The 44,450-nt window shown below is 31.2% G+C and carries 34 protein-coding genes; 22 read left to right on the top strand and 12 right to left on the bottom strand.

Annotation, left to right across the window (positions count from 1 at the left end):
* The first annotated feature begins 274 nt into the window (after positions 1 to 274).
* The 6 genes from gpmI to HMPREF1552_RS01645 all read left to right on the top strand — a co-directional run bounded on the left by gpmI (position 275) and on the right by HMPREF1552_RS01645 (position 20,192).
* On the top strand, positions 275 to 1,810 hold the full coding sequence (gene gpmI / locus HMPREF1552_RS01670; protein WP_039900954.1) for a 2,3-bisphosphoglycerate-independent phosphoglycerate mutase: 1,536 nt from the start codon (positions 275 to 277) through the stop codon (positions 1,808 to 1,810).
* Positions 1,811 to 2,309: 499 nt separating this feature from the next.
* Positions 2,310 to 13,382 (top strand): autotransporter-associated N-terminal domain-containing protein, encoded by an 11,073-nt coding sequence (locus HMPREF1552_RS01665; RefSeq protein ID WP_021743301.1) that lies wholly within the window; start codon positions 2,310 to 2,312, stop codon positions 13,380 to 13,382.
* 303 nt (positions 13,383 to 13,685) lie between these two features.
* Positions 13,686 to 17,063, top strand: coding sequence for a DUF4132 domain-containing protein (locus HMPREF1552_RS01660; RefSeq protein ID WP_021743299.1), 3,378 nt, complete (start codon positions 13,686 to 13,688; stop codon positions 17,061 to 17,063).
* Between the two features lie 44 nt (positions 17,064 to 17,107).
* Positions 17,108 to 17,485 carry a hypothetical protein gene (locus HMPREF1552_RS01655; protein WP_021743298.1) on the top strand — a complete coding sequence of 126 codons (378 nt, stop codon included), beginning with the start codon at positions 17,108 to 17,110 and terminating at the stop codon, positions 17,483 to 17,485.
* A gap of 26 nt (positions 17,486 to 17,511) precedes the next feature.
* Entirely contained in the window at positions 17,512 to 18,489 is a 978-nt protein-coding gene (locus HMPREF1552_RS01650; protein WP_021743297.1) for an FAD:protein FMN transferase, read from the top strand.
* Positions 18,477 to 20,192, top strand: a complete 1,716-nt coding sequence (locus tag HMPREF1552_RS01645; RefSeq protein WP_021743296.1) for a ClC family H(+)/Cl(-) exchange transporter — start codon at positions 18,477 to 18,479, stop codon at positions 20,190 to 20,192. The genes HMPREF1552_RS01650 and HMPREF1552_RS01645 overlap by 13 nt, the downstream gene beginning before the upstream one ends.
* A 71-nt stretch (positions 20,193 to 20,263) precedes the next feature.
* Here HMPREF1552_RS01645 and glpK read toward each other — a convergent pair whose 3' ends face one another.
* On the bottom strand, positions 20,264 to 21,775 hold the full coding sequence (glpK, locus tag HMPREF1552_RS01640; RefSeq protein WP_021743295.1) for a glycerol kinase GlpK: 1,512 nt from the start codon (positions 21,773 to 21,775) through the stop codon (positions 20,264 to 20,266).
* Positions 21,776 to 21,909: 134 nt separating this feature from the next.
* Between glpK and HMPREF1552_RS01635 the strand changes: the two genes are divergently transcribed.
* The 10 genes from HMPREF1552_RS01635 (at position 21,910) to cbiB (ending at position 29,160) form a co-directional block, all read left to right on the top strand.
* On the top strand, positions 21,910 to 22,173 hold the full coding sequence (locus tag HMPREF1552_RS01635) for a SemiSWEET family transporter (RefSeq protein ID WP_021743294.1): 264 nt from the start codon (positions 21,910 to 21,912) through the stop codon (positions 22,171 to 22,173).
* Positions 22,174 to 22,293: 120 nt separating this feature from the next.
* Positions 22,294 to 22,926 carry a precorrin-6y C5,15-methyltransferase (decarboxylating) subunit CbiE gene (gene cbiE, locus HMPREF1552_RS01630; RefSeq protein WP_021743293.1) on the top strand — a complete coding sequence of 211 codons (633 nt, stop codon included), beginning with the start codon at positions 22,294 to 22,296 and terminating at the stop codon, positions 22,924 to 22,926.
* Between the two features lie 32 nt (positions 22,927 to 22,958).
* On the top strand, positions 22,959 to 23,738 hold the full coding sequence (locus HMPREF1552_RS01625) for a hypothetical protein (RefSeq protein WP_021743292.1): 780 nt from the start codon (positions 22,959 to 22,961) through the stop codon (positions 23,736 to 23,738).
* Positions 23,739 to 23,785: 47 nt separating this feature from the next.
* Complete coding sequence (gene rsmD, locus HMPREF1552_RS01620; RefSeq protein ID WP_021743291.1) at positions 23,786 to 24,349, top strand: 16S rRNA (guanine(966)-N(2))-methyltransferase RsmD; 564 nt, start codon at positions 23,786 to 23,788, stop codon at positions 24,347 to 24,349.
* 23 nt (positions 24,350 to 24,372) lie between these two features.
* The gene (gene xseB / locus HMPREF1552_RS01615) at positions 24,373 to 24,594 is read left to right on the top strand and encodes an exodeoxyribonuclease VII small subunit (RefSeq protein WP_018451160.1); all 222 of its coding nucleotides are present in this window, start codon (positions 24,373 to 24,375) and stop codon (positions 24,592 to 24,594) included.
* A 466-nt stretch (positions 24,595 to 25,060) separates the two neighbouring features.
* Positions 25,061 to 25,951, top strand: a complete 891-nt coding sequence (locus HMPREF1552_RS01610) for a polyprenyl synthetase family protein (RefSeq protein WP_039900953.1) — start codon at positions 25,061 to 25,063, stop codon at positions 25,949 to 25,951.
* A gap of 28 nt (positions 25,952 to 25,979) precedes the next feature.
* Positions 25,980 to 26,690 carry a hypothetical protein gene (locus HMPREF1552_RS01605; protein WP_231370726.1) on the top strand — a complete coding sequence of 237 codons (711 nt, stop codon included), beginning with the start codon at positions 25,980 to 25,982 and terminating at the stop codon, positions 26,688 to 26,690.
* A 23-nt stretch (positions 26,691 to 26,713) separates the two neighbouring features.
* Entirely contained in the window at positions 26,714 to 27,493 is a 780-nt protein-coding gene (locus tag HMPREF1552_RS01600; protein ID WP_021743288.1) for a polyphenol oxidase family protein, read from the top strand.
* Positions 27,494 to 27,529: 36 nt separating this feature from the next.
* Positions 27,530 to 28,090 (top strand): hypothetical protein, encoded by a 561-nt coding sequence (locus HMPREF1552_RS01595; RefSeq protein ID WP_021743287.1) that lies wholly within the window; start codon positions 27,530 to 27,532, stop codon positions 28,088 to 28,090.
* A gap of 65 nt (positions 28,091 to 28,155) precedes the next feature.
* A complete protein-coding gene (gene cbiB, locus HMPREF1552_RS01590) occupies positions 28,156 to 29,160 on the top strand; it encodes an adenosylcobinamide-phosphate synthase CbiB (protein WP_021743286.1) in 1,005 nt (334 codons plus the stop codon).
* Positions 29,161 to 29,223: 63 nt separating this feature from the next.
* Here the strand turns inward: cbiB and HMPREF1552_RS01585 are convergent, their stop codons facing one another.
* The 8 genes from HMPREF1552_RS01585 to HMPREF1552_RS01550 form a co-directional block, all read right to left on the bottom strand.
* Positions 29,224 to 30,273, bottom strand: coding sequence for a 2,3-butanediol dehydrogenase (locus tag HMPREF1552_RS01585; RefSeq protein WP_021743285.1), 1,050 nt, complete (start codon positions 30,271 to 30,273; stop codon positions 29,224 to 29,226).
* Between the two features lie 158 nt (positions 30,274 to 30,431).
* On the bottom strand, positions 30,432 to 31,700 hold the full coding sequence (gene murA / locus HMPREF1552_RS01580) for a UDP-N-acetylglucosamine 1-carboxyvinyltransferase (protein ID WP_021743284.1): 1,269 nt from the start codon (positions 31,698 to 31,700) through the stop codon (positions 30,432 to 30,434).
* Positions 31,693 to 32,292, bottom strand: a complete 600-nt coding sequence (locus HMPREF1552_RS01575) for a DUF1694 domain-containing protein (RefSeq protein ID WP_021743283.1) — start codon at positions 32,290 to 32,292, stop codon at positions 31,693 to 31,695. Before HMPREF1552_RS01575 ends, murA begins: the two co-directional genes overlap by 8 nt.
* Positions 32,293 to 32,478: 186 nt before the next feature.
* Positions 32,479 to 32,898 (bottom strand): hypothetical protein, encoded by a 420-nt coding sequence (locus HMPREF1552_RS01570; RefSeq protein WP_021743282.1) that lies wholly within the window; start codon positions 32,896 to 32,898, stop codon positions 32,479 to 32,481.
* The gene (locus HMPREF1552_RS01565; RefSeq protein ID WP_021743281.1) at positions 32,898 to 33,899 is read right to left on the bottom strand and encodes a tyrosine-type recombinase/integrase; all 1,002 of its coding nucleotides are present in this window, start codon (positions 33,897 to 33,899) and stop codon (positions 32,898 to 32,900) included. The genes HMPREF1552_RS01570 and HMPREF1552_RS01565 overlap by 1 nt, the downstream gene beginning before the upstream one ends.
* On the bottom strand, positions 33,875 to 35,554 hold the full coding sequence (gene recN / locus HMPREF1552_RS01560; protein ID WP_021743280.1) for a DNA repair protein RecN: 1,680 nt from the start codon (positions 35,552 to 35,554) through the stop codon (positions 33,875 to 33,877). Before recN ends, HMPREF1552_RS01565 begins: the two co-directional genes overlap by 25 nt.
* 25 nt (positions 35,555 to 35,579) lie before the next feature.
* Positions 35,580 to 36,422 (bottom strand): NAD(+)/NADH kinase, encoded by an 843-nt coding sequence (locus HMPREF1552_RS01555; RefSeq protein ID WP_039900952.1) that lies wholly within the window; start codon positions 36,420 to 36,422, stop codon positions 35,580 to 35,582.
* A 192-nt stretch (positions 36,423 to 36,614) separates the two neighbouring features.
* The gene (locus HMPREF1552_RS01550) at positions 36,615 to 37,070 is read right to left on the bottom strand and encodes a hypothetical protein (RefSeq protein ID WP_021743278.1); all 456 of its coding nucleotides are present in this window, start codon (positions 37,068 to 37,070) and stop codon (positions 36,615 to 36,617) included.
* Positions 37,071 to 37,417: 347 nt separating this feature from the next.
* Here HMPREF1552_RS01550 and efeO point away from each other — a divergent pair, with 347 nt between their 5' ends.
* The 5 genes from efeO (at position 37,418) to HMPREF1552_RS01525 (ending at position 42,289) form a co-directional block, all read left to right on the top strand.
* Complete coding sequence (gene efeO / locus HMPREF1552_RS01545) at positions 37,418 to 38,299, top strand: iron uptake system protein EfeO (RefSeq protein WP_021743277.1); 882 nt, start codon at positions 37,418 to 37,420, stop codon at positions 38,297 to 38,299.
* A gap of 128 nt (positions 38,300 to 38,427) precedes the next feature.
* Positions 38,428 to 39,666 carry an iron uptake transporter deferrochelatase/peroxidase subunit gene (gene efeB, locus HMPREF1552_RS01540; protein ID WP_021743276.1) on the top strand — a complete coding sequence of 413 codons (1,239 nt, stop codon included), beginning with the start codon at positions 38,428 to 38,430 and terminating at the stop codon, positions 39,664 to 39,666.
* Complete coding sequence (locus tag HMPREF1552_RS01535) at positions 39,644 to 41,335, top strand: FTR1 family protein (RefSeq protein ID WP_039900951.1); 1,692 nt, start codon at positions 39,644 to 39,646, stop codon at positions 41,333 to 41,335. The genes efeB and HMPREF1552_RS01535 overlap by 23 nt, the downstream gene beginning before the upstream one ends.
* Positions 41,336 to 41,372: 37 nt before the next feature.
* Entirely contained in the window at positions 41,373 to 42,086 is a 714-nt protein-coding gene (tatC, locus tag HMPREF1552_RS01530) for a twin-arginine translocase subunit TatC (RefSeq protein WP_021743274.1), read from the top strand.
* Between the two features lie 2 nt (positions 42,087 to 42,088).
* Complete coding sequence (locus HMPREF1552_RS01525; protein WP_021743273.1) at positions 42,089 to 42,289, top strand: twin-arginine translocase TatA/TatE family subunit; 201 nt, start codon at positions 42,089 to 42,091, stop codon at positions 42,287 to 42,289.
* Positions 42,290 to 42,426: 137 nt separating this feature from the next.
* Here HMPREF1552_RS01525 and HMPREF1552_RS01520 read toward each other — a convergent pair whose 3' ends face one another.
* From HMPREF1552_RS01520 to tpiA, 3 genes are all read right to left on the bottom strand, one after another.
* Complete coding sequence (locus HMPREF1552_RS01520; protein ID WP_021743272.1) at positions 42,427 to 42,615, bottom strand: PspC domain-containing protein; 189 nt, start codon at positions 42,613 to 42,615, stop codon at positions 42,427 to 42,429.
* Between the two features lie 53 nt (positions 42,616 to 42,668).
* Positions 42,669 to 42,875 carry a preprotein translocase subunit SecG gene (gene secG, locus HMPREF1552_RS01515; RefSeq protein WP_026749337.1) on the bottom strand — a complete coding sequence of 69 codons (207 nt, stop codon included), beginning with the start codon at positions 42,873 to 42,875 and terminating at the stop codon, positions 42,669 to 42,671.
* A gap of 63 nt (positions 42,876 to 42,938) precedes the next feature.
* Positions 42,939 to 43,706: a triose-phosphate isomerase gene (gene tpiA, locus HMPREF1552_RS01510; RefSeq protein WP_021743270.1), complete on the bottom strand. Its 768-nt coding sequence runs from the start codon at positions 43,704 to 43,706 to the stop codon at positions 42,939 to 42,941.
* 182 nt (positions 43,707 to 43,888) lie between these two features.
* Here tpiA and HMPREF1552_RS01505 point away from each other — a divergent pair, with 182 nt between their 5' ends.
* On the top strand, positions 43,889 to 44,299 hold the full coding sequence (locus tag HMPREF1552_RS01505; protein ID WP_021743269.1) for a DUF4870 domain-containing protein: 411 nt from the start codon (positions 43,889 to 43,891) through the stop codon (positions 44,297 to 44,299).
* The last annotated feature ends 151 nt before the right edge of the window (positions 44,300 to 44,450 follow it).

Here is a 44,450-nt window from a genome sequence, read left to right as displayed (position 1 = left end):
CTATTTTTCTTCTAACGAAATTTTGCTTATTAAATAAAGAATTAAAAATAATTGTTCATAAGTGAATTAAAATGGCGATTGATTTTCCTTGCTTTATAAAAAAGAAAAAATATATGAATTATAGAAAGAAAATCCATTAACAATAATTTTTTCAATAGGTATATAAAAAAAGAAAGAGAAATTTTTTATTCAAATTCCTTGATAAATTTAGAAAAAATCTGTATAATAGACATAGGAAAAGAAAGTTATTTAAAAAATGGAAGGAAGAAAGATTATGAAAAAAAGACCAGTAGTTTTAATAATTTTGGATGGATGGGGGATGAATCATCACGATAATGAAGTTGATGGAGTAAAATTGGCTCATCCAGTTAATTTTAACAATTATCTTAAAGAATACCCTCATACTGAATTGAGAGCAGATGGAGAATTTGTTGGGCTGCCTGAAGGACAGTTTGGAAATTCTGAAGTTGGGCATACAAATATTGGTGCTGGAAGAGTAGTTTACCAAATGTTGCCAAAAATCTCAAAAGCTATTAAAGAAGGTACAATTTTAGAAAATAAAGTGTTATCAGATATTATGGAAACTACAAAAGCTAATGGAAAAGCTTTACATATTACAGGATTAACTTCTGATGGTGGAGTTCACTGCCACATTGACCACTTAATTGGGTTAGTTGATATGGCTAAGAAAAAAGGACTTACAGAAGTTTATGTTCATGCGATTATGGATGGAAGAGATACTGCCCCTGAAAGTGGAGTAGAGTACTTGGCACAATTGCAAAAAGCATTGGATGAACTTGGTGTAGGAAAAATTGCTACAGTTGTTGGAAGATATTATGCAATGGACAGAGATAACAACTGGGACAGAGTGGAACTTGCCTACAATGCCCTAACTTCTGGAGAAGGAAACTTGGCGGCTACTGCTGATGAAGCAATCAGAAATTCTTATGCAGAAGGAATTACAGACGAATTTGTAAAACCTGTTAAAATCGGTTCAAAAGACAATGGATTAATTAAAGATGGAGATGGTGTAATTTTTGCAAACTTTAGACCTGATAGAGCTAGACAATTAACTAGAACATTTGTTGACCCTGAATTTAATGGATTTACAAGAAAAGTTTATCCTAAAGTAAACTTTGCTACAATGGCTCAATATGATGCAACATTCAGTTCACCAGTGGCATTCCCGCCTGAAACAATTATAAATGGATTTGGGGAAGTTGTATCAAAAGCTGGATTAATTCAAGTAAGAACAGCAGAAACTGAAAAATATGCACACGTTACATTCTTCTTCAATGGTGGAAAAGAGGAGCCATATCCAGGAGAAATCAGATTGTTATCTGATTCACCAAAAGTTGCAACTTATGATTTACAGCCTGAAATGAGTGCTTATGAAGTTAAAGAAAACTTAATTAAAGAATTAAATACTGGAAAAGTTGACACAGTTGTATTAAACTTCGCAAATCCTGACATGGTTGGACATACAGGAAATGTTGATGCTGTTATTCAAGCTTGTCAAGCAGTAGACAACTGTACAGGACAAATTGTAAGAAAAGTATTGGAACTTGATGGTGCAGTATTAATTACAGCAGATCACGGAAATGCTGACTTATTAGTAAATCCTGAAACTAAAGAACCTCATACAGCACACACTGTAAATCCAGTTCCGTTCATTTTCATTACAAACGATATGAAAGATGCAAAATTGAGAACAGATGGAAAACTGGCTGATATTACTCCAACAATGCTTGATTTATTAGGATTGGAAAAACCAGCTGAAATGGATGGAAGCACATTAATTATAAAATAATAGTTTTATAATTAAAAAATAATTTTAAAGACAATATAAAAACAGTATATTTAAATAAATCTCTCTAAATTTATATAAAAAAGAGAGATTTTTTTGTTGTAATGGAAATAAAAAAATGTTATAATACTACGAAAAATAATTTCAAATTTTAGATTTGAAATGTATTTAGACTCCTTTAAAATCTAAATAGTAAAGTAGTTTTGGGATTTGAATAGAATAGTTTTTGAATTTGATTTTAAGGTAGTTTTATTAGCAAAAAATTAAATAACATAATTTAGAAGCCAATCAGTTTAAAAATATCATAAATTTATATATTTAATGGTATTGAGAAAATAACAGTTTTAGATATGATTGGCTATAATTATGGATAGTAAAAAAATTGTAATTATTACAGAGTAATAAAGATTTAAAATTTAGAAAATAGATAATTAGTATGAATAAAAGCTGATTGGTTATCTAAAATTGAAAAAAGAAAAATATAAAAAGGAGAATTTAGAGTATGAGTAACAATTTAAAACAGGCAAAAAAAGATTTAAAAGCCTTTGCTAAAAGGGCTAAGAATGTCAAGTACACGGAATCGTTGCTATTCACGTATCTAATAACGGGGATGATAACTTTTTCAATTGGAGTGAATACATCTTCAAATGTGCTTTATGAACGTGCAAACAAAGAGCTTATAATGTCAGCTGACAAAACACGTACCGCCATAAAGAAAGCTAAAAAAGAAAATGAAGAAACGATAGAAGAATTGAATCTGGAATTAATTCAGCTGATGGAACAGGGAGACCATGTTGTAAAATCAAAATGGGAATCATGGCAATTTGGATCAAATACTTTTATGTCAAAGAATAATGGAGCTTACAAAGGAAGAGGAGATAAGGCTTCAAAATATCCTTTTGAGGGAATTTATAGACGTGGAAACTGGGGAGAAACTGGAGCTTTGTCAAATAGAAGAAGAGCTGTAAATCCACCAATTAATTCATCATCTGTAGGATCAACATCTTATGGGTTAGCTTCATTATTACACGTTCAAGAGCCAGAAGTAGAAATTCAAATAATGGCAAATGTACGTCCAAAATCTGTTTTAAAAGAAGAAATAACAATTACACCACAGATTGATATGCCAAGGGAAGTGGTAAGACCATCAATCAGCTTGAATGTTAACACGCCTCTGGAAGCACCTGTGTTAACATTGCCTAGACTGAATCCAGTAACTATCAATGTTCCAAATCCACAGGAACCTGATACACCACCAACAGTAACTGCACCAAATATCACAATGAATTTGTCAACGCCATCAATCAGTCTTAATATTGAGCCGCCACAGTTGAACATGGAAATAACGCCGCCAACACCTACAGTAAATACTTTGACAATAACACCTCCAGGAGTTTCAGAAGTTAGTACAATTACCGTGAATAAGCCATCAGCACCAACAGTAAATGTTCCAGGTATATCAGTAAGTACAATAAATTTTGAAGTTCCAAGGTTGGATGCATATGGAAATAACCAAGGAACTACAATGACACGACAAAATAGAAATTTAGATAGTAAAACTTATAAATTGTCTGAGGCACCATCAGGAAAGCAAAATGGAATTATAGAATACATTACTAATTCTGGTGATTTCACTACAGCAGATGACACTATTATGATTGTTGATATAGCAAAGAAAAGAGCAGTAACATTGGATCCAGGATTACCAACCTCAAAGCCAGGATATCCTAATCCTGTGGAATGGGATGGAACATCTACTAAAACTGAATATTCTTTTGAAAACAAAGGAACTATTTATTTAAAAGTTGCACAAACTGCTGGAATAGAAGTACAACCAGATACTCATAATAGAGACATGAAAGTTACAGGTATAAATAGTGGAACTATTGAAGGAGAGGATAATAAACAAGTAGCTCTTTTGTTTACAGATGAAGATTCTAAGGCAGGCAATAAACATACGCTAAAAAATGGAAAAACAGGTATAATAAATATGGCTGGAAATAATTCAGCAGGATTTGCAACTAGTAATTTTGTAGGGAGTCCTACTGGTAATGTAAATAATCAAAAAAGTTGGGAAATGACAGCTATAAACGAAGGAACTGTAACTTTAAATGGAAATCAAAGTCATGGTATGGTTGTCACTAAAATTGAAAATTTACCTGGTAAAAAAGATGGTTCAGGAAACTTTGTTCCAACTGCTCCAAAATATGAATTAGCAGGAGATTCTAAGTTTGAAAATAATGGGATTATTAATGTAAACGGTAATGATTCAGGTGGAATGACTATTCTTGATAAAGTTCCTAGAGGAGCAACTAATAATAAAGAAATAAATATAACAGGAAATAATTCATTTGGACTTTATTCTCAGGATGTTTTTAATTCAAATTTAACTAAAGTTGTGGCTAATGAAACACCAATAGTTAATAGTGCTTCTGGAACAATTACTATAAAAGGTAATGCAACTAGAAGTATGGGGATAAGAGTTGGGAATAATAAAGGTAACTCAACTGGATTAAAAAATGAAGGAACAATAACCATTGAAAGTGGTGCTGGTGAAAATATTGGGATATTTTCTGAAACTTCTGTAATTAATAATGAAGGAACAATAGAAGTAAAAGGGAATAAAAATATTGGAATGCTATTGAAAGAAACAAAATCTAACACAAGTGATCCTAGTGGAAATAAGAAAAAAATTACTGTCGAGGGGACTAATGGTTTTGGAGTCATGTTAATTGACAACGATGCTTCAGCTGAATTTAATAACTATGCTAATGCTGAAATAACTGCCACAGGATCTAATTCTATTGGTTTATATATAAAAAATTCTATTGCTACAAATAAAAATGGGGCAACTATTTCAAGTACAAAGTACCATGCAGTAGTTCAAGATGGTGGAACGTTTACGAATGAAGGTACTGTTTCTACTGATGCTGGTGGAAAAGTAGCACTATTTACTGAAAATGGAATATTTACAAACACATCTGATGGAGTAATTTCGGCTAAAAATGGTGGAATTACTATGTTTGTAAAGAATTCCCAAGGAACTGTATCTGGGAAAATTAATGTTGGAGATTCAACAAAGAATGATACAGGAATAGGAGTATACATGGATGCCGCCTCAACTAAGACAGTAACATTTAACGGAAATGCAGAACTTACTTTGGGGAAAGGTACGGTTGGATTGTATGCAGAAGATGCAGATAAGTTTGGTACAGGATTTGCCATAAGCGCTTTAAAGACTAGTGTTGGAGATGGAGCGGCATTAGCTTATTTTGGCTCTACAGGAACAGGAACTATAAGTTCTGGAACTTTATCTAACTTGACAGTGCTTAAAATGGGTGCTAAATCAACACTTCTTTATGGAGATACAGGATCGAAAGTAAAAGTTGATGATGATATTGACATGACAACATATTCAAATGTTGATGAAACAGCTCAGTTTTTAGTATCTAATCAGGGTACTGCTACAATTAATAGTGGAAAAACGATTAAATCTAATTTGAAGACTACAGTTTCAGGACTAAGTGGAGCTAATATAAAAAATGAAGGTACAATTGATATGACAGCAACTGAGGAAGCTGTAGGTATTTATTTAAAGGCATCTACAGGAACGAATGAATCCTCAGGAACAATTACTGTGGGAGAGAAAAAATCAATTGGGATTTATGGAATAGAAAATTCTACATTGAAAAATAAAGGTACAATTGAGACAAAAGATGAAGCTTCTGTAGGGATGCTTGGAGATAAAAGTACGATAGAAAATGCTTCAGGGGGAACTATAACTACGGAGAAAGAAAAATCGGCCGGAATTTATGGAGCTAATGAATCTACAATTAATAATGAAGGTACAATAACTGCCAAGGAAACTGAATCAGCCGGAATTTATGCAGATGACAGTCAAGTTACAAATGCTTCAGGAGGAACTATAAGTACTGAAAAAGGAAAATCGGCCGGAATTTATGGTGTATTTTCAAAAACAAACAAAATTGAAAATTCAGGAACTATAAATGTAGGAACAGCATCTTCTCCAGGTAGTGAAACTCAAGGAGTGGGAATCTATGCCCAGTTAAAAGCAGGAGCTACAGGAAATTTAACCGTAGAAAATAAAGATAAGATAGAAATCAGCATAAAGGATTCAATTGGGATTTATGCTCAGAATGAAACTGGAGATGATAACAAAATTGTTGTTACGAATGAAAAGGACATTGTCTCAACATCAAATGCTGACGGAGCAATTGGGATAATGGCGAAACAGTCTAAAGTTACTAATGCGGCTGCAGGTAAAATAGAGCTGGAAGGAAAAACATCTGTAGGAATTTACGGAACAGTTAAGTCTGTACTTCAAAATCTTGGAACTATTCATCTTAAAAATACAGCAAATGACTCAAAATCAGTCGGAATGCTGTCGGATGGAAAAACTATCACGAATGACGGAACTATTAAGATGAGCGGTGGTGCCTCTGCCGGACTGCTTGGTAAAAATGGAGCTACAGTAACAAATAATACAAGTGGAACTATTACAGTAGAAGGGCAAAAATCAGCTGCAATCTATACTGAAAATTCTACACCTGTAAATAAAGGGACAATAAATGTTGAAGGTAAGGAATCAGCAGGAATATTTGCAAAAAATACTGATAATAAGGACTATACTATCGAAAATACAGGAACAATAAACTTAAAGGGGACTGCAACACCTCCTGGAACTCAGTCAGCTGGAATATATGCTGAACTTGGTTCTGGAGCAGGAAAAACAACAGTGTATAATAAAAACAGTGTAGTTGTTGGGCAAGAAAGTTCTGTTGGAATATATATTAAAAATAATTCAGGAGACAGAAATAAAGGAAAAGCCATAAATACAGGAACAATCGATCTGGATGTTGATAGTACAGTTGGAATTTTTGTTGACAAGGCGATTGGAGAAAATGAAGGCGTTATAAATGTGAAGAAGAAAAATTCGGCAGGAATGTATGGAAGCAATGATTCTGAAATAACAAATAAAAAAAACATAGTTATTTCAAGTGAAGATTCGGCAGGAATGTACGCGTTAGACTCAAACGCGATGAATGATGAAAATGCGAAAATAACGATAAACGGTTCTTCAGGAGCAACTAGCGGATCGGCAGGAATGTATGGGAAATTGTCTAAAACATCGACTAGCAATTACACAATACTGAATAAAGGGGCAATTGAAATTGAAAGTGTAACGAAGAATGTTGGAATTTACGGTGAAGTTGAGAAAAGTGCAACTAGCAAACTGACATTGCAGAATGACAAGGATATAAATATTGCCGTAGGAAGCAAGCAGTCTGTAGGAATGTTTGCAGTAAATGATGAGGACAATGACAAGGATAAGCTGGAAGTAGTCAACAATGATAATATTACTGCAAAATCCGAAGAATCCATAGGAATATCAGCTCAGAAAAGTACAGTTAAAAATGCTGGAACTATCACAATGGAAGATAAGAAATCAGCCGGAATTTATGGAAGCAAAGGATCAAAAGTAACGAACGAAAAAGAAATAGAAATAAAGGAAGAAAAATCAGCCGGAATATATCTTGAAGACAGTGATGCTGTAAATGCTGAAAATGCCAAAATTACAGTTCATAAAGGAGAATCAGCTGGAATTTATGGTAAATTTACGAGTGGATCAAAAGCTGATAATACTATTGAAAACAGCGGAGAAATTATACTTAAAACTGGAACTGGAAAGAAAAGCGCAGGTATCTACGGGGAGCTTGAAAGTACAGCCGCTAAAAAGCTGACAATAAGTAATAAAAATAAAATAGAAGTCGATATGGAAGAATCTGTTGGAATATATGCTAAAAATGGAAAATCTTCAAAGACAGACTTAGTTGCAGAAAATGAAGGAATAATTGAATTAAAGTCGAAAAAGGCTGTTGGAATGCTAGCTGATAAATCTGTAGCTAAAAACAAGAATGAAATTAATATTTCTAATGAAGAAGCTACAGGAATGTATGGAACAAACGGATCAGAAGTGACCAATACATCGGATGGTACAATAACAATAGAAGCACCTAGTTCAGGAAATGATAGTAAATCAACAGGAATCTATGTTACAGAATCAGGTACAAAAGGTGTAAATGATGGAAATATCATTATAAAAGGTAAAAAAGGTACTGGAATGCTAGCTACTAAAAATGCTGAAATTATAAATAATGAATTGATTCAAGGACCTTCAGATTCAGTAGAATCTGTAATTGGAATGTATGGTGTTGATAATGGAACTAAAGTAATAAATGAAAAAAATATTGAATTGCATGGACAAAAATCAACAGGAATATTTTCTAAAGATGACGCTGAAGCTAAAAACAAAGGAACTATAATATTAAAATCTACATCTAAGAATTCTGTTGGAATGTTTGGTTCATCAAGTGCTTCAGGAAAAACTATCAAACTGCTAAATGCAGGAATGATTGATATAGAATCTGAAAGCTCTACAGGAATGTTTACAAAGAATAAAGGAGATTTAGGAGATTCGACTGTGGAAAATAAAGGAACAATTAATTTAAAGCAAAAGAACACAGTAGGGATTTACACTCCAAAATCTGATATAAAGAAAGTAGGGAAAATAAACCTGAATGATGATGCGGATTCATCTGTTGCGGTATATCTTTCGGATGAAGCTAAAGCTAATACATCAACAGGAGAAATTGATCTGAATGAAAAATCACAAAATCAGGTTGCCTATTATGTAAAAGGAACAACAGCGACAGATACAGGAAAGCTCTACGGAGGAAACATCGGAAAGATAAAAGGATATGGAGTTGGAGTTTATCTTGATGGAGGAACTCTGGATGCAAACACATCTAAACTTGACTATACTGCCAATGGTAATACAGGAAAAGGAATAATCGGACTTCTTATGAAAGGTAATGCTGATATTACAGCTTATACAGATGAAATAAAAGTTGGAGATTCAGTACTGAGTCCCGATGGTTCAAATGATTTCTATGCAATCGGAATATATGCTGATGGACAACAGGCTAAAAATATGACTGCGAATATAACAGCAGGTAAAAATGGGGTTGGATTGTTTGCTGAAAATAAAAGTAACATCACTTATGCAGGAACAATGAATATTGGAGATGGAACTACAGCTGGAACAGGAATCTATATTGGAAATAGAACAGATGGTAAATCTGCTTCAACAGTAATAATTGCAAGCGGAGCTGATATAAAACTTAACGGTAAAAATGGAGTTGGTGCCATAGTTACAGGTGGAGCAACTGCCAACTTTGAGTCTGGAGCAAAAATTGAGTTTGGTGGAGATGGAGTAGGTATTTTTGGACAAAAGGGTGCAATTATTAATGATAACGGAGGAACACTTGTTACAAATGGACATTCTGTAGAAAGAACAAGAATAACAGAAGGAAGCTCAATTACATCAAGTGATTTGACAATAGCTAACGGAAACGCTCTTGAAACAGGAAATATTCTTTCTCACGTTATTAATGGAGAAGCTATAATACAATCAGGAGTAACTGTTGAAGCCAAACCAAGTTCAAAAAATATTATTGGACTTATGGCAGATGGTAATAAGAATCCTGGGTTAACTTGGGTAGGAACAGCAGGATATGAAGCTGAAAATAAAGGAAAAATTGATCTTTCAAACGCAGTTACAAGTACTGCGATGTACCTTGATTCTTCAAGAGGACTTAATACAGGAGAAATTATTATAGGAGACAAATCTACTGGAATCTATGGAATTTATAACAAGACAACTGCAAACTACAGCGGATCGACTACCAAAAATATTGGGACAATAACAACTGCAGCAACTTCTAAAATTGAAGTTGGAGATGGATCTGCAGCAATTTATTCTGTAGGATTTGATAAAGTTGAAAATAAAGGTGAGATAACAGGTAAAGAGAAATCTGTGGGAATTTATGCGACAAATGCCCCAGCAGACGGTCATAAAGCAATAACTATTGTAAATAATGGAGATATAACGCTAGATAAAGGTTCGGCAGGAATATATGTTTCTCCTAAGACAGCAACTTCAGGAGCCTCAAAAGTTACAAATACTGGAAACATTACAATTGGAGATTCCATTGTGAATACTGTAACTGGAAAAGTGGAAACAACTTCGGTTGGAATGTATGTGGAACATAAGACTACTCTTGATACGACAGGAGACGTAAAAGTTGGAAATAAAGGATTTACATTATATGGAAATGATTCGACAATAAATGTGAATGGCGGAAACTATGACTTTTCAGACAGTGGAAGTCTTGCCTACCTTGAAAATAATGCGACACTTAACTACAACAATAGCGGGACATTGACAACATCTTCAGAACCAATGCTGTTCATCATTGACAGTAAGGCAAAAATGAATGACAATGATATCATCGTAACTTCCAAAGGAACAGGAATTTATATGAACGGAGTATCTGAATTTAGCGGATGGAATGAGATAACATTGAATAATGGATCTACAGGTATTTATGTAGATAATTCATCGGCTACTATTACAGGTAAAAAAATAACGGGAATATCTAATAAGGCAAAAGGAATTGTTTCAATAAATTCTAATGCAGTAAACAATGCAAATATGGAATTTTCAAGTGATGATTCGATTGGAATTTTCTCGCAGAATAAATCGACATTTGTGAAAGCAATTGTAAATAATGGAAATATAAATATTACTGGAAAACGTTCGATTGCAGCATATCTGGAAGGTACCATGGAACAGTCGTTTGAAAATACAGGTACAATAAATGTTGATAAGACCACAACTTCTGTAAAAAATGATTCTACAGTTGGAATTTATGCACAAAGTGGCTTTAAAATCAATATAAAGAACAGTGGAAAAATAAATGTTGATGAAGCTTCGTTTGGAATATACTCACTTAGTGAAGATGGAAATGTGGAAACTACAGCAAGTTCTGAAATAAATGTAGCTGATAAGGCAATTGGTGTGTATAAAAAAGGAGGAACTGCTAATTTAGGCGGAAAAATAAATGTAGCAGATCATACAGCGACAGAAGTGAATAGTGAACCTGTAGGAGTTTATGGAACAAACGGAGTAGTAATAACAGATAATACATCTGACTTCGTTGTTGGAGATAAATCTTACGGCGTGATTCTTGCAAATCCTGGATTTAGCAGAACGAATGTTTATTCAAATTCTTCTTCAACAAATGTTACTCTAGGAAAAGAATCAACATTTATTTATACTGAAGGTAAATCAGAAGTTACAAATAATGCTACTATTACATCTGGAATAAATAATGGAATTATAGCAATATATGGAAAAGATGGAGCAAATATCCTAAATAACGGAACAATTGACTTATCGCAAGGAATTGGAAATCAAGGAATTCTTGTAACAGGGACATCAAATGCTATAAATAGAGGAACAATAAAAATAGGAAAAACTGATAAATCTGATCCAGATAATATTATTTACGGAATTGGAATGGCGGCTATTGATGGAGCCTCTGTAACAAATGAAAGAGATATTTATGTTTCAGGAAATTTAAGTATTGGAATGTATGGGGATAAGAGCGGCACAACTTTAAGAAATAATGGAAATATTTATCTTGATGCTTCTGGAGCGACTTCAACTGACAAAATTCAGACAATGATGGGAGTATTTGCGAATAATGGTGCAACATTTGTAAATACAGGAACTATAACTACAGTTGGATCGTATGTAGGTAACAGTAACGTTCAGGGACTTGTGGGAGTTGCTGTATTAAATGGAAGTACGTTGGAAAATTATGGAACAATAAACATTGATGCAGATAATAGTTATGGGGTACTTATAAAAGGTACAGAAAGTAACAAATCCGTGATTAAAAACTATGGAAATATTAATATTAGTGGACTTAGATCTTATGGTGTCCGTTATGATGGAAATTCAAAAGGTGTAACTGGAAATGATCTTCCAATAGGAGATGATGCAATACCTGCCAATACATTACCTGCGATAAATTCAGGAGCTGGAAAAATAACTTCATCAAATGGAGCTGAAGATTACTATGCTCCTAAAGATCCAAGCAAAACTATTGGAGGAACGGGAATTGTGCAGTTGCCTGATGGAAGATTGGCAATCCAAAGAAACGGAGTAATATTAGATGAAAATCAAGTTCAAGTAATAGACTATACAACTCCAACAGTAAATTATGCATTATCAAATTTTGGAGTATATGTGGATACACTCGGAAGAACAAGACCGATTAATCTGGATGGAGCAACTGATATTGGAATAAACAGTGATCTTCTGATAGGAACAGAGTTTTCTGTACTTACAAATAAGAAAGATGTAATAATAGGAAGACAAATACTGCAGCCGTTTCTTGATCAGATAAATGCTGGAATCTTTAACTTCACACCATATTCAGCTTCACTAACGTGGATGGCAACACCTGAAGTAAATCCGGCAACACAGCAAATTACACGTGTACTTATGACAAAAATTCCTTATACAGCTTTTGTAAGAAGAAATGGAAATGAATTTAATTTTGCTGACGGATTAGAGCAGAGATATGATGCTAATGCTCTTGATTCAAGGGAAAAATTAATATTTAATAAGCTGAATACTATAGGAAACAATGAAGAAGTTCTATTGGCACAAGCATATGAAGAAATGATGGGACACCAATATGCAAATGTGCAGCAGAGAATATTTTCAACTGAAAATCTTTTGAACAAGGAATTTGACTATTTAAGAAACGAATGGGATGCGAAGTCAAAAAATTCCAATAAAATAAAGGCATTTGGAATGAAAGGAGACTACAAGACTGATACTGCAGGAGTTATTGATTATAAGAATAATGCCTATGGATTTGCCTATGTACATGAAGATGAAACTATAAGGATGGGTGAATCAAGTGGATGGTATGCAGGAGCAGTTAAGAATAAATTCGACTTTAGCGATATTGGAGGTTCAACAGAAGAGCAATCCATTGTAAAAGCTGGAATGTATAAATCAATACCTATTGGAGATGATCATAATAATGGGCTAAACTGGACTATTTCAGCAGAAGGATTCGTGGGGAACGGAGAAACTAAGAGAAAATTCCTTGTAGTTGATGATATCTTTGAAGCTAAATCTAACTTCCATTCATATGGAACAACTATAAAAAATGAAATTAGAAAAAATATTAGAGCAAGTCAGAGAATAAGTATTTCACCATACGGAAGCTTAAAGCTTGAATATGGAGGATTTAGCGGAATAAAAGAGGATATAGGTGAAATGCGTCTGGAAGTTAAATCAAATGACTATTATTCAATTAAACCTGAAGTTGGTGTAGAATTTAAGTATAGCCAGCCACTTGCACTTAGAACAAGATTTGTTGCAAAACTTGGACTTGCTTATGAAAATGAACTAGGACAGGTTGGAGATGTTGATAACAAGGCAAGAGTCCGTTATACAACAGCTGACTGGTTTAACATAAGAGGCGAGAAGGATGACAAACGTGGAAGTGGAAAAGCCGATCTTAATATAGGAATAGAAAACACAAGATTTGGTGTAACAGTAAATGCTGGTTATGATACAAAAGGTAAGAATTTAAGAGGTGGAATTGGATTTAGAGCAATCTACTAATTTAAGTTTTAATCTTATTAAAATAAAGTTCAAAAAAAGATTTATAAAGGGAGAGTTATTTCAGAATAAATGGAATAACTCCCTTTTTTATATTTTTTCTAAATTTTCAAAAATTAAGAATGAAAAAATATTAAAAATGTAGTATAATATTAAATAAGTAAAATGTCGCAATTAATATTGCAATTTATGAAATTAAAAAAGTAAAGTTAATTCTAATTAATTCGGTGTTGAAGAAATTTGGATTTAAACTGAATAAAAGATATTCTTGAGAAGAAAGAGCTATTGGATGGAGGATATTTTATAATGGTTAGGGATGTAATGATTGAAGATGAAGCTGTTAAGGTACAAATAAAGATTATATGTGAGGAAATCAGGGGATTCTTGAATGGAAGTAGAGAGCTTAGGGGAAGAGTTTTTCGAAATGTTTTGCAGCAGATTAACGATTCTCAAATGAGAGAAGTGATGGAAAAAGAGGGCTTTCTTGAAACAGAAGAAGGGAAGACATTATTAAAATATTTTGAGTATATGTATAGTAATTTTTCTGATGAGCTTATTAAACAGTTTTTAAATTTTCCGCTAAAATACAAAATCTTTAAAATATTGAATTTTTCAGCTGAGTTTGTTAAGAGAGATTTTGAAAATAATTTAGAAATAAAGGATAAACAGCTCTTTTTAAAAAACTGTAAATATTTTTTGAAATATTTTGAAAATCTGGCTAATGAGTATATAGAAAATTATTTCTTGTATTCAGATAATTTCTTGCTAAAACTGGGAATTATTATAATTATTAGAAACATTAATTTGAAAAATGAAGAAGAAATAAAAAAACTGGATACTATTTTTGTAAATTACATAATGTACAAAATTGATAAATATAATATAAATATAATATTTGAAAAACATTTAGATAACAATGGATTTAGAAAATATGTAAAAAATATTAAAAGTCTAAATATAGGAAGAATCAGAAAATATATGGAAAAGATATTTTTTGATGTAATAAAAGAAAATGAAAGTGTATCGAAAGTCGTGTTTCAAGGGACTAAATTACTTATTATGGTTTCAGAGGTAGAATTTTCTTCAACAAACAATAATTACTACTATAAGAATAAGATATTCGAAAAATTAAAGAAAAACTTTGAAAAATATTCTTTTTCTCAGAAACAGAAACTTTATTTACTTGTTAATTATGGCATGAGTATTATTTTTGAAAATTTTAGAGATTCACAGAAAATGTATGAGCTTCTAGCAGAAACAATAAGGGAAAACTCTGAGAATGCAGTTGAGTTTATTCGGGATAATCTTAATGAAGATAGAATAAGTTATTCATTTTTACTACATTTTCTTATAAAAGAAAATCTAATTAATGAGAGACTAAAAGATGAGCTTCTAGAAAAATCTGAGGATATGATGATACAGAAATTGAAGGAAATATTTGATACCAGAGTCTGGAAATGGGATAAAATAGAGCTAAAAAATCTCGAATTTTTGAGAAAAGATAAAAATGAATGGGAAAATATAAGGGTAACATGTCTTGGAGTAAAATCTAGAAATATTCTTGTCTCAAAGGATAAAATAGTATTTTCACTTTTAAAATATTCCAAAGTTTATAGGAATATCTTCCAGTTTTTCATAAACTGTGTTGAAGGAGTCGAGTTATTTAACAATATATTCGATAGGTTTAGTATAGTTTATGAAATTAAGGATTTGCGTGAGATACTTGATGAAATGTGGAATTATGAACTTTCTATTAACTTTATAAATAAAAAATATTTTGAATATATTGAAAAATCAAACTGTAATAACTATAACAATAAAATTTGGATAGAATTTCTTCACGAGCATGAGGAAGAGTTGTATAGAAGCTTTCATCAGGATATGATTTCTGAAAAAAATACAGAAAACTATGTGGAAATTCTTTATATCAAAAATAATACATTCAACTATAATCAGCTTCCTTGCCTTTTAACCAAATCGAATCGAAATACTGCATATAAGATTGAAAAAATTCTAAAGGATAAGCAGGAAACAAGAGAAGAGATCGAAAAGCTGTTAAAAACTGGAATAGAGGAGATTGCACTAGAAACAGCAGGTAATCTTGTAAGATATTGGAATAATGTACAGGCAAGGAAAAAGTTGGAAAATCTGTCAAATCCAAGGGGAATTCTTGAATATGTTGAAAGTTTGTATCTTCCAAAGCATGAAGAAAATGCGGTATTTAGCAAAGAAATTGACTACCATTCAGTGAGAATGAATGATAGCAATGAAAAAATTCCTGCTAATCTTTTGAAACTATATATTTCAGAATATATCTTATTGAATGAAATAAAATCTGTTGAAGTATGTAATAAAATTGAAAAGATTGTTCATAAAGGTGATTTAAGAAGATTCGTAGAAAAAATTTTTGAGAAATGGAAGGATCTTAGATTTAATCCCAAATATAAAAATCTTTTTATTCCATTGATATTGACTGCTGATATGAAACAGCTAGATGGAGTATCGATAATTATCGATATACTTGTAAGTGAGTATAATAAAGTTGCAGTTGCGGCTTATGGTATAAGGGCACTTTCTTTGCGGAAAGAGATAAAAGAGACAGGAATACTTATAAAAAGCTTTATTGCAAACTACAAGGACAAACGAATAAAATCAGCTGCAAATGAAGCTCTTGACATGATTGCTGAAAACAAAGGTATAAGTCGAGATGAGCTAAATGATATCCTTGTACCTGATTTTGGATTTCAAAATAACAGAGTAAGGATTCTTGATTACGGAACAAGAAAAATAAAGGTTGAGATTGATGCTTTCTCAAATCCGTCTGGAATAGTTATTTATGATGAGAATGGAAAAAAATTAAATATGTTACCAAAAGCAAATAAAAAGATTGGAGATATTGAAAGCATAGTTGAAAAATATAGAAGGGAAATTAAATACATAAAGAAGCAGCTGAAAGAAATTTATATCTCTCAAGAGATTAATCTTATAAAGGCTCTTTTCTCACAAAGAAAATGGAAAGTGAAAAAATGGATGGAAATATTCATACATAACCCTGTAATGCAAAAATTTGCAATTCAGCTAGTTTGGGAGGAAATTGATCAAGATGGTAATTTAGTCAATACGTTCAGATATTCTGGAAATAGAAGCTTTTTAGTTTCTGATGAGACAGAACATGAACTTGATAGTAAAAATAATATAAAGCTTGTTTATTTTCCTGAAATTTCTCAAAGTGAAATAGAAAAATGGAAAGAAAATTTTAGAAAAAATAAAATCATACAGCCAATAAGTCAGTTAAATATGCCTATTTATAAAATCACAGAAGAAAAACAGAAAAATAAAGAAATTGTAGATTATAATGTAAAGGAATTTTCTGTAAATATATTTAGAAAGAAAAGTCCAAATTTAGGATTTGAGATTAATTATGAAAATAATGGAACAGGTTATGGAAGCCATTATTTAGATAAAGAAACGGGAATAAGCATATTAATTATAACAAGTCCATTTTTTTTAGGAGAATATTCAAAGAAGCTAAAAATAGAAAAAATATTATTTTTAAAGTCTGATATAGAAATATGCTATGAAAAATCTCTTGAAAGCCAGGAAATAATTCCGTTGGATATAAAGGAAGTTCCAAAAAGATTGTTAAGTCTGGCATGTCTAATGGCTGAAACTTTAACTAATTAAAAATTTTTGAATAAAAATTAAAAAAATAATAAGGAGAGAAAAATATGAATGGAAAGAAAAAGATAATATTATTTTTGGGGGCAGTTTCGTTAATTGCCTTTGGGAACTATAAGCAGTTTTTAAAAAATAAAGCAGAAACTGTGGCAAAAGAAAATAATAATGAAAAAGCTGCAGCATCAGTTGGAAATGTACAAAAGCAAAATTCTCAAAATAAAGAAGCTATGGCAGAAGTAAAATCTGTTCAACAGCCTCAACAACCTATTTCACAGGCACAAGATAAACCATCTAATCCAAATTCACAAAATCTAAATGAAAAAAAACCTGAAACTAATCAAAATTCAGATGAACAAAGAAATAGTGGCGATTTAAAAATGGATTCAGATGTTAAAGACAAGTTTAAACTTGATACAGCAAAAAAATAATGCATAGAGTGTGAACAGGTGAAAATATGATGTATAAAGTTCAAGTGCGTTCATTATTTCATTCAGACATAAAAATTAAAATACCCGAAACCTATGATGAATCAGTTTTTGATGAACTGTTTGGAATTTTGGAGGATGTGAATGAAAAATACAATTCCTATTCAGAAAATTCGGATATTGATAAAATTAATAAAAATAACGGGCATTTTGTAAAAGTAAACGATGAAACTGTCAAAATTTTGAATAAAATTATTCATTTATCAAAAATTATTGGTGGAGAGTATGATATTACAATAATGCCTCTTATAAGACTGTGGGGTTTTTATAAACAAACCCCCATTTTGCCATCTTTTGATAAAATAAAAAAAGCGAAAAGGCTTGTAGATTATAAAAAGATAATTATTGATAAAAAGAAAAAGCGGGTAAAAATTGAAAAGAATCAGGAAATTGTAACAGGTTCATTTATAAAGGCGTATGCAATAGAAAAAATGGTTCAGGAAATGAAAAAAATTGGGATAAAGGACGCAATTGTAAATGCTGGCGGAAGCAGTATTATTGCAATTAATGAATGGGGGATTATTGCTGAAAATCCTGAAGATGAGAAGGAAATATTAAGAAATATAAATGGAATGCCTGTAAGAATAACAAAATATGAATGTAATGAAGAAAATAAAGATAATGATTTATTTGAAATAAAGATAAAAGATACAAGTTATTCCACATCTAATCAGAAAAATACATATCTTTTGATAAATAACGAAAAATACGGACACATTATAAGTCCTAAAACTGGATTTCCATCTCAAAATAAACAAGTTGGAGTAATTACAAAAAGTGCTTTTTTTGGAGATATTATTTCGACAGGACTATATAATCAGACACCACAAAAATTTTATGAAATTATGGAAAAACTATCTAAAGAGATGGATATTTCAGGATTTTTGATTAATAATATAGGAAAGATATTTTATTTTAATATGGAAAAATATTTTTGTGGAAAATAAAAAAGGAAGAAGGAAATAAAATGGCAAAAGATGTTTTACATGAGCTAAGAGATATAAATTCGTTAAAGTCAAGGAGAAATAATGTAATACTAATATTCCTGTGTTTTCTAGTAGGAATTTTTTCTGGAATTATCGTGGGGACATATACATTAATATTAAAAAAGATGTCAATTTTTAGAGAATTTTTTACAACAAATCTAGAATTTTATAAAATAGCTATTGGAATAGCAATCTTTATTATTATGGGATTAGCTATACAATTTATGCTTACAAAATATCCATTAATTAGTGGAAGTGGAATTCCGCAAGTTAGCGGACTGCTTACGAAAAAGGTAAAGTTTAGATGGTTTGGGGAACTTATTACAAAATTTGTAGGAGGAATATTAGCAATAGGGGCAGGAATGTCTATGGGTCGTGAAGGGCCTTCAGTGCATTTAGGATCTTTGGTTGGTTCTGGGGTGAAGGAACTTACGAAACGCTCTGAAGTGGAAGAAAAGTATTTGGTAACATGTGGAGCAAGTGCTGGAATTTCCTCAACATTTAATGCACCGCTTGCAGGAGTGATTTTTTCTCTTGAGGAACTTCACAAATTTTTCTCGCCATTACTATTAATCTGTACTCTTGTAGCAAGTGGAACTTCAAATTATGTTTCAAGAATGATTTTAGGCTCACAAACTTCTTTTCAATACAATTTTGTGCTTCCAGAAGGTATACCGTATTATATATTTGCAATTATAACAGTTGTTTTTTGCGTTATAATTACAGTTACTGGAAAAGCATTTAGCTACTTTCTGCTTTTAACTCAAAAACATTATAGAAATCTGAAATTGAATAAATATATAAAAATATCAATATTTATGATAATGGCGTATATTGTAGCAGTATTTTTTAGGGATATTACAGGAGGAGGACATGAACTTATAGAGGAAATGTTTGGAAAAAATGTAATGTTGAAAACAATCATTATAATTTTACTTCTTAAATTCTTTTATACAATGTTTTGTTATGCAACAGGAGCACCAGGAGGAATTTTCTTGCCAATGCTTGTAGTAGGAGCTTTGATAGGAAAAGTTTATGGTGAAATATTGAATAATTATTTTTCAGTTCCAAATGAGATAATTGTACATTTCATGCTGCTTGGAATGGCTGCATATTTTACAGCAGTTGTTAGAGCTCCAATAACTGGAATTACATTAATTTTGGAAATGACAGGTAACTTTTCATATCTTTATATGCTAATAATTGTTTGTACAATAACTTATATTCTTACTGAATTGCTTAAAATGGAGCCAATTTATGAAAGACTTTATTTTAATATGTTTCATAAGCAAATTTTAGAAGAAGATAAGGAAAAGAAAAGGATACAGAAACGTGCTAAAAGATTGGAAATATTAGAAAAATGGTGGAAAAATAAAAAAATCGAAATTGGTATAAAGCCAGACGGGAAAAATGTAAAAGACAAGATAGTAACACTTTTAATTCCTGTTGGAGCAAATTCCGAATTTGACAATAAGATGGTAAAAGAGCTTAAATTACCAGAAAATCTGTTAATCGTGAGCGTACGTAAAGCAGGAAAGGACAGTATCGCACGAGGAGATACATTGATTCAGAGCGGGAATCAGCTTGTGATTATTACAGATTACAGGACGGCACAGGAGTATGCCGGAGAACTGAGAGAGAGAGGAATGAAAATAGTAGATTAAAAAAATAATAAACCAAAAAAAGAAAACAGTGGAATTTTACTTTCACTGTTTTTTGTTGTTTGTTATATTTTTCAATCTTCCTCCCAGCTTTTAGCTTTTTCAACAGCCTTTTTCCAATGGATATAATATTTTTCCCTTAAATTGTCAGGTAAGTCTGGTGTAAATTCCTTGCTTAAACGCCAGTTTTTTTTGATTTCTTCTTTATTTTTCCAGAATCCAACGGCAAGTCCAGCCAGATAGGCCGCGCCTAATGCAGTTGTTTCGATAATTTCAGGACGTAAAACTTTTGTATTTAAAATATTGCTTTGAAATTGCATAAGAAAATTGTTTGCTGTTGCACCGCCATCGACTTTTAGAGAATTTATTTCAATACCTGAATCTTCTTTCATTGCATTTATCAAGTCTTTTGACTGGTAGGCGATGGATTCGAGGGCAGCACGGATTATGTGATTTTTATTCGATCCACGGGTAAGCCCAACGATTGTACCACGGGCGTACATATCCCAGTATGGCGAGCCTAATCCAACAAATGCTGGAACTAAGTAAACGCCACCGTTATCATCGACTTGCTGTGCAAAATATTCTGTATCAGAAGCCTTGTCAAAAAACCTTAATTCGTCACGAAGCCACTGGATAACAGCTCCTCCAATGAAAATGCTTCCTTCCAGAGCATATTCCACTTTTCCGTCAATCCCAATGGCAATAGTTGTAAGCAAGCCATTATTGGATTTTATGCACTTGTTTCCAGTGTTCATAAGCATAAAGCATCCTGTTCCGTAAGTATTCTTTATGTCTCCAGTATGAAATCCAGCCTGCCCAAACAGCGCCGCCTGCTGATCTCCAGCGATACCTGAAATTGGAATGAAAGTACCGTTTTCTTCGCCAATCGTAATTCCCATTCTTGTTTTTCCGTAAACTTCGCTTGAGTTTCTAACTTCTGGAAGCATACTTTCTGGAATGTTAAGCTCCTTTAAAATTTTTTTGTCCCATTCTAAATTTTTTATGTTAAAAAGCATAGTTCTGGAAGCGTTTGTAAAATCAGTAACATGCACTTTTCCACCAGTCAATTTCCATACAATCCAAGTATCAACCGTTCCAAAAAGCAGTTCCCCATTTTCAGCTTTTTCCCTTGCGCCTTTTACATTGTCAAGAATCCATTTCACTTTTGTCCCTGAAAAATAAGCGTCAATTATCAGTCCTGTATTTTCCTTTACATAATCTTCAAGTCCACGGCTTTTCAATTCTTCGCAGATTTCAGCCGTTCGTCTGCATTGCCAGACAATTGCATTATAGACAGGCTCGCCAGTATTTTTATCCCATACGATTACAGTTTCCCTTTGATTTGTAATTCCGATTGCCGCTACATCCTTTAGAGAGATTCCAGATTGTGCGATAACTTCGGTAAGAACGGAACGCTGGCTTGCCCATATTTCCATAGGATTATGCTCAACCCACCCTGGCTGTGGAAAAATCTGCGTAAATTCCTTTTGAGCTTTCTCAATAATGTTAAGATTTTTATCAAAAATAATTGCACGTGAGCTAGTTGTTCCTTGATCTAGAGCGATTATATATTTTTTATCCATAAAAACCTCCTTATAATAAATTATATCTTGAGAAAAATATTTGTCAAATTTTTAATTTGTAAAGCGATGGAATCCGTGATATAATATAAAACATAGTAAAAATTACTAAACTTTTTAAACACAAGGAGGGAAAAATGAACAAAAAGAAAATTAACACAATCGTTGGCTCAATAGGGGCATTTATTGGAGTATTTGTATTCATAACGTATATTCCACAGATTATTGCCAATATAGGTGGACAAAAAGCGCAGCCGTGGCAACCTCTTACTGCCTCAATTTCATGTTTAATATGGGTAATTTACGGATGGACTAAAGAACCTGAAAAAGATTATATTTTAATTGTGCCAAATGCAGCAGGAGTAATACTAGGATTTTTAACTTTTATTACAGCACTTTAATAAAAAATAACTTTAAAAGACTGTGAAAAAAACAGTCTTTTTTCTTTAACTTTTTATTTATATAGGGTATAATAAATACAGATAAAAATAGAAATAATAAAAATTTGTTTAGGAGAGAAAATGAAAAATAAAATAAATGTACTTGGATTAGGACCTGGAAATTTGGACTATACTTTACCAGTTGTATTAAAAGAAATTGAAAATTCAGATGTAATAATCGGTGGAAAACGGCATATTGAAAGTCTTGGAAAATATGCAGAAAACAAAGAATATTGCTATATTAATGCTGATTTACAGCGAGTTCTAGATTTTATTGAAAACAACCGTGCTAAAAAAATGTCATTAATTCTATCAGGAGATACTGGATTTTATAGCATGTTAACATTTATGAGACAGCATTTTAAGGCTAATGAGTTGAATGTAATACCTGGGATATCTTCCATTCAATATATGTTTGCAAAAGTTTCAAATTATTGGAATGATGCTTTTGTATCGAGCGTCCATGGAAGAAATACTGAATATGTGGGAAAATTGCGTGAATTTGGGAAAATTGGACTTTTGACAGATAACAAGAATACTCCACAGAGGATAGCACAGGAAGTTGCTGAAGCTGGAATGAGCGAAGCAACAATATTTGTGGGAGAAAATTTGTCCTATAAAAATGAGGAAATCTTGGAAATGTCAGTAAAGGAAATGATGGTATATGAAAGGGATTTTAAGATGAATGTAGTACTGGTTTTCTTACAAAACTAAAGTGACATATTAAAATTTTAAGGAGGGAAAGTATGGATTATATGATGCCTTCAAGTAAAAAAAGATCGAAGAAAAGTTTGAAAATAATATTTGTAATAATAATATTTTTTGTTTCCAGCATATTATCTTTTTCAGAAAAGTCAGATTTTCTGGCAATTGGAAATCTGAAAATTGTAAGACAGGAACCACTTGTTATTAAAAGTGAGGATTTGAATATTACAATTGAAAAAAATGGAATTGTAAAAGTAAATAGTGTTTATGTATTTCAAAATATTGGAAATTATAATGTGAAATCAACATTTATGTTTTGGCTGGATACAAATGTAGAAAAGACAGGAAAAGAAGATTTCAGCAATAAAAATACAAATAATCGTGGAAAATTTGTGCAGAATATAAAATTTCTTGCTAATCGTAAAAAAGCACAGAATTTACGTGCAGTAATAAAATTTGATGAAAATATTTATCAAAATCAAATTACGGACAATATTCAGCGTGAATGGTTTGCAATTTCAAAAGTAATTCCGCCACAGGAAGAAGGGAAAATTGTTGTCCGCTATGATTTAGTAAATACTGGATTTTCACGGAATAAAGATTTTGTGTATAGCTTTGATTTAGTAGATAACTTTTTTAATAAAAATAAGACAGAAGCTCTGAATATAAACATATATAACAAATCAAACCTGAAAATAAAAAGCATAAACTTTAAAGATTATAAATTTAGAAATGTTAGCAAGAGTAATACAAAAGAATATTATGAACTAGCTGAAAATGAAGTTAATCTAGATGGAAGACTTGTAATAAAATTTAAATAAATCAACTTCTAAAAATGAAAAAATAAAAAACTTGAAAAGAGGAAAAAATGAGAATTGTAGCAGGAACATTGAAAAACAGAAGAATAAAATCAAGGGAAGGAAGAGAAACTAGACCTACGCTTGAAAGAATAAAAGAGGCAATTTTCAGTATAATTGGAGAAAAAGTCGTAGATACAAAATTTTTGGACTTGTATTCAGGAACGGGAAATGTCTCATTTGAAGCACTTAGCCGTGGCGCAAAAAGAGCGATTATGATTGAGGAAGATAAGGAGGCACTCAGAGTAATTATTGAAAATGTGAATCATCTTGGAGTGGAAGAAAAATGTCGTGCCTACAAAAATGATGTTTTTCGAGCGATAGAAATCCTTTCAAGAAAAAACGAAATATTTGATATAATATTTTTGGATCCACCTTATAAGGAAAATATTTCAACAAAAACGATTGAAAAAATATCAGAAGAAAATCTTTTGGAACGAGATGGAATTATAATTTCAGAACACAGCACGTATGAAAAAATGGCGGATAAAATAGGTAATTTTGTGAAATACGATGAAAGGGATTACAATAAGAAGGTAGTTAGTTTTTATAGGTTTGAGGATCGAAAAAAATAAAAAAATAAAGGAGAAAAATAAAAATGGCAGTAAAAAAACAAAGTTATGAAGAAAATATTGCACAAATTGATGAAATTTTGGAAAAATTGGAAAGTGAGGAATTGTCACTAGATGATTCAATTTCTGAATATGAGAAGGCAATTAAACTTATTAAAGATTCCGAGAAATTGCTTGAAGCTGGGGAAGGGAAAGTTATGAAGGTGCTTGAAAAAAATGGAAAAGTGGAAATGGAAGAGTTTGAATAAAGATTAAAGATAGATTTTTTAAAATATTTGAGTTCATACTAAACTCAATCTAAATAGCGAATTTATTACAAACTTTTATAATTAAAGGATATAGATTTAATACTTTCAAATAATTAAAATATAATTTTAATTTTTTAAATATAGTCTAATATAAGCTAAATCGTCGGAGCATTTTTCTGTGCTGACAAAACTGTTTGAGCATAGCGAGTTTTTTGTCAGTGCAGAAAGTGTCGTAGACTAGCCAATAGGTTATTGCGTAGCAATTCTTGCCATAATTTTAATTATTAGGATAAACCTTTATTGCAAGGTAAGGTTTTGCGGCAATGAGCAATCCTACGAAACAAAAAAAACATAGTAATTAGTTGAATGATTGTGAAATAGTTAGTATAAAAATTTATTCCTATTTTCAAAAGGAGTTTAGTATTAGTTTTTAAGTAAAATAAAAATTTGAGTGACGGGGGATAAAATGTTACGGGAATATTTGGAAGAAAAAAAGAAGATTGTGGAAGACAGTCTGATAGAATTGCTTGAGAATTATAGGGGTAAATATCCTGAAAAATTGGCAGAGGCAATGGAATATGCGGTTATGAACGGAGGAAAGCGAATACGTCCTATTTTGATGTATATGATTTGTGATTTGTTTGAAAAAAATAATTATAAAAGTTATGATAAAATTAAGGAAATTGCCGCTGCACTTGAGTTTATACATTGCTATTCACTCGTTCACGATGATTTGCCGTCGATGGACAATGATGATTACAGACGTGGTAAACTTACAGTTCATAAAAAGTATAATGAAGCAATTGGGGTTCTTGTGGGAGATGTTCTTTTGACGGAAGCCTTCGGAATAATTGCAAATTCTAAAAGTTTAGGAGATAAAAATAAGGTTGAAATTATTTCAAAATTATCTGAATATGCAGGATTTTTTGGAATGGTTGGAGGGCAGTTTGTAGATATGGAGTCTGAAAATAAGAAAGTGGAAATTGACACATTAAAGTATATTCACGCTTATAAGACTGGGAAATTGCTAACTGCTGCAATAGAATTACCGATGATTGCTTTGGATATTGAAAGTGAAAAGCGTGAAAAAATGGTAGAATATTCAAAATTATTGGGAATTGCCTTTCAGATTAAGGATGATATTTTGGATATTGAAGGGAATTTTGAGGAAATTGGTAAAAAATCGAATGATGTCCAAAATGAAAAGACGACTTATCCTAGTATTTTTGGACTTGAAAAAAGCAAAAAGCTGCTTCAGGAATATTTGGAAAAAGCAAAAAAGATTATCAAAGATGAATTTGAGGGCAATCAATTGTTTTTGGAATTAACTGATTATTTTGGAAATAGAAAAAAATAAGAAGACTGTAAAAAGAAAGCGAGATATTATGAAGATAAAAAAATTAGTGATGACAGTACTGGTGTTATTATCTGTGCAGATGTGCGGACCTGAGCCTAAATTGGACTATAATGTTACAAAAAGTGAAAGTTACAAAATTTCTGAGAAAAAAATGAAAAAGAATTCTTTAGAAGTAAAAAAGGGGTTTGAAGCTGATAATGAGAAATTTGAAAAAAAAGTAAAAGAATCTGCTAAAAGTTTTATAGAAAATATGGTGGCAAAACAATCTATGAGTGGAAATGAAACTTTTGCCGATCAGGCAATGAAACAAATGGCAGTTAATATGATAGAAAAAGGTATCGAGTATCAGAAAAATAAAATAGAAGAAATTAGATTTTTTAACGATGAGGAAGCGGAAATTACTCAAAAAGTAAAAGTTTTTAGCAACAATAATGACAGTTTTGCAAAACTTCAAAATGAATATGAGCTTTTCAAACGTGTTGCAGAAAAATTGCAATATAAAGATACGGAAGATATGATGTCCCAAATGGAGAAAATGGATAGAAAAGAAGTTTTTTCTAAACTTATGAAGGGTATAAGCGAAGTTATTGAAGATGAATTTAAAAAAGAGGAAAATTATACAGAGATGACTACAACTGTAAGTGTACGTAAAGTAAATAATACTTGGCATATAAAAAATCTGGATGAACAAATTAAAGCAGTGGATGTGTTATTTTCAAGTTTAGCGAACAGTATGTAAAAAATATAGAAGGATAGATAATTATGTTTATAGAAAAGGAAAATTATTTTTATATTGAAGAGTTTGAAAAATACGGTATTACAGCAGTTTATACAAAAAAAATTGCTGGAAATATGTCTGATTACTGTCCAATTGAAAATCAGAAAGAAGGAATACAGAAAAATAATCGTGAAAAGTTGTTAAAGGAACTGAATTTATCTGATAAACAGGAAGTAATGGCTTTTCAGACACATTCTAACAATGTAAAAACCATTGGTGAAGATACAACGAAATATTATTATGAAAAAGAAGAAGATATTGATGGGTTTCTGACAAAAAGGAAAGACATTGCTATTTTTACATTTTATGCGGATTGTTTACCGATTTTTGTATATGATAAGGAAAATCAGGTTATAGGAGTATGGCATTCAGGATGGCCGGGGACATTTAAGGAAATAATGAAATCTGGACTTTTGGAAATGCAAAAAAATTATGGGACGCAAGTAGAGAATGTGATAATGGCGTTAGGAATTGGGATTGGGCAGAAGGACTACGAAGTTGGAAATGAATTTTATGATAAGTTTGCGGAAAAATTTTGGAAAAATGATAAGGAAATTGTGGAAAAATCATTCTGGCTTAATGAAAAAACAGGGAAATATCATTTTGACAATACAAAATTTAATGAACTTATGGCACTCAAACTTGGGATAAAACAGGAAAATTTGATTGTAGCAACTGAAAGTACATTTGATGAAAAATTTCATTCTTATAGAAAGGAGGGAAAAAATGCTGGAAGGGCTACAGCAATGATTAGTTTTAAATAAATAAAAAATATATTTTAAGAAAGGAAAGGAAAAATTATGAAAAAGATTTTAACATTAGCATTTTTAGTGATTGGAGCGACAACATTTTCTGCTGGCTGTGACTGGTTTAAAGGGAATACAAAATATGCAGATAAAATGGTGGAACTTGTAAAGAAAGAGGGATTGACAAGCAAGGTTTATTGTGATATGGACCAAAAAAAAATGGTTTATGAAACTGTGTATAACAATACTAATGAAAAATATATAGAAATAGGATTAAGTTACAACAAGAACAAGAAAAATGATCTTACTTATGCAGATATTCTAAATTCTTTTGCGGAATTTGAAAAAGACATAGATAAATTATACCCTTGGACAAATTTAACAAAACCAGAGTATCAAAATGCTCCAAGATACTATAATTACAGAATGTACATATATAGTCCTGAAAGTCAAAATGAATACATGACTTTCCTAGTTACCTATGATACATCTAATGGAACTTGGAAGAAATATTACAGTAATGGATTTTGGAAAGGAAAAGATGAAGTTGAGAAAGAAATAATGGACCTAATGAAAAAAAAGGGATTAAAAGAAACAGATAATATAATTTATTAAAAAAGTAATTTTTAAATAAAATAGTTTATATAAAAGTTACGCAATAATGAACATAGGAGATAGTAATGAATCTTTTAATAAAAATATGGATTGCATTTATTTTGGACTTGATTTTTGGAGATCCAGAGAAAATTACACATCCAGTCCAGATTATTGGTAAAATGATTACATTTTTAGAGAAAAAATTATACGGGAAAAAAGGTAGCTTTATTGGTGGAACAGTTTTAGGTATTTTAGTAGTTGCAAGTACATTTTTAGTAATGTATGGATTTGTGAAATTGACAAAAATTGTAAAAGTTTTGGAAATTTTGGAAATTTATTTGATGTATACAGTATTTTCGGTAAAATCACTGGCTCGTGAAGGGAAAAGAGTTTATAAGATTTTAAAATTAGGAAACTTGAAAGTCGCAAGAGAAAAATTGTCTTATTTGGTTTCAAGAGATACTGAAAAGATGGATAAAGTTATGATTATTAGAAGTACAATGGAAACTATTTCGGAAAATATGGTGGATGGCGTGATTGCACCGATGTTTTATATGTTTGTGGGTGGACTTCCGTTTGCGATGGCCTATAAGGCAATAAATACACTTGATTCAATGGTTGGGTACAAAAATGAGAAATATGCAAAGTTTGGTACATTTTCAGCAAAATTAGACGATGTGGTAAACTTCATTCCAGCTAGAATTTCTGGTATTTTTATAACAGCAGCAAGCTATATTTTGAGATACAATTACAAAAATGCATGGAAAATATTTAAAAGAGACAGAAAAAATCACGCAAGTCCAAATTCAGGACATTCAGAAAGTGCAGTAGCAGGAGCATTGGGAGTACAGTTTGGCGGAAAAGTTTCATATTTTGGAAAAGAAGTGGAAAAACCGATAATAGGGGATAAGAAAAAGGAATTTAGATTAGAAGATATTAAAAAAAATATACTATTAATGTATGTTACAAGTTTTGTAGCGATATTCTGTTTTTCTATAATTTATTTGATTGTAAATGGAATGTTTAATAGTGTATTTAATTCCATTGTATATTTTATATTGTATTTTTTTGTTAATATGCTTTTATAGTAAAAAAGCCTGTCCGATTCTTAATAACTTTAAGAACTGGTACAGGCTAATTAAATATATAAATTATTTAGGTGATACTAAAATTTTAACTTGGCTCTTTTCTTTTACAAGAGCTTCAAATCCTTCAGTTACAATATCTTCTAATTTAATTCTTTTTGTTACTAATAAATCTTTTGAGAAATATCCTTGTTTCATTAGTTCCAATGTTTTAGGGAATACATCACGATACGCGATAACCCCTTTTATTGTTCTTTCTTGAATTACCACTTCGTTAGGTTGAATAGGGGCTTCTGTTTCCCAGATGCTCACAACCATAAGCTCTCCATCTTTCTCAGCGGCTTCAAGAGATTGCTGCAATACTGCTGGAACTCCTGTAACTTCGTATGAAACATTCACTCCTCCATTTGTTTTTTCTTTTATGTATTCAACAGAGTTCACTTTTGTAGGATCAACAATTATCGCACCTAATTTTCTGGCAATTTCCTGTCTTTCAGGTGAAACTTCCACAGCATAGATTTCTGTTGCGCCAGAAGCTCTTAATGCATCAATTATGAGAAGTCCGATTGGACCACATCCAAATACTGCTGCAGTATCACCAGTATTAAATCTGCTTTGTCTAACTGCATAAACAGCTACAGCCGCAGGCTCTGTCAATGCTCCTTGTTCATAGTCAATTTCATCAGGAAGTTTGTGAGCCTGATCTTCATTTACAACTACAAATTCAGAGAAACCTCCACCTCCGCCTGCAAGTCCAATAAAGTTCAAATTAGGATCCAAATTATATTTTCCAATCAACCCATTTTTTGCTAGAATCGGCTCAACTGTAACTCTGTCTCCAACTTTAAATTTTGTAATTCCACTTCCTATTTCTACAACTTCTCCGCAAAATTCGTGTCCCATTGTAATTGGGGCTTTTTCTCCAGTATATGGATGTGGCTTATCGGCTGGAATGAAAATAGGTCCTCCTAGATATTCATGTAAATCACTACCACAGATTCCAGCATATTTTACTGCGATTTTAATTTGATTTTCTCTTGTGATTTCTGGTATTTCAATGTCTTCTACTTTTACATCTTTTCTATTGTGCCATCTTGCAGCTTTCATTGTTGCCATTTTTTATTTCCTCCTAAGTTAATTAATATTTTATTTCCATACTTTAATAGTATACCCTATTTTTTTTCAAAAGCAATATCTATTTACAAAAAAACATGACAAGAAACAAAAGTCATATTTTACTTAGTTTTCTAGCCATGTTTAGTGTTAATTTATTATTATATGTCAAGTTTAACTCTTTCAATTTGAGCACCAACGGTATTTAATTTTAATTCTAATTTATCATATCCTCTGTCTATGTGGTAAACTCTATTTACAATTGTTTCACCATCTGCTGTAAGTGCCGCCAAAACTAGCGCTGCTCCTGCTCTCAAATCTGAAGACATCACTTCTGCACCTGTTAATGGCAATCCTCCATTTATAAAAGCTACTCCATGTTTTATTGTAATATCTGCCCCCATTCTGTTAAATTCTGGCACGTGCATAAATCTGTTTTCAAATACAGTTTCTTCCATTGAACTTCCACCATTTACAAGAGTTTGAAGCAACATCATTTGAGGCTGCATATCTGTTGGGAATCCTGGATGTGGTAAGGTTTTTATTTTTGATGGCTTTAAATCTTTTACTTTTCCTATTACAGTTAGGATATCTCCATTCTGTTCAAATTTTGCTCCCATTGCTTCTAATTCAGATTTAAACACTCCTAAATCATCAAGTCTTGCATTTTGAATTTTTAAATTTCCTTCTGTAACTAATGAAGCTATCACATAAGTTCCTGCCTCAATTCTATCTGGCATAATTGAATATTCCACAGCGTGAAGTTCTTCAACTCCTTCAATTTCAATAGTAGGAGTTCCTAATCCTGTAATTTTTGCTCCCATTTTATTCAAGAAGTTTCCTAAATCAACAATTTCAGGCTCTCTTGCAGCATTTGAAATAACAGTTTTCCCAGGAGTTTTTACTGCTGCCATCATAATATTCTGGGTAGCTCCTACACTTGGAAAACCTAAAGGAATTTCAGCACCTTTTAATTTATCTGCTTTTGCATGAACATATCCATGAACTCTTGTAATCTCCGCTCCCAACATTTCAAAACCTTTTAAATGCAAATCAACAGGTCTTGAACCAATCGCACATCCTCCAGGCAGTGAAACAACTGCTTCATCTAAATTTGCAATCATTGGTCCCATTACTAAAAATGATGCTCTCATTTGTTTTACGATTTCATAGCTTGCTTCTGTTCTTTTAAATCCATTATTTACAATTTTGTAAGTATTGTCATCTAATTTTTCAGTTTCCATTCCCAAATCTTCAAGCAATCTCATTGTTACTCTTATATCACGTAAATTTGGCACATTTTTTAAAATGTATTCACCTTTTGCAACAAGTGTCGCTATAATTATTGGAAGTGCAGCATTTTTAGCTCCGCTTACTTTAATTACTCCATTTAATGGTGTTTTTCCTTTTATTCTAAATCCATCAACCACGTTTTTTTCCTCCTAATTTTTGACATATCGGACATTTTGAGCCAAATAATTTGTCCATAAATGTTAATTCTTTATAGTTTTTAGCATATTCAGGCATTTCTTTTTTTATTATATCTAAATGAAAATCACAAACTGCATTTTCCATAGCTTCAAAATATATATCTGGCAAATGCTTTAAATGACATTTCTCAAGTTTTGAAGTTACAACAATTTCATCTCCAGCTTCATGAACAATTGCATCCTTTGCAACGACTACAAGTGCTATTTGACCCACACATACTAGGTTATCTATCATTTTATAAGGCACTCTTTTTTGCTTAGCTATTTCAATGTATTTTTTTATATCATTAAAATCTGCATGTCGGGAAATAACCATTTTATTCACATCTTTATTTTCTAAAGCTTTTTCTATTTCATAATAAATTCCTTTTTCTTTTATTTCCTCAAACGTAAGAGCTTTTATAATTCTTTCTTTGTATTCCCCAAGAAATAAATTTTTTTCAACTTGAGCATTTACAGCTCTGTCTGTTACATCTTCTACAAATTTCATAACGTCTGATTCATTGTTATAGTTATTAACACTAGTTCTCATTTTATTTCTCCAATTCACATGAATATTTAATTTATCTTTAAATTTAACATTTAAAATTTATCGTATTTTGTCATTATACTACTTTTTTTTACATTTCTCAACTATTTTTTTGAACTTTTTATCTATTTTTAGTATTCCGTTAATTTTTTATATATTTAAATTAGAGAAATTAAGTTTGCTTAATAATTAAAAAATTAACATTGAAAGTACAAATACAACTTTAAATATAATAAATATATTTACGAATTTAGTTATTTCTGGTATTTTTTCACGCCCTTCATCCTTTCGGATTGTAAAAAATAAGAGTGCGAATAGTATAGCATATAAAATTGCTCCTATTAATGAAACGTTTGCTGTAAAAAGATAGATTACTTCCAGAAGAAGGAAGGCGTATATCTTAAAAGTTGTTCTTTTACTTGTAAAAAATATGTTTATTAAATTATAGTTCGCATACATATAAAGTAAAATCATCATAATAATTCCAAGATATGGAGTTACTATATCTAATTTTTTTATTACAAAGAATACAAAGTATGCAATAATTGTGAATAATAACACTCTTAGTTTTTCATTGTTATGTTTTCCTGTTTCACGTTTTTCTCTCATTAGTCATCTCCTAATTTTATATTGTTATAAATCATTTTTAATTTGGATTTTTCAACATGTGTGTAAATTTCTGTTGTTGTTATGTTTGAATGTCCAAGTATCTCTTGCACAATACGGACATCAGCACCGTTTCCAAGCAGAATTGTAGCAAGTGAATGTCTAAAAATGTGTGGATATACATTTTTTTCAATTCCAGCGTTTTTGGCAATAGTCTTTAAATCTTTCCAAAATTTTTCTCTTCGAGTATTTGGAAAAATCTTAAAACTTTCACTTGCATTCTTTAATTTTGGTCTATAAATAGCCAAATAATTTTTTATTTCATTTTCTAGACTATCATAAATTGGTATTATTCTATATTTTGATCCTTTTCCAAGCACCTTTATAAATTCGTAGTCTTGATTTTCCACATCCTTTATTTCCAAATTTAAGGTTTCTGAAATTCTTGCCCCAGTTGCAATTAAAATTTTGATAATAAGTTTATTTTGCATACCCTCAGGCGTGTGCGGACAGTTATCTACAATTTGCTTCATTTCTTTTAGTGTAAGTATTTCAGGTAATCTATGTTCACGTTTTAAGGACTTTACCATTCCTGTTGGATCTTTTTTAATTGCTTTATTTAAATAGCAGAATCTGTAAAATGTCTTTATTGCCGATACTTTCCTTAATACTGAATTTCGTCTTAATTTTTCGCTTATATATTCAACATAATCGAAAATATCCTGTTCCTTTACTTTCGAAAAATCTTTTTTTACAAATAAAAAAAATTGTATTAAATCTCGATTATATCCAGTAATTGTATTTTGAGAACTTCCCTTTTCATACTCTAAAAAATCAAGAAATTCTCTAATCTGCATTTTATTTTCATGTGTTATTTTTTTATCATTGTTTTTTGAACTTTCACTGCTTTTAACGTTACCGTCTCTTTCTTTTTCCAAATTTTCTTTATCTGAATTAAGTTTTTTCTTTTTTAGATTATTTATATCAGTACTTTTTTGTCCCATAGCCCCATTATCTCCTTAGCGTGATTAACAGATGCTTCAGTAATATTATCACCTGAAATGATTCTTGCAATTTCTCTTATTCTTTCTTCAGTATTCAGTTCACGAACTTTTGTCTCTGTAAGACCATTTTCAATTTCTTTTTTTATAAAGAACTGCTGCTGCGCTTTTCCAGCAATTTGCGGAGAATGAGTTACACAGATAATCTGGGTATTTCTTGAAAGCTCTCTTAATTTTTCTGCCACTCTTCTTACAGTTTCTCCAGAGATTCCTGTATCAATCTCATCAAAAATCAGCACTGAAATATTGTCAACAGCTGAAAATACCGTTTTAAGAGCAAGCATTATACGTGAAATTTCTCCACCTGAAGCAATTTTGGCAAGTGGCTTGAATGTTTCCCCTACATTTGTTGCGATTAAAAATTCTGCATTGTTTATGCCATGTGCTGTTATTTCTTCAGTTTTTGTAATTTCTACCTTGAATTTTGCATTTTCCATATTTAAGTCGCTTAGCTGAATATCAATTGTGTTCTGAAGACTTTCTGCAATTTCCATACGAATTTGGCTAAGTCTTTCACCATCTTGAAAATACTTGCTTACCAATTCATTTTTTTCAACCTTTAAATTTTCCAGCTCTTCATTTTCAAAATTAACCAATGACAGATCTTTTTCAATTTTATCTTTGTATTCAAGAATTTCAGTAATTGTTGAGCCATATTTTAATTTCAGCTTATTAATCGCATCAATTCTTTCGACAATTTTTTCCAGTTTATCATCATCCATCTCGACATCTCCAGCAAAATTATCTACAGAATACGAAATTTCCTCCACTTCATAAAGTACAGACTCAATCTTATCGTATAATTCACTATAAGATTCTGACAAATCCGAAAGCTGCTCTAAATTTCTCTTAGCCCTTCCAAGTGCTGATAAGATTGAAAATTCTCCTTCTTTTAAAAGTTCTGAAGTTTCTCCCAGCTTTTCATTAATTTTTCCAGCATTAAACAATATTTTATACTCTTCTTCAAGTTCTTCATCTTCGTTTTCCTTTAAATTAAGGCTATTGATTTCGTTAAACTGAAATTCTAGAATATCTTTTTTTTCTGCAATTTTTTCTTTTTCTTCTTCAATATTCTTTATTCTTGAATTTAATTTTTTTATTTCATTTACATTTTCACGAATTTTTTTAGAAAGTTCCTTTCCCTCATCATCAAGAAATCTGTCAAGTAGATGTAAATGATATTCTTCATTTAACAAGAACTGATGTTCATGCTGCCCAACTAAATCAATAATATTCACCATAAGTTCCTTTAATCTTGACAAAGTAAGTCTTGCACCATTTACGGTAATCTTCGATTTGGCGTTCCTGTCAAAATATCGTGTTATGATAAGTTCGTCATCATCTATCTCAAACCCAAGCTCATTTAACCTTCTTTTCTGATTTTCATTTAATTCAAAAATTCCTTCTGCAAAAAGGCTTTCTTCCCCATTTCTAATCATATCTGTATGACTTCTTTCACCAATTAATAGTGAAATTCCATCTAGAATAATTGATTTACCAGCCCCTGTTTCTCCAGTTAATGCAATAAATTTGTCATTAAATTCTAAATCTAATTTTTTGATTATTGCTAAATTATTTAATCTTAATTCCCTTAACATTTCTTCCCTTTCACTATTTTATTTTTTATAAGACAGAATCTCCCCATTTCAATTTTTGTCGGAGTATACTGTAATAATCACTGTTTATAGGTTTTATTATTCGAATTTTTTTCTTTGATAATCTTGCAGTTACTAAATCATTCTCCTGTATCTGAAACCATTGGTTTCCGTCGATATTTAAATGGACTGCATCATCTCTTGATGTTGCCTTAAAACTTAGAACTTCACAGCCGTTTACAATTATTGGACGCGCTGTTAAACTTTGTGGTGCAAGAGGTGTTATGGAGAGTGCATTTAGTCCAGGGTGGACAATTGAACCACCTGCTGAAAGCGAGTAAGCAGTCGATCCTGTAGGAGTTGCTACGATTATTCCGTCAGCTCTGTATTTATTTACAAAAATATCATTTGAGTAAACTTCAACCTGTATTAAATGTGCTTCGTGTCCGCCTTTTGTTATTACAAGCTCATTTAGTGCATAAAAAACATTATCTTCATATTTTACTTCTAAAAATGCTCTTTCTTCAGTTTTATAATTCCCATTTTCATAATCTTGTAACATCTTTACTGCATTTTGAGGTTTTACTTCAGCAAGATAACCAAGAGAGCCCATATTTATTGCAAGTACAGGAATATTCCTTAAAATAGCTTCTTTTGCGGCAACAAGCATTGTTCCATCTCCGCCAAGTGAAATTATTAAGTCAGCCTCTTCCACTCCAAAAACTTCTTGAATATCTTTTTCCTTTAGATAGTCATAAAAATTCTTTAATAAAGTCTCGTCTGCATATTCACTTTTTACAATTCTAACTTTTTTTAACCGTCTTTTGTTATTTAGATTATCATTATTTTCTAATTTTTCAGAATTTTCCATAATAAATACCTCTTCAAACATCAAAATTAAATTTTAAAATATTTTTTACCTTTGTGAGATATTGTATCATTTTTGAAGATTTTTTTCCATAAATTTTCTAAATATTTTTAAGGATTGGATACGATTAAATTTTAAAGAAATTATAAACTATAAAAAAAGACTGTCAAAAATACAACAGTCTAGTTAATTTATTTATTCAGAATAGTAATACTGGCTGCTTCTGTAGTTTCTATGTGAAGGGGGATAATAATAAAGTCTTTTTATGATAAAAGCATTTTTTCCTCTTTTCATGTCATTTAGTATTCTTTGTGAAAAATTACTTCCTAGGACATGAATTGTTTTTTTCTCTGCATTTGCAGGAATTTTTGGATTATCCCATTCAATTTTATGGCCTGGATGTGTATCAATACAAGTTGCATAAAGATTTACATGGTCAAGAGAAGAGTTCTTATAAAAAGCCCTGTAAGTTGATATGAAACATTGTTGATTAGATATATATTCCATTGTTCTATTTCTTATATCCCATTCTACAGTTTCAGGTAATTCCTCGAAAGGAGCTTTTTTTGTAAATACAATACTATCAGCAAATATATTGAATGAAAGCAAAAAGATACAGAGAGTAAATAAAGATTTTAAGTTATTTTTCATGCCATTATTCTCCTTTATATTAATCGTTTAATGTATTCTAACATTTAGTATCCGTTTTTTCAATATATATTTTCTTTTAATATATATACAATTTAAGTAAAAATATCTTAGTTTTGCTAGTTAAGCATATAAAAAAGTAAAAATAAATTTTAGAAAAATATTTTTTATAAAAAAATTTGAAAATCAAACATTTTTACTTTACAAATAAATAAATTCAAAGTATAATTATAATAAATCTACTTTATATCGAACTTATACAGTTATAATTATTTTAAATTTTGTTAATTTTAACTAATTCGATATTAGATGCAAATATATAATAAAATTAAAATTTAGGAGGATTTTTTATGAAAAAAATGGGAATGTTACTGCTTATAGGAGCATTAATGGCGGTTAGTTGCGGAAAAGACAATGCTAGCAAAGAAGAAGGAAAGGCTGGAACAACGGCTGAACAGACTGCTAATCAAGGAAAAGTTGATTTGAGCAAGGAAACTGCTGAATATAAGAAATATGTTGAAGGTCAGATTGATATGCTTTTAAAAAATACAGAAAACTTTGCAAAATTGTTGAAGGAAGGAAAATTGGACGAAGCTAAAAAAGTTTATCCATTAATCCGTATGGCTTATGAAAGATCTGAGCCTATCGCTGAAAGCTTTGGAGAATCTGATGTTAAGATAGATTACCGTCTTGTTGACTTTAAAGAAGAATTTAAAAATGAAGAAGGATGGAAAGGTTTTCATAGAATTGAAAAAATATTATGGGAACAAAATACTACAAAAGGTACTGAGAAATATGCAGATGACCTTGTAAACGACATTAAGGAACTAAAAGCAAAAATTGCTACAATCGAAGTAACACCTGATTTAATGGTTACAGGAGCTATCGACTTATTAAATGAAGTTTCGACTCAAAAAATTACGGGAGAAGAAGAAGTATTTTCACATACTGATTTGTACGACTTTAGAGCAAACATTGAAGGGGCTCAGAAAATATTTGAACTATTTAGACCTAAATTAGAAAAAAAAGATGCCAAACTTGTAACAACTTTAGATACTGAATTTAAAGCTGTAAATGCACTTCTTGATAAATATATGACTGATGATAAGCATTACAAATTATATACAGAATTGAAGCCTGAGGATACAAAAGCACTAGCAGAAGCAGTTACAAAACTGGGAGAACCTTTGTCACAAATGGGAATTGTAATGGATGCAACTTCTAAAAAATAATAGATTTATTCGGTAACAAATATTTTTAAGCGTTATCAAGCAGGAGGTTAATTCACCCCTTGTTAAAATTAACATTTAAATTATCGAACATATCTAAATAACTTACAGTATAAAAAGAGGTAAAAATAATGAGTGATGAAAATAATAAAAAATGGTCTGATAAAAAAATATCACGACGTGATTTTCTTAAAAAAGCTGGAATGGTTGGAGCTGGAGCGGCAATTGGAGCAAGTGGAGCTGGCGCAATTTTTGCAAATATGTTTAACGATAAGGCAAATCAAGTTGTTGGAGATGAAAAAATCTCATTTTATGGGCAGCATCAGTCAGGAATCGCTACTCCTGTTCAGAAAAATGTTTATTTTGCAGTACTAGATCTGCACTCTTTGAACAAGGAAGAAATAAAGAAGATGTTCAAGGACTGGACTGATTATTCCCAAAAACTTATGAAAGGCGAACTAGTCGCTCCTGAACTAAAAAATCACCTTGTCCCTCCTATAGATACAGGAGAAACTGTTGGATTAAACCCCTATCGCTTGACATTAACTTTTGGAATAAGCCCCTCATTTCTCGATAAATTAAAATTGGATAACAAAAAATTAGATGAATTTAAAGATTTGCCACATTTTCCAAGAGATCAGATAAAAGATAAGTATAAAGGCGGAGATATTTGTATTCAGGCTTGTGCAGATGATGCTCAAGTGGCATTTCACGCTGTAAGAAATCTTGTTCGTAAAGGACGTGCCTTAATTACTTTAAAATGGACTCAAGCTGGATTTCTTCCCATTGGAAATGGAAAAGAAACACCTAGAAATCTTTTTGGATTTAAAGATGGAACAGAAAATCCTAAAAATAATAACGACTTTAAGAATGTTGTATGGTATGACAAGAACAACTGGCTCAAAGATGGAACTTATATGATAGTAAGACGTATTCAGATGCATCTTGAAACTTGGGATAGAACTAATTTACAAGAACAGGAGAATACATTTGGAAGATATAAGGAAAGTGGCGCTCCATTTGGAGAAACAGATGAATTTGCAACAATTGACATAAATAAAAAAGGTCCAGACGGAAAACCAATTCTTCCCATTGATTCACATGTTTATCTTGCAAAAAAAGCTGAGGTAAAAATAGCGCGCCGTGCCTTTTCGTATTCTAATGGAATAGACGAAGTGAGCGGACAGTTTGATGCGGGACTGCTATTTATATGTTTCCAAAAACATCCTGATCAATTCATAAAAATTCAGAACAGTTTAGGAAATGATGATAAGCTGAACGAGTACATTACTCACGTTGGAACGGGTATTTTTGCCTGCTTTGGCGGAATAAAGGAAGGAGAGTATATTGGGCAGAAATTATTTGAATAAAATAAGTATAATGTTATTTTTGTGCTTTATGCTATCTTTTACAAATATTATTGCAAAGGAAAGTTACAGTAACCTCTATATAAAAATAACAGATACAACAACTGCTATAAAAAATAGCAATCAGAATGAAGCAAAAAAACTTTATTCTGAAATCAGGGAAGAATTTAAAAAAGTAAAAAATTCTGATTCAACACAAGGAAAAAAAGTACAGGAGCTTTTAAATAAGGAAAAATCAGCATTATCAGAAAATGACCTAAAAGAAGTTACAACAGCACTGCTTGCTTTTGAAAAGGAGCAAAATCCTGTTAATGATAACGAGGAAAAGAAAAAATTTCAGTCAAGAATGTATCCTGCTTTGGATATATTGGAAAAGGCGATTCAGTCTAAAAATGTGGAGCTTATGAAAAAAGAATATCTGAAATTTAATGGCGTATGGACTAGAAATGAAAGTTTTATAAGAAGCAGAAGTATTCCTTACTATGGAAAAGTCGAAACTGCCATGTCCTTTCTTAGAAGCTCTATGGAAGTAGAGCCTTTTGACTATGACAGCACAATGAATTCTTTCAATGAATTGAAGTCTGCTATAAAGGATTATCTGGATGGAAAAAAAATAGAAAACAATGTTTCAAGTACAATCACATTGAAAGAAGCTGTGGATATGCTAAAAGACGCCTTGGATGCTTTTAAAACAGGAAATAAAGCTAAAGGACAATCAAAAGTTAAGCAGTTTATTCAAGTATGGCCAACCGTTGAAGGCGATGTAAGTACAAGAAATTCATCATTATACACAAAAGTGGAAACTCAAACTCCAATAATTATGGTAAAAGGTTCTGAAAAAGAATATCAGGAACAATTACAAGGTTTAATAACAGAATTATCACAAATTGATACAAAAGCACAATATACATTTGTTGACGCAATGTTTATACTCCTTCGTGAAGGTGTGGAAGCACTTCTTATCGTTCTGGCATTGGTAAGCAGCCTAAAAGCTGCAAATCAGAAAAAAGGATTACGTTGGGTATATGCAGGAGCTGCTTTCGGAATTTTAGCAAGTGTCATTATAGCATTTATGCTTCAAGCACTATTCCCTGCGGTATCTTCAGGAACAAATCGTGAAATTCTGGAAGGAATTGTAGGAATTTTTGCGGTTATAATGATGATTGGTATTGGATTCTGGCTACATAGCAAGTCATCTCTAAAATCTTGGAAAGACTATATTGACAGAAAAATGGACGTAGTTTTAAGCACAGGAAGTTTTATTTCAATGTTTGTACTTAGTTTTCTTGCGGTATTTAGGGAAGGTGCTGAAACGATTCTATTTTATGTGGGAATTTTACCATTAATTTCTTTGCAGAGCTTGATTATTGGTATTGTGAGTGCTATACTAATATTAGTTGTAATCGCATTTGTACTAATATACGCTTCTTCAAAAATAAAAATACATCAAATATTCCTTGTATTGACATGGACGATATATTTCCTTGCATTTAAGATGCTTGGAACAAGTATTCATATGCTACAAGTTGTGGGAATTTTACCGCTACACGTGGTAAACTTTATTCCAACAGTAGAAATTTTGGGAATTTATGCAAATATGGAAGTATTTATTTGCCAGTTAATTTTAATAACTATAATTGCATTTGCAACTTTTAAAAGAAAAGATAAGTAAGTTTTAAATATTTTTAACAATCAGAAAGGAATAAAAAATGTCTAAAATTGATGAACAGACACTTATAGAACATCTAAGTGAATTTAGAAAAAGACTCATTGTAACAATCGTATTCTTTATAATAGCCTTTCTGATAAGCCTAGTATTCTGCTCTAGTATTTACAAATTATTAACAGCTTCTTTTAATCAGAAATTAGTTGTTCTAGGCCCTAACGATATTTTGAGCATTTATTTGATGCTGGCTGGAATATGTGCTTTCAGTCTAACTCTTCCATTTGCAAGTTATCAAATATGGGCATTTGTCCGTCCTGCATTGGAAGAAAGAGAAGCCAAAGTAGTTTTATCCTATGTTCCTGCAACCTTTATACTGTTTATTGCCGGTCTATGTTTTGGTTTCTTTTTCATAACGCCTGCATTATTAAATGTTCTTCTTTCATTCGGAGATGATTTGTTTAATATACAGCTTACAGCAAACAGTTATCTGACATTCATAATTCATACTTCCCTTCCACTTGGAATAATATTTGAACTGCCAGTTATTGTAGCCTTTTTAACATCGCTACACATTTTAACACCACAATATTTGATAAAAAACAGAAGATATGGATACTTTATTTTACTAGTACTCGCAGTAGTATTAACACCTGCCGATTTTATAAGTGATTTAACAATGGCAGCTCCCTTAATCCTGCTGTATGAAGTGAGTATCCTTGTCTGCAAATATATTTATAAAAAAAGGAGGAATTACTAAAAATGGGAATTTTTAGAGATATCGGAGCACCAGGACTTATAGTCCTTATACTTGGGGCATTACTTATTTTCGGACCAAAAAGACTGCCTGAACTGGGAGAATCCATCGGAAAAATGATTCGAGAATTTAAAAAGTCAGTTTCTGGAATTGATTTGGAAAAAGATGAAAATAAAAATATAGAGGAAAAAAAAGAAGAGAAATAAAAAAACAAGAGCAGTCTCATAACCATGAACCGCTCTTTTTTATTTAAAATTAATTTTAAAAAAAAAGCCCATTTTTTATAACAACTTAATGTTTTTTAAAATAGACTTTTGAGATACAGTTTATTTTTATTTCAGAATTATTCTCCTTCAGGTAAAATAAATCCTGCTATTAAATATGCGATTACTAACGATCCTCCTGTAAGAACTGCTAATACAACTGCTATTATTCTTATTAAGTTAGAATCTTTATCCATGTATTTTGCAAGTCCACCACATACACCCATTATTTTTTTGTCGGATGCTGATTTTGTTAGTTTTTTTTCCATTTTTCCCTCCTAAATATTTTTATAAAAAATCCAAAAAATTTACTTTTCAAAAATTATCTTACAATTTGGAATAAGATTGCAACTACTAGAAATAACGTTGCAACAACTTCTGTAAATTTTTCAATTCCTTCTTTTTCTTCATCCAAGATGTTAGCAGAACTTTTCGCTAAACCTTGGCTTCTATCTGGCTGTAGTAAGATTACGCTTATCATGATGATTGATAAAATTACTAGAGCTATAATTAATAAATTTTCTAACACGTTATTATTTCCTCCTATAATTTACAAAACAAGAGAATAAGCAATTAATTTTTTTCAAAATAATTATTTAGCTGCTGCATCTCCGGCTTTTATTATTACAGCGAATTTTTCAGGAATTAAACTTGCTCCTCCTACTAATCCACCGTCAATATCTGTTTGAGCGATTAAGTCAGCTGCATTTGCATCGTTCATTGATCCACCATATTGAACTGTTACGTTTTCTGCAACTTCTTTTCCATATAAATCAGTTAATAATCCTCTGATGAATGCGTGAACTTCTTGAGCTTGTTCTGGAGTAGCAGTTTTACCTGTTCCAATTGCCCATACTGGTTCGTAAGCAAGTACAACGTTTGCCATTTCAGCAGCTGTTACATCTTTTAACCCACCAGTAATTTGAGTTTTTACAACATCATTAGTAGTTCCAGCTTCTCTTTCTTCCAATTTTTCTCCGATACATAAGATTGGTTTTAAATTGTGAGCCAATGCTGATTTTACTTTTTCATTGATGATTTCATCAGTTTCGTGGTAATATTCTCTTCTTTCAGAATGTCCTAAAATTACATATTCTACACCTAAATCTTTTAACATCAATGGTGAAACTTCTCCAGTATATGCTCCGCTTTCTTTAGCATTCATATTTTCAGCAGCGATTTTAATGTTGCTTCCTGCAGTTTCTCTAGTTGCTGTTTCTAATGCAGTAAATGGTGCTCCAATTACGATTCCTGCATTTTTTACGTCTGCTACTAAAGGTTTTAATTCATTGAAGAATTGTGCAGCCTCTTTTGCAGTTTTGTTCATTTTCCAGTTTCCAGCTACTATTACTTTTCTCATAGTTTTTCCTCCATTATTTATTTAATATTTTACATTTTCTTTTATTTTATCATACATTACTTTTTTTATCAATGCCAATACTTGAATTTTTCAATTTGATTTTTTGTATCTTTTATGTTAAAATTCTTTTGAGCAGTTTAAAGTAAATAAAATTAAAAAATATATTAGAATTGGAGGAGTTTATGAACAATAATATAAGTGAACAAAAGTCAATCGCAGGATTAAAAGCCTTTGCTGTTGCTTTTCTTATAAATTTGAGCTTTTTTGCGGGATTTAGTATAAATGCTGCCGTTTTCCCGATAAATCTAAGTTTTTCAATGGGATTTAGCTTACTAATACCAATAGTTGCATTAATTCTGGAGCAGGAAAATGGATTTGTACGGGCATATTCAAAACAAACATTGGTAGTAACGGTATTGTTATTGATTTCAACATTTTTAAATATTATTATAATTGCTGGAAATATTTTATTTTTTGTAATTTTTGTAATACTATCTGTATTCCAAATCATCGCAACAGTATCATCAGCATTGAAAAAAGAATTTAAAATTCCTTTTATAGAAAAGATTACAGATTTATTATTTGTAGATTAATTAATAAAAAGATGGGGGCGTATTATTTTATGCCCCTATACACAGAATTTGATAAAATTCATAAAAAAGTTATTGACAAATTATAAAAATATATGATATACTAACTGAGTAGTGTACGGGTGGATGTCCGAACGGCTAAGGGACCGGTCTT

It is taken from the genome of Leptotrichia sp. oral taxon 879 str. F0557, assembly GCF_000469385.1.
In the GTDB taxonomy this organism is placed as follows: domain Bacteria; phylum Fusobacteriota; class Fusobacteriia; order Fusobacteriales; family Leptotrichiaceae; genus Leptotrichia; species Leptotrichia mesophila.
The sequence above is the reverse complement of the archived record's forward strand: the minus strand, read 5'-3'. Positions and strand labels throughout refer to the sequence as shown.

Bases quoted from the DNA above. Each gene is read 5' to 3' on its own strand.
- gpmI (WP_039900954.1), top strand. From the start codon at position 275: ATGAAAAAAAGACCAGTAGTTTTAATAATTTTGGATGGATGGGGGATG.
- HMPREF1552_RS01665 (WP_021743301.1), top strand. From the start codon at position 2,310: ATGAGTAACAATTTAAAACAGGCAAAAAAAGATTTAAAAGCCTTTGCT.
- HMPREF1552_RS01660 (WP_021743299.1), top strand. From the start codon at position 13,686: ATGGTTAGGGATGTAATGATTGAAGATGAAGCTGTTAAGGTACAAATA.
- HMPREF1552_RS01655 (WP_021743298.1), top strand. From the start codon at position 17,108: ATGAATGGAAAGAAAAAGATAATATTATTTTTGGGGGCAGTTTCGTTA.
- HMPREF1552_RS01650 (WP_021743297.1), top strand. From the start codon at position 17,512: ATGATGTATAAAGTTCAAGTGCGTTCATTATTTCATTCAGACATAAAA.
- glpK (WP_021743295.1), bottom strand. From the start codon at position 21,775: ATGGATAAAAAATATATAATCGCTCTAGATCAAGGAACAACTAGCTCA.
- HMPREF1552_RS01635 (WP_021743294.1), top strand. From the start codon at position 21,910: ATGAACAAAAAGAAAATTAACACAATCGTTGGCTCAATAGGGGCATTT.
- cbiE (WP_021743293.1), top strand. From the start codon at position 22,294: ATGAAAAATAAAATAAATGTACTTGGATTAGGACCTGGAAATTTGGAC.
- HMPREF1552_RS01625 (WP_021743292.1), top strand. From the start codon at position 22,959: ATGGATTATATGATGCCTTCAAGTAAAAAAAGATCGAAGAAAAGTTTG.
- rsmD (WP_021743291.1), top strand. From the start codon at position 23,786: ATGAGAATTGTAGCAGGAACATTGAAAAACAGAAGAATAAAATCAAGG.
- xseB (WP_018451160.1), top strand. From the start codon at position 24,373: ATGGCAGTAAAAAAACAAAGTTATGAAGAAAATATTGCACAAATTGAT.
- HMPREF1552_RS01610 (WP_039900953.1), top strand. From the start codon at position 25,061: ATGTTACGGGAATATTTGGAAGAAAAAAAGAAGATTGTGGAAGACAGT.
- HMPREF1552_RS01605 (WP_231370726.1), top strand. From the start codon at position 25,980: ATGAAGATAAAAAAATTAGTGATGACAGTACTGGTGTTATTATCTGTG.
- HMPREF1552_RS01600 (WP_021743288.1), top strand. From the start codon at position 26,714: ATGTTTATAGAAAAGGAAAATTATTTTTATATTGAAGAGTTTGAAAAA.
- HMPREF1552_RS01595 (WP_021743287.1), top strand. From the start codon at position 27,530: ATGAAAAAGATTTTAACATTAGCATTTTTAGTGATTGGAGCGACAACA.
- cbiB (WP_021743286.1), top strand. From the start codon at position 28,156: ATGAATCTTTTAATAAAAATATGGATTGCATTTATTTTGGACTTGATT.
- HMPREF1552_RS01585 (WP_021743285.1), bottom strand. From the start codon at position 30,273: ATGGCAACAATGAAAGCTGCAAGATGGCACAATAGAAAAGATGTAAAA.
- HMPREF1552_RS01575 (WP_021743283.1), bottom strand. From the start codon at position 32,292: ATGAGAACTAGTGTTAATAACTATAACAATGAATCAGACGTTATGAAA.
- HMPREF1552_RS01570 (WP_021743282.1), bottom strand. From the start codon at position 32,898: ATGAGAGAAAAACGTGAAACAGGAAAACATAACAATGAAAAACTAAGA.
- HMPREF1552_RS01565 (WP_021743281.1), bottom strand. From the start codon at position 33,899: ATGGGACAAAAAAGTACTGATATAAATAATCTAAAAAAGAAAAAACTT.
- recN (WP_021743280.1), bottom strand. From the start codon at position 35,554: ATGTTAAGGGAATTAAGATTAAATAATTTAGCAATAATCAAAAAATTA.
- HMPREF1552_RS01555 (WP_039900952.1), bottom strand. From the start codon at position 36,422: ATGGAAAATTCTGAAAAATTAGAAAATAATGATAATCTAAATAACAAA.
- HMPREF1552_RS01550 (WP_021743278.1), bottom strand. From the start codon at position 37,070: ATGAAAAATAACTTAAAATCTTTATTTACTCTCTGTATCTTTTTGCTT.
- efeO (WP_021743277.1), top strand. From the start codon at position 37,418: ATGAAAAAAATGGGAATGTTACTGCTTATAGGAGCATTAATGGCGGTT.
- efeB (WP_021743276.1), top strand. From the start codon at position 38,428: ATGAGTGATGAAAATAATAAAAAATGGTCTGATAAAAAAATATCACGA.
- tatC (WP_021743274.1), top strand. From the start codon at position 41,373: ATGTCTAAAATTGATGAACAGACACTTATAGAACATCTAAGTGAATTT.
- HMPREF1552_RS01525 (WP_021743273.1), top strand. From the start codon at position 42,089: ATGGGAATTTTTAGAGATATCGGAGCACCAGGACTTATAGTCCTTATA.
- HMPREF1552_RS01520 (WP_021743272.1), bottom strand. From the start codon at position 42,615: ATGGAAAAAAAACTAACAAAATCAGCATCCGACAAAAAAATAATGGGT.
- tpiA (WP_021743270.1), bottom strand. From the start codon at position 43,706: ATGAGAAAAGTAATAGTAGCTGGAAACTGGAAAATGAACAAAACTGCA.
- HMPREF1552_RS01505 (WP_021743269.1), top strand. From the start codon at position 43,889: ATGAACAATAATATAAGTGAACAAAAGTCAATCGCAGGATTAAAAGCC.